Raw genomic sequence first — 57,671 nt, forward strand, 5'->3', positions numbered from 1 at the left:
GGGTGGTGAGGACGGGGTGGGGGCTGGTTTCGATGTAGGTGTGGTGGCCTTCGTTGTTGAGGTGTTGGAGGGTTTGTTGGTAGAGGACGGGGTGGCGGAGGTTGTTGTACCAGTAGTCGGGGGTGAGTTGGGTGGTGTCGAGCTTGTTTCCGGTGAGGGTGGAGTAGAAGGGGGTGTGGGAGGTGTGGGGGGTGATGCCGTCGAGGAGTTCGGTGATGTGGTGGAGGTTTTCGATGTGGGGGGAGTGGCTGGCGTAGTCGACGTCGATGGTGCGTGCGCGGATGCCGTCGTTGTGGCATGCGGTGACCATGGCGGCGAGGGCTGTGGGGTCTCCTGAGATGACGGTGTTTTGGGGCCCGTTGTGTGCGGCTACGTACAGGCCCTCGTAGGGGGTGAGTCGTGTTGTGGTGTCGTCGGCGTTGAGGGGGATGGAGGCCATGCCGCCGGTTCCGGCGAGGGTGACCAGGGCTTGGCTGCGCAGGCACACGATGCGTGCGGCGTCGTGGAGGGTGAGGGCTCCGGCGATGTGGGCGGCGGCGATTTCTCCTTGGGAGTGGCCGATCACGGCGTCGGCTGTGATGCCGTGGGATTCCCACACGCGGGCCAGGGAGACCATCAGGGCGAAGAGGGCGGGTTGGACGACATCGACCCGTTCCAGTCCGGGTGCTCCGTCGCGTTCGTGGAGGACGTCGAACAGGTTCCAGTCCACGTGCGCACTCAAGGCGTCGGCGCATTCGCGCAGACTTTGCGCGAACACGGGGGAGGAGTCCAGTAGTTCTACGCCCATGCCGGCCCATTGCGAGCCTTGTCCGGGGAAGACGAACACGGTCTTCCCGGGTTCGGCGGGGGCGACCCCTTCCACCACCGAGGCGTGCGGCTCGCCGTTCGCCAGCGCGCCCAGCGCCTCCAGCAACTCCTCGCGTTCTTGGCTGACGATGCCGGCCCGGTGGGGGTGGTGGGTGCGTGAGGTGGCCAGGGTGCGGGCGATCTCGGCGACATCAACCTCGGGCCGTTCGCTGATGAACGTGGCCAGTTGCGCGGCCTGTTCCCGTAGCGCGGGTTCGTTCTTGCCGGACAGCAGCACAGGGAGGTTTGAGGGTTCGGGGTGCTCTTCGGCGGGGGCTTCGGGTGCGGCTTCGAGGATGACGTGGGCGTTGGTGCCGCTGATCCCGAAGGAGGAGACGGCGGCGCGGCGGGGGTGTCCGGTGTGGGGCCAGTTTTCGTCACCGGTTAGAAGGGTGACGTTTCCGCTGGACCAGTCCACGTGCGGCGTCGGCTCGTCCACATGCAGCGTGCGCGGCAGTACGCCGTGGCGCATGGCCTGCACCATTTTGATGACGCCGCCGACACCGGCCGCCGCCTGCGTGTGCCCGATGTTCGACTTGAGCGAGCCCAGCCACAGGGGGCGGTCGGCCGAGTGGGCCCGGCCGTAGGTGGCGAGGAGCGCGTCCGCTTCGATGGGGTCGCCGAGTGCCGTGCCTGTGCCGTGGGCCTCGACCAGGTCGATGTGCGCGGGATCGACCCCCGCGCTGTCCAGCGCCTGGCGGATGACGTGCTGCTGTGACAGCCCGTTGGGTGCGGTCAGGCCGTTGCTGGCGCCGTCCTGGTTGATGGCCGAGCCCTTGAGGAGGGCGAGGACGGGGTGACCGTTGCGGCGGGCGTCGGAGAGCCGTTCGAGCAGCAGCATGCCCGCGCCTTCGGCCCAGCCGGTGCCATCGGCGCCCGCCGCGAAGGCTTTGCACCGGCCGTCGGGGGCGAGCCCGCGCTGGCGGCTGAACTCCACGAACATGCCGGGCCCGGACATCACCATCGCACCCCCGGCCAGGGCCAGCGAGCACTCGCCGTCGCGCAGCGCCTGGGCGGCGAGGTGGAGCGCCACCAGGGAGGACGAGCACGCCGTGTCCACGGTGACAGCCGGTCCGCGCAGCCCCAGCGTGTAGGCGATGCGGCCGGAGGCGACGCTGGAGGTGCTGCCGGTCAGCAGGTGACCCGCGAGTCCCTCGGGCGCCTCGTGCAGACGGGGCCCGTACTCCTGCGCGGTGACGCCGACGAACACCCCGGCGGGACGGTCCCGCAGCGTGTCGGGTGCGATGCCCGCGCGCTCCAGCGCCTCCCAGGAGACCTCCAGCAGCACCCGTTGCTGCGGGTCCATCGCGGTCGCCTCGCGCGGGCTGATGCCGAAGAAGGCGGGGTCGAACAGGTCGGCGTCGTACAGGAAGCCGCCGTGCCGTACGTACGAGGTGCCGTGGGTGTCCGGGTCCGGGTCGTAGAGCCCGTCCAGGTCCCAGCCCCGGTTCGTCGGGAACGGGCCGATCACGTCCCTGCCCTCCGCGACGAGCTGCCACAGCTCCTCGGGCGAGCTGACTCCGCCCGGATACCGGCAGGCCATGCCGACGATGGCCAGCGGCTCGCCGACGGTGTCCGCGAAGTCCCCGCCCGCGGGCGCGCCGTGGCCGGTCCGCGTACCGGCGCTGATCCCGGCGCCGTCTTCGGAGCCGGCGCCGTCCTCCGTGCCGTCCTCCGTGCCGTCCTCCGTGCCGTTCTCCGCGGCGGCGGCCAACTCGGCGCACAGGTGTTCCGCGAGGGCGTCGGGTGTCGGGTAGCTGAAGGCGAGGGCGGCGGGCAGCCGCAGTCCGGTCGCGGTGGCCAGCCGGTCGCGCAGCTCCACGGCGGAGACCGAGTCGAAGCCCTGTTCCTTGAACGTGCGCCGGACATCGACGGACTGCGCGGTCACATGTCCCAGGACGAGGGCTGCCGTGGTGCGCAGCAGATCCAGCACCGCGTGCCGCCGCTCGGCCTGCCCGAGGCCCGCCACCCGCCCGCGCCACGGCGTCGTCCCGGCCGTCCCGGCCCCGTCCTCCGGCCGTTCCGCACCCTCCGACCCTCCCGGCTGGTCGGCGTCCTCCTCCGAACCTCCCGAACCTCCCGAACCTCCCGAACCTGCCGAGCCCGCCGAACCGTCCGTGGTCTCGTTCCCGTCCATTCCGGGGCCGAGTTCGAGTTCGAGTCCGGCGGGCCAGTGGCGGGTGCGCTGGAAGGCATACGTGGGCAGCTCCACCGTGCGGCCCGCCCCGCCGAACACCGCGCTCCAGTCGACCTCGGCGCCCCCCGCGTACGCGTGCCCCAGCGCGGTGAGGACGGCCTCCGGGTCGGGACGCCGCGTGCTGAGGGTCGGGATCAAGGCGGGGGCCTCCCCGCCTCCCTGGACGGCCGGTGCCAGGCAGGACCCGGCCATCCCGGTCAGCACGCCGCCGGGGCCGAGTTCGAGATAGCGGGAGGTGCCCAGCTCCCGTAGTGTGGCGATGCCGTCGGCGAACCGCACCGCCTCCCTGACATGGCGTACCCAGTAGTCCGGGTCGCACAGCTCGGCGGCGGTCGCGGCGCGTCCGGTCACGTTGGAGACGACGGGGAGCGTGGGCGCGTGGTACGTCAGCCCACGGGCGACGCGGTCGAACTCCGCCAGCGCCGGCGCCATCAGGTGCGAATGGAAGGCGTGGCTGACGCGCAGCCGCTTGACCTTGCGCCCCCGCCCCCGCCACAGCTCCGCCAGCCCGGCGACGGCGTCCTCCTCGCCGGACACCACCACCGAGGCCGGGCCGTTGACGGCGGCGAGCGAGACCCGCCCCGCGCCAGGCGTCTGCGGCGTGTCCTGGATCTGCGATGTCTCCAGCGTCTCCAGGACCTCCGCCTCGGTGGCCTCGACCGAGAGCATCGCGCCGCCAGGCGGGAGCGCCTCCATCAGCCGCCCGCGCGCGGCGACAAGCGTGGCCGCGTCCTCCAGCGAGAGGACGCCCGTGATGTGCGCGGCGGTCAGCTCGCCGACGGAGTGGCCGATCAGGTGGTCCGGGCGCAGCCCCCAATGGGCGCAGAGCCGGAAGAGCGCGGTCTCCAGGGCGAAGAGCGCGGGCTGGGTGTAGGAGGTCCGGTGCAGCAGCTCCGCCTCCGGGGTGCCGTCCTCGGCGAAGACGACCTCGCGCAGGGGCATGTGATCTTCGCCGAGCCGCCGGTCCAAGGCCGCGCACAGCTCGTCGAACCGGGCCGCGAAGTAGGGGACACGGGCGTACAGTTCGCGCCCCATGCCGGGGTACTGGCTGCCCTGCCCGGTGAACAGGACGGCGGTGCCACCACCGCCCGCCCCGGCACCCCCCGCCCCGGCATCCCCCGCGCCGCTGGTGACCGCGCCGCCGTGCGGGCCCGTCACGAGATTGCCGGAGGGCTCCCCCGACAAGAGGGCCGCCAGCCCCGCCGTCAGTTCGGTCCGGTCGCGGCCCAGCAGTACGGCGCGGTGAGCGAAGGCGGTCCGTGTGGTCGCCAGGGACCATCCCACCGCGCGGATGTCGCTCCCGGCACCGTCCAGGCTCCCGGCCGCGTCCAGAGAGAGGTGGTCGCGCAGTCGCTCGGCCTGCGCCCGCAGCGCGGCGGGCGACCGCCCGGACAGCAGCCACGGCACCACCGGCACCACCGGCCCCGCGACCTCGTCTCCTCCACCGACGGCGGCGGCTTCGGCAGCCTCCGCGGGCGCCTCGGACAAGATGACGTGGCAGTTGGTGCCGCCCATGCCGAACGAGCTGACGCCCGCCGTCAGCGGAGCGTCCCCGCGCGGCCAGTCACCCGTCGCGGTCTGTACGCGCAGCCCCAGCTCGTCCAGCGGGATACCGGGAGGCGGCGCGGTGAAGTTGAGGCTCGCGGGAAGCTGCCGGTGCCGGATGCTGAGCGCCGCCTTGAGGAGCCCCGCGATCCCCGCGGCGCCCTCCAGATGGCCGATGTTGGTCTTCACCGACCCGACCCGCAGCGCCCGGCGCCCGCCACCTTCCGCCGTCCGAACGCCGTCACCTTCCGCCGCACCCGCGCGGCCCTCGTCCCCCGCGCGGCCCTCGTCCCCCGCGCGGCCCTCGTCCCCCGCGCGGCCCTCGTCCCCCGCGCGGCCCTCGTCCCCCGCGCGGCCCTCGTCCCCCGCGCGATCCTCGTCCGCCGTGCGGTCCCCGTCCCCGGCCCGCGCCCTCCCGTACGCGGCTCCCAGCGCCGCGGCCTCGACCGGGTCGCCCACCGGGGTGCCCGTCCCGTGGAGTTCGACGTACTGCACCTCCTCGGGTGCCGTACGCGCCCGCCGGAGGGCCCGGCGCAGGACGTCCTCCTGGCCGGCCGGGTGCGGCACGGTCAGGCCGTCGGTGGCTCCGTCGTTGTTGACGGCGCTGCCCCGGATGACGCAGTACACGCGGTCGCCGTCGGCCAGCGCGCGGTCGAGCGGCTTGAGGACGACGAGGCCGCCGCCCTCTCCGCGCACGTACCCGTTGGCGCGTGCGTCGAAGGTGTAGCAGCGGCCGTCGGGGGACAGGCCGCCGAAACGGCGGGTCCTGGCGGTGCTGTCCGGGCCGATGATGAGGTTCACGCCTCCGGCGAGGGCCAGCGCCGACTCGCCCGTGCGCAGGCTCTCGCAGGCCATGTGCACCGCGACCAGCGACGAGGACTGCGCGGCGTCAACGGTCAGGCTGGGCCCGTGCAGTCCGAGGATGTAGGAGAGCCGGTTGGCCAGGATGCCGCGCGCGGTCCCGGCGAGTGCGTGATGGCTGAGCGCCGAACGCCCGTGCCGGGCCAGCAGGTTCGCGTAGTCGTCGGCCATGACGCCGAGGAACACCCCGGTCCGGGTCTCCCGCAGCGCGCCGGGGACGAGCGCCGCGTCCTCCAGGGCCTCCCAGCCGAGTTCGAGCATCAGCCGCTGTTGCGGGTCCATTCCCTCGGCCTCGCGGGGCGAGATGCCGAAGAACTCCGCGTCGAACCCGTCCACGCTCTCCAGCAGCCCGCCGTGACGGACCGCCGCGCCGGGGTCGCCGGCCCGGGCGCCCAGCGTGTCCGAGATCGCGCTCTCGCCCCGCTGGAGGAGCCTCCAGTAGGCGCCGGGGTCGGGGGCGGAGGGGAGCCGGCAGGAGAGCCCCACGATGGCGATCTCGAAGGGAGGCTCGTCGGCCAGGTCATCGGACAGGGCTGTTTCGTCCGACACGGTCAGTTCCTCCGCCACGGTCAGTTCCTCCGACACAGCCGCCTCCTGCGAAGGGGCCGCCTCCTCCGCCACAGCCGCCCTCTCCGAAGAAGCGGCCTTCGCCGAAAAGGCGGCCTCCTCCGAAAGGACCGGCTCATCCGACACGGCCGGCTCGCGCGGGGCCGCCGACTCACGTGGCGCGGCCGACCCGCATGGTGCCGAGGCTTCAAGCGCGCGGTGACTACCCATCGTTGCGGGCCGACCTCCCCTACCCCACGGCCTTCCGGGACCGGACGACGGACGACGAGGTCCCCGGGAGGCCGTTCGAAGACATTTCTGGATCGAATTGCGAGCGTCGCCGGGGCAGCTAAGGGGCTGCTTGCCAGGCTCTAAAGCACCGCGGGCTTTAGGGAAATGCATGCCGGGATTTATGTACGGGCTAGCGGTATGTGCTGCCCTTGAATGGTTCGCTCTGTCGGCGTATTCCGTCGTGCCCCCCACGGAGCCGACGTGACCGCTTTTCGGCAGGCGACAGTGGAGTGGATGTGCGCGTACTCTTCGTTCCTTTGGCCGCGGCGGGCCATTTCTACGCGATGGTTCCCCTCGCCTGGGCGCTGCGTACGGCGGGCCACGAGGTGCGGGTCGCCGTACCGCCGCAGCTGCGCGGCATGGTGGAGAGTTCCGGACTGCCGGCCGTGAGCGCCGGCGGTTCCTACGACACCCTGGGCGGCATCCGCGAGTCCAGCGAGGCGGTGCGCCGTCTGACGGGCCGTTCCCTCGCCGACTTCGGGGGGCTGGACGCCCTGCCCGGTGCGGTACGCGCCGAGCTGAGGGACCTGCGGCGCGCCGCGCTGGTCGCCGACGCCGCGCACCAGGCCGATGACCTCGTGGCCTTCGCCCGCGCGTGGCGGCCCCAACTGGTCGTGGGCGATCCGGTCGCCTTCGCGGCGGCGCTCGCCGCCGCTACGGTGGGGGCGCCGCTGGTGCGGCACCTGTCGGGTCCGCTGCCCGCCGCCGCCCGCTCCCTGGGCAACGGGCTGCCGCCGGCCGAGTGGCCCGACGGACTCCACCGGCTCTACGCCGCGTTCGGCGTCGAGGAGCGCGCGGACCCGGCCGCCGCCACTGTCGATCCCACTCCGCCCAGCCTCCAGACGCAGCCGGTGCCCGGCCGGATCGCCATGCGCTACGTCCCGTACAACGGGCCCGGCCCCGTACCGCCCTGGCTGCTGGAGCCGGCCGCGCTGCCCCGGGTCTGTGTCTCGTGGAGCATGTCGCACACGGCGACGTCGGGGGAGTCGGACTACCCGGCGGCGGCCACCGCCGGGGCCCTGCACGCCCTCGGTGGCGTGGAGGTCGTGGCCACGGTCAAGGCCACGGACCGGCGGCGGTTCGGCCCGGTGCCCGAGGGGGTGCGGGTGGTGGCCGAACTGCCGCTTCAACTTCTCCTGCCCACGTGCGCCGTCGCCGTCAACCACGGGGGCGGCGGCACCTCGCTGACGGTGGCCGCCTACGGTGTGCCGCAGGTGATGATGCCGCACGATCCGGTGCACGTCGTCAACGCCGAGCGGATCGCGGCCGTGGGCGCGGGAGTCGCGCACCGGTCGCGGCCCGTTGACGTCGCCGGTATCGCGGGCTGCGTGAAGTCCCTGCTGGCCGAGGACCGTTGGCGGCTGGCGGCGGACGCGCTGCGCGCGGAGAACGCGGCGCAGCCCGAACCCGCCGAGGCGGTGCGTGAGTTGGAGGCGGTCGCCGCGTCGGGCCGGCCGCGCTGACCCCCGTGGCCGTCACCAGGGGCCGTCAGAAGACCGGTCAACGGGCCCGTGCCCGGAGCGGATCGCGCCGGGCCGAGGCGAGATGCCGGAACCCTGGCGTCGGCCGGGCCCCCGGCCGGGTCCGGCGCGACCAGTGGGCGGGAGGCCCCGGCGAGCGGGCGGGACCGGGCCCGGAGAATGCCGTCACCTGCTGCGGAGTTGTCATCCTGCGGAGTCGTCACATCCTGTGAGCCGTCACACACTGCGGAAGGAACCAAGCATGGAGATCGTCGGCCGTGGATTCATCGCACAGAACCTGGAGCCGATAGCGGCCCGTCACCCGGACGTCGTCGCCCTCGCCTCGGGGGTCTCGCGGGTGGACGGGGTGCGCGCGGACGAGTACCAGCGCGAGGCCGACCTGGTGTACGAGACGATCCGCCGCTGCGAGAAGCAGGGCCGGCTCCTGCTCTACTTCTCCACGGGCAGCGCGGGCATGTACGACGCCGCTCGCGGCAGCCAGGGCAAGGAGGACGATCCGGTCTTCCCCGGGAACGCGCACGGCAGGAACAAGCTGCTGCTGGAGACGGTCATCCGCTCCACCGGGGTCCGGCACCTCATCGTCCGCCTCAGCCACGCCTTCGGCCCCCGCCAGGCCGACCACCAGCTGATCCCCTCCCTCGTGCGGGCCGTGCGCTCGGGCAAGGTCCGCATCCACCGGGGCGCCTCCCGCGACATCATCCACGTCGCGGACGCGGTCACCCTCGTCGACGGCCTGCTGACCACGGGCATCAGCCAGGAGGTCGTCAACGTCGCCTCCGGTACGACCGTGCCCTCCGAGGCCCTCATCGAGCACATCGCGCAGCGCCTGGGCCGGACCATCACCGAGCGGCAGGTCGTGGAGGGTGACGCGTCCGTGTGCCTGGTCTCGACGCAGAAGCTGCTGCGGCTGCTGCCCGAGGCCAAGGACCTCGGCTTCGGCCCGGACTACTACAAGAGCGCCCTGGACCGCCACCTTGCCGCATGTCCGTAGCCGCCGCCCCTCACTCCGCCCGCCGCGCGCTCGCGTAGTCCGGCAACAGCCCGGCCGCGCGCGCCTCCTGGAGGGTGGGGGCTTCGCGGTCCCGGTCGGAGACGAGGGGTTCGATGTCCTGCGGCAGGGGGAGGCCGAGCGCGGGGTCGAGGGGGTTGAGGGTGTGCTCGTGCTCGGGGGCGTAGTCGGCGGACACCAGGTAGGTGACGACGGTCTCGTCCTCCAGCGCCAGGAACCCGTGCCCGACGCCCACGGGCACATGGACGGCGCGGGCGTTGTCCGCGTCGATGCGCACCACGTCCCATGCCCCGAAGGTGGGGGAGCCGGCGCGGGTGTCGAGCACTATGTCCAGGGCCGCGCCGTGCGCGCAGTACACGTATTTCGCCGAGCCGGGCGGGACGGCCGTGAAATGAATACCGCGCAGGGCGCCCCGGCCGGAGCGGCTCAGGTTCACCTGGGCGACATCGAAGGGCGGCCGGCCGGTGGCTTCCCGGAAGACGGGACGCTGGAGCTGGGCTGTGAAATGCCCGCGGGCGTCGGCGAACTTTCTGGGCGAAAACTCCACCGCGCCCTCGACTTTGAGCTTTCGGTGGTCCATGTGCTGCCTCCCCGTGGGACTGCGCCTTCGTGGGGGTTCAACCTATACGCGCCCTCCGGGGCCCACGCGGTGCTCGGCCGGTCCGCTTGCACCCCTCCCGGAGGTTCTGTAAGTATTTACCGCATGGCAGGCAGCAGGGAGTCGCTCTTGGCAGCGGCGGCGGAGGAGTTCGCACGCTACGGGGCGCGGGGCACGCGCATCCAGGCGATCGTCCAGCGCGCCGGGGTCAATGAGCGCATGATCTATCACCACTTCGGCAGCAAGAAGGGGCTCTACAAAGCGGTCCTCGTCGATCAGATGCAGCAGTGGCGCGACAGCTGGCATCCGGCGGTGGAGAAGGCGGTCTCCCTGGAGCCCTACGAGGGGATGCGGATGGCCCTCGGGGCGTTCGCGGAGACGCTGCACAGCAAACCGGTGCTGGTGGGGCTCTGGCTGCACGAGGCGCTCGACGGCTGGCAGACGCTGCCGGCGCCGCCCCTGGACGCCCTGCCGGCCGGATTGCGGGAGCTGTATGAGCGCGGGCAGGCCGAAGGGGTCTTCCGCACCGACTGCCCCTTCGAGGTCGCGCACGGTATGGCGATGAGCGCGCTGGTGGGGGCCCTCGTCATGTCGGGCAGGGGTTTCCAGGCCCGGCAGGAGGCCAATATCGACTTCGACGCGGGCCCGGCGCGGGACAGGGCGCTCGGCCAGCTCCTGGACGGCATGACGGGGCCTGGGTAGCCCTCCGGACAGGCCGCGGTCCCCGGTCCGCGGCCTTGCTCATGACCGGGTAAGTAAATTTTTACCGCACAAATGTCGCACCGGCACAGAGACAGAAATCCGAGGTCTGGAAGATGGCAGTGACATCCGATTCCGCGCAGGAGCAGGACCGGCGCATCCCACCCTCCCTGGTCAAAGTCATGGTCGCGGTCGCCCTGGGCGCGATCATGATCCAGATGGACGCGACGATGACCAACATCGCGTTCAACACCTGGCTCAAGGAGTTCGACACCACGTTGGTCACCATCCAGTGGGTGGCCACCGGCTATCTGCTGGCCATGGCCGCCGTCATGGCGCCCTCCGGCTGGGCCCTGGAGCGCTTCGGCGCCCGCAACACGTGGCTGGTCTGCCTGGCGCTGTTCATCATCGGCAGCGTGCTGTGCGGCCTGGCCTGGTCCGTGGAGAGCCTGATCTTCTTCCGGGTCGTCCAGGGCCTCGGCGGCGGCATGATCATGCCGCTGGGCATGGCGATCCTCGCGCAGGAGGCCGGGCCCTCGCGGATGGGCCGCGTCATGAGCGTGATGGGCATCCCCACCGCGCTCGGCCCGGTCCTCGGCCCGGTCGTCGGCGGCTGGATCGTCAGCGACGCCGACTGGCGCTGGATCTTCTACATCAACGTCCCCATCTGCCTGGCAGCGATCGTGCTCGCCTGGCGCGCCATGCCCACCAAGCGGGCCGCCGCCTCCAGCCGCCTCGACGTCATCGGACTGATTCTGCTCTCGCCCGCCTGCGCCGTCGTGGTCTACGGACTGGCCGAGGCCGGCAAGCGCGGCAGCTTCGCCGACGCCCACTGCATCGTCCCGCTGGTCATCGGCGTCGCACTGCTGGGCATCTTCGCGCTCCACGCGCTGCGCACCGAGAACCCCATCCTCGATCTGCGGATGCTGAAGATCCGCAGCTTCACCTCCTCCACCTCCGTGCTGTTCTTCGCCTCCGTCGCCCTGTTCGGCGCGATGGGCGTCCTGCCGCTCTACTACCAGCAGGTACGCGGGCACAGCCCCATGGAGACCGGGCTCCAGCTCATCCCGCTGGGCGCCGGAATGGCCCTGTCGATGATGGCGGCCGGCTGGCTGGCCGACCGGCTCTCGCCCCGGTTGCTGGTCATCGGCGGGCTGGTGCTGACCGCGGCGGGCTGCGCCGTCTATACGCAGCTGAGCGCCGATACCAACCAGGCCCTGCTCGGGGTGGCGCTCGTCCTCAGCGGCGCCGGCATGGGCGGCGTCATGGTGCCCGCCATGGCCACCGCCGTGCGGGACGTACCGCCGCCGGCCATTCCGCGGGCCAGCGCGACCAACCGCATCATCATGCAGGTCGGCTCCTCCTTCGGCGCCGCCGTCCTGCTGATCGTGGCCCAGTCGCGCATCATCCACCTGTCCCACAGCGGCCCGGTCACCCCCGACGGGCTGGCCGGCGCCTACGGGCGCGCCTTCTGGTGGGCACTGGCCTTCGCCGCCTTCGCCGCGATCCTGGCGATGCTGATGCCCAACAAGGCCACGGTGCGCGTGAAGCCGAAGGAGGGCGCGGCGGCGCCCACCGCCCCGGGAGCGGCGAGCGCCTGACCGGGCCGGAGGCCGCCGCCGGCCCCGGCGCCCGGCCCCGGAAGCACACCTGGAACGGGCGGCCAAAAGGGCGGCGACGGCGAAGGGGCGGGGGAGGCCGATGCCTTCCCCGCCCCTTCGGTGTGCGGCCACCGTGCCCTTGCCGGGCACGGTCCGCGCGGCCGGCTCCCGGATGCGGGCTACCCTGCCAGCGTCGTGCGGATGAGGTCGCAGACCCCGGCGATCTCCGCCTCGCCCACGGCGCTGCCGGTCGGCAGCGCCAGCACCCGGGTGCTCAGCGCCTCGGTGTGCGGCAGGGGGACGGGGGCGTGCACGGCGGGGGCGTGCACATAGGGCTCGCTCTGGTGGCAGCCGGGGTAGAAATAGCGGCGCGAGAAGACGTTGTGGGCGTAGAGCGTCTCGTGCACGGTGTCGCGGTGCACGCCCGAGGCCGCCGCGTCGATCTCCAGCACCAGATACTGGTGGTTGGCCCGCTCCTTGGGGGCCTGCGAGCGGACGGTGACGCCCGGGAGCCCGGCCAGCCCCTCCCGGTACCACAGCTCGTTGCGCATGTTGACCTCGATCAGGTCGTCCATGATGTCCATCGACACCAGGCCCATCGCCGCGCTGATCTCGCTCATCCGCCCGTTGGTGCCCGCCGAGACGATGTCGCGGTCCGGGCTGAGCCCCAGGTTGCGCATGGCGCGCACCTTCGCGGCCACCTCGTCGTCGTTGGTGACCAGCGCTCCGCCCTCGAAGCTGTTGATGTATTTCGTCGCGTGGAAACTGAAGATCTCCGCCGACCCGAACCCGCCGAGCGGCTGTTGCTGGTAGGTGCTCCCGAAGGCGTGCGCCGCGTCGAACAGCAGTGGCAGGCCGTGCCGGTCGGCCACCTTCGCCAGCTCCGTCACCCGGCAGGGCCGGCCGTAGACGTGCACGCCCAGGATGCCGCCGGTACGCGGGCCGATCAGCTCCTCGACGCTCTGCGGATCGGCGGTCGCCGTCTCCTCGTCCACGTCGCAGAAGACCGGTACCAGGCCCGCCCACTCCAGCGCGTGCGGGCTGGCGATCCAGGTGAAGGCGGGCACGACCACCTCCTGGCCCTGCCGGATTCCGCAGGCGCGTGCGGCCAGTTGGATGCCGGTGGTCGCGTTGGAGAGCGCCACGCAGTGGCGGGCGCCGGTCAGCGTGGTGACCCGCTCCTCCAACTCGGCCACCAGCGGGCCGTTGTTGCTCAGCCACAGCCGGTCGAGGGCGCCGTTGATGCGCTCCAGCAGGCGTTGCCGGTCTCCCACATTGGGCCGGCCCACATGGAGGGGCTCACTGAACATCGGTGTGCGGGGCATGAGCGCGCCCCTCCTCTCTGAGGTGTTCGCTTCTCGGGTACGCGCTCCCGGACCCGTGACGCGTGGACGCGGGCCTGAGATGTCGGGCCCCGCATCGGAGCCCGGGCGCGGGGCGGTACGGCTACCGGCCGGCGGCCTGCTCGGCGCGGTCCTTGACCAGCGGCTCCCACCAGCCGCGGTGCTCCCGGTACCAGTCCACGACGTCCGCGAGGCCGTCCGGGAAGGGGACGCGGGGCTCCCAGCCCAGCTCACCGGTGATCTTGCTGATATCGACGGAGTAGCGCTCGTCGTGGGCCTTGCGGTCGGGCACTTGCCGCACCCGCTCCGCGCCGGCCCCGCACAGCTTCAGCAGCCGCTCCGTCAGCTCGGCGTTGGTCAGCTCGGTGCCGCCGCCGATGTTGTAGGTCTCCCCGGCGCGCCCGCCCACGGCCACCAGGTGGAGCGCGCGGCAGTGGTCGTCCACGTGCAGCCACTCGCGCACGTGATGGCCGTCGCCGTACAGCGGCACGTCCTTGCCGTCCAGCAGGTTGGTGATGAACAGCGGTATCAGCTTTTCCACGAACTGGTAGGGCCCGTAGTTGTTGGAGCAGCGGGTGAGGGAGATCTCCAGGCCGTGGCTGCGCCAGTGCGCGCGGGCCACCAGGTCGCTGGCCGCCTTGGAGGCGGCGTACGGCGAGTTGGGCTCCAGCAGGTCGCGCTCGGTCGAGGAGCCGTGGGGAACGGATCCGTAGACCTCGTCGGTGGACACGTGCAGCACGCGGTGCACCCCGGTGGCGCGGCAGGCGTCCAGCAGGGCGTGGGTGCCCATCACATTGGTCGTCATGAACGCCGCCGCGCTGTCCAGCGACCGGTCCACGTGGGACTCCGCCGCGAAGTGGACCACCAGGTCGTGGCCCGGCAGCAGTTCGCGCAGCAGTTCGCCGTCGCAGATGTCGCCGTGCACGAAGGCGAGCCGGGGGTGCCCGTCGGGCAGGTTGGCCAGGTTTCCCGCGTAGGTCAGCTTGTCCAGCACGGTCACCCGGGCGCCGACGGTGCCGGGCAGGCGGTCGGCGAGCAGTTCGCGCACATAGTGCGAGCCGATGAAGCCTGCTCCGCCCGTGACGAAAACCCTCATGCTGTTATCTCGATTCTGCTGTCGTCACCGATCAACAACCGGTGGGGCGCGCCCAGTTGGGGCCCCCTCCGCACCTCACCAGATTTCCCGATGATCGACCCCCGCACGTGGCGGACTCCTTCGACGGAGGCACCCGTCATGAGGATGGAGTCGCCGACCCCGGCGCCCCGCAGCCGGCAGCCGGGCCCGACCGCCGTGTACGGGGCGACATGGCTGTCCTCGACCAGTGCGCCCGCGCCGATGACGGCCGGCCCCTCCACGTGCGAGCGGCGCACCACGGCACCCTCCTCGACAGTCACCGGCCCCGACAGGCGCGAGCCGGCATCGACGCTGCCGCGCACCCGGCTCTCCAGGCCCTCCAGCAGGGCCCGGTTGCAGTCCAGGAGGTCGGCCAGCGTGCCGGTGTCCTTCCAGTAGCCGGTATACGGCCGGGCTCGCACGGTGTGGCCCCGGCCTACCAGCCACTGGATGGCGTCGGTGATCTCCAGCTCGCCGCGGGCGCTGGGCCCGATGGCGGCGACCGCCTCGTGGATGGCGGAGGTGAACACATAGGCGCCGGTCACCGCCATGTCACCGCGCGGGTCGGCGGGCTTCTCCCACAAGGCGGTGACCCGGCCCGCCGCGTCCAGCTCGGCGATCCCGTACTGCGAGGGATCCTCGACCTTGCTGACCACCAGCTGGGCCGCGGGCGAGTCCGCGCGGAAGGCCGTCAGATGCGGCGCGATGCCCTCGGCGAAGACGTTGTCGCCCAGGTACATCACGAAGTCGTCATCGCCCAGGAAGGGCCGCGCGAGCAGCACACAGTGCGCCAGCCCGCGCGGCGCGTCCTGGGAGAGGAATTCCACCGCCATCCCGAAGTCCGAACCGTCGCCCACCGCCTCCCGGATGGGACGCCCGTGCCCGGCGACGATGACGCAGGCCCGCGTCACACCCGCCGCACGTAGCGCGTCCAAGGCGTGGAAGAGCACCGGTCTGTTGGCGACGGGGACGAGCTGCTTGGGGGTGCTGTGGCTGAAGGGGCGCAGCCGGGTGCCGTGGCCGCCCGCCAGCACGAGTGCCTTCACGATGCCCTCCGCTCCTCGGCCAGTTTCTCCAGCGTCCGCACCACTTCGGCGGGGCCGGGCTGGGCGGCGATCTGCTCGCGCACCGCCTCGGCGGCCCGCCGCCAGCTCCCCCCGGCGAGCATCCCGGCGACGGATGCCGCGATCCGCTCCGGCTCCATGGGCCGGGACGCGTGCCGGACCCCGGCGCCCGCCGCCGCGAGCCAGTCGGCGTTGACGGCGTGCACCGGGTCCAGTGGCAGCAGCACCTGCGGCACCCCGCAGGCGGCGATCGTCAATACCGTGCCGGTGCCGCCGTGGTTGACGGCGGCGGCACAGGAGGGGATCACCAGCTGCAACGGCAACTCCTCCACCACCCGCACCCCCTCGGGCACGGGGCCGAAGCCCTCCCGGTCGCCGGCCCTGACCGTCGCCACCACCTCGGCGCCGGTCCCGCGCAGCGCCTCGGCCACAGCCGCCGCCGGGTAGGTGCGCCCCCCGGAGGTGGCCGTGTGGGACATGCTCCACGACACGCACACCCGGGGCCGCTCGGTCGGCTCGCGCAGCCAGTCCGGCGTGCTGCCGGGCCCGTTGTAGGGGATGTGACGCATGCCCAGCCGCCGGGGCACGGGCACCGTGCCCAGCCCCGGCGGACACGGGTCGATGGTGGCCACCGCGTACGAGGCGCGCTCCGGGACGCCGTAGCGCTCGAACAGCGCGTGCAGCGAGGCGGGCCACTCCTCCACCGGCAGTCCGCAGCCCGGCCAGTGCCCGGCCGACGGCGGCAGCGGGCCCCACATGTGGTGCACCAGCGGGACGTCCGCCGCCCCGGCGACCAGCGCCCCGGCCAGCATCACCGGATCGCTGACCACCAGGTCGGGCCGCCAGGCGCGTGCGAAGCCCACCAGGTCCCCGGCCATCTCGGCCGTGGTCGCGATCAGCGCCTCGCGGCGCAGCCGGCGGAACCTGGCTTCCACCTCGGGGGGCATCGCCTCCGGCGTGCCGAAGTCGCTGAGGCTCTTGCCGGTCTCCTGGCGCAGTTCCTCCACCGCCTCCCGGATGCCGGGCAGCGCCTCCTCGGATCCGGACACCCGGACCGCCGTCAGGCCGGAGGTGCCGATGGCCGCCAGCAGCGAGGGGCGCCCCGCGACGCGGACCTCGTGCCCGGCCAGGCGCAGCGCCCAGGCGAGGGGAACCATGGCGTAGTAGTGGCTCGGCAGAGCCACCGGAAGGAAAAGGACGCGCACGTCTACTCCGTTGCCGCCGATGTGAGGGACGGCCCGCCGTCCGCGGGCTCGTTCAGTTGGCCGAGCTGGCGGTCACGACCCGGGGCCGGGGTATGGGCACGATGAACCGGCCGCCCGCCTCCAGGTAGTCCCGCTCCTTGCGGAAGATCTCCTCCGAGTAGTTCCAGGCCAGCAGCAGGTAGTAGTCCGGCCGGTGTTCCTTGCCGTACGACGGGGAGCGCACCGGCACATGGGTGCCCGGCAATACCTTGCCCTGCTTGAGTTCGGTGGTGTCCGTGCAGAATTCCAGCTGCCCGTGTCCCAGGCCGCACGTGGTGAGCAGCGTGTTGCCCTTGGCCGGCGCTCCGTAGCCGGCGATGCGCCGGCCCTCGGCCCGCAGCTCTCCCACCAGGCGGGTCAGCGCCTCGCGGGTCTCCTCGACGCTGCACGCGAAGCCGCTGTAGGTCGAGTCGTCGTGGAGCCCGGCGCGCTGTTCCTTCTCCCGCATCTGGTCCACCACCGGGCGGGTGGGCCAGGGGCCGTCCTGGTGGCCGACGAAGACGAGGATCGAGCCGCCGTGCACGCCCAAGTGCTCCACGTCCAGCACGCGCAGCCCGTGCCGGGCGAAGAAGGCCGCCAGGGTATCGACCATGAAGTACGACAGGTGTTCGTGGTAGATGGTGTCGAACTCGTTGCGCTCCAGCATGTCCAGCGCGTACGGCACCTCGATGGCGAACACCCCGTCGGAACGCAGCAGTTGCCGCACCCCGGCCGCCACATCGGCGATGTCGTCGATGTGCGCGAAGACATGGCGGCCCAGAATCAGCCTGGCCGGGCCGTGTTCCTCCCTGATGTGCCCGGCGCTCGTGGCGGAGAAGAACTCCGGCAGCGTGCGCACGCCGTGCTCGGTGGCGACGGCCGCGAGGTCGCGGGCCGGATCGACGCCCAGGACCCGCATGCGGTCCTCCTGGAAGGCGGCGAGCTGCTCTCCTGTGTTGCTTCCCATTTCGACCACGAGGGAGCCGGCCGGAATACCGAAGCGCTCCTCGCACAGGTCCGCCACGCGGCGCATGTGCCGCTTCATCGTCTCCGACGGGGAGGTGACATACAGATACTCCCGGAAGAGCACGGCCGGATCGACGACATGGGTGAGGCTCAGCAGTCGGCAGCCGCGGCAGGAGACCACTTCGAGGGGGAAGCGGGGCTCGTCGTCGTAGGAATGCCCCTGCTCCAGAAAACCGTTCGCCAAGGGCACTTCGCCGAGGGAGACGACGTTCTGCCAGTCCGTGGAACCACACGCCCGGCACTCCCGGATCCGCCGGGCCCAGGATTCTGTGCTGTTGCCGTTGCTGCCCATCCGACGCCTTCCCGATCTCTTTTGCTGCGCAGTTGGTGGGGGGAAAGAGGAATAGGAGGAATAGAGGGAAAAGAGGCGGGCTCTCAGGGACGGGCCCAGTCCGGAATGCTGTGGATCTTGAAGACGGCGGCCGAGACGGTGACGCCGGGCGCCACGCTGAACATCAGCACGTGATCGCCCGCCGACAGCCGCCCCGTGGACAGCAGATGGGCCAGGGAGAAGAACTGGTCCCCGGCGCCGGTGTGCCCGATGGTGCGGCCGTACTCCCAGGTGGAGCGGGACAGCGGCAGGCCGAGCGCGGCGAGGAAGCCCACCTCGGTCTGCTCCTTGGAGGCGTTGTTGGGCAGCACCCAGGCGACCTCCTCCAGTGTGCTCCCGGCCTCCTCCAGCGCCTGGCCGACACAGTCCACCAGGGTCTTCTGGATCTTGAACAGGGCGAGCGAGCCCAGCCCTTCGGTCACGACCTTCTGCTTGAACGCGTCGATCCGCGAGGCGAAGTTCAGCGGCCGGCCCGTGGTGACCGTCGGGGGGAAGAGCGGCTCGCCGCAGCGGTGCAGCTCCTCCGCCTCCGGGATGGTGGACATGGTGAGCGAGACCAGTTCGGCGAAGCCCGGCCGCCGGGTGAGGGTGAGCGCGCAGGCGCCGTCGCCCATGATGAACTCGGCGCTCTGGCGCCAGCGGTCCAGCAGCGGCGTGCCGTAGTTGTCGCTGGTGACCAGCAGGGCCGCCGCGTCGCCGGGGCCCTCCGTACCGGGCGTGCCGGTGGTGGCGCCGGGCGCCCTGGCCGCGAGGTGGTCGGCGGCCAGCCGCAGCGCGCTGAACATCCCCGTACAGCCGTGCTTCAGTTCCACCGCCAGCGCGTCGTCCATCAGCAGCTGCCGCTGGAGGTGGTATTGCGGATGCCAGCCTTCCGGGCCCTGGTGCCAGCAGTCCGGGTAGAGCAGCAGCCCGACCGAACCGGGGCTCAGCCCCGAGCGCTCGAACGTCTGCCGGGCGGCGCGCAGGGCCATCTCCGGCGCCTCGATGTCTCCGGCTACTGTCGCCGAGAGCCAGCCGCCCGCCGCCGCGTCCTCGGCGGGGTACCAGCCCCGCGCGACGGCCTCTTCGACGCTCATCGGCTCGGGCACGAATGTGCCGAGGCTTTCCACGTAAACGTCGCGGATGCGCACCGCCGCCTCCTCATTCGGGCCATCGTCACGGAACTTCCCGGAGTCTTCACGCCGGTTCTTAAGGCGTACTTGTCTCAGCCTGTGCTCACGCCAGGCAGGGCAGTCCGGCGGACAAAGGCGAAAAAATGACGCTCCCGGTTGCGAAAGAGGAGCCTTAGCGGCTCTTAAGGCGCATGGCGAACAGTGATCCCGTCGCGGGCCCGTCGGCCCTCATTCCGGACAGCCGTAGGAGCCTCATGGCAGCCACCGCAACCGAAAGCGCAGTGACCGGGAAACTGATCGCCTTCATGCGCGAGCGGTTCATTCCCGAGGAATTCCGCGAGAGTTTCGACGAGGACACCAAACTGCTCGAACTGGGCGTCCTCGACTCGCTCAACGCGGCCCGCCTGCTGAACTTCATCCGCAGCGACCTGGGCGTCGGCCTGCCGTCCTCGGCCATCGACAGCGACACCTTCCAGGACGTACGGCACCTCGCCGCCGCGGTCTGCGCCGTCCAACCGGACGGGGCCGCGGCCCAGGCCCGGGCGACGGACCGGACCCGGGCCCCCGCGCCGCCGCCCGCTCCGGCCGCGCCGAAGGAGAGCCGGGCGTGATCGAGGACATCGAGCTGCTCCACACCGTCATCCACGGCCACACCGCCTTCGAACTCCTGCGTACCGGCCTCGAACTCGACCTGTTCGGGCACCTGGAGGAGACGGGGGGCCTCGACCTGGCCGGGGTGGCCGCCGCCTTGGACACCGAGGAGCACGCCGCGCGGGTGCTGCTGCTCGGGCTGGCCTCGCTGCGGCTCCTCCACAAGGAGGGCGACACCTACCGCAACGCGCCCCTGGCTCGGCGCTGTCTGCTGCGCGGCAGCCCCAACTACCTCGGGCCGCGCGTGGAGATGCAGCGCCACGTCACCAACCCCGGCATCGGCGACCTGCTGGAGTCCGTGCGCCGGAACACCAACATCGGCCTGCGGCACCTCGCGGGCAGCGGCCCCACGCTCTACGACCGGCTCGCCGCACACCCGGAGGTCCAGCGGGTCTACTACGAGAACATGGGCGACGCCTCCAGCAAGACCTTCCCGCTGGTCGCCGAGACCTACGACTTCTCCTCCGCGCGGCACGTCATCGACGTCGGCGGCGGCGAGGCCACCAACGCGCTCACCCTCGCCCGCGCCCACCCCCACCTCCAGGTCACCGTCTTCGACCTGGACGAACCACTGGCTCTGGCCGTCCGCAACATCAAGGACGCCGGGCTGGAGGACCGGGTGCACACCCGCGCGGGCGACCTGTTCGCCGATCCGCTGCCCGAGGGCGCCGACACCGTCGTCTTCAGCCACCTGTTCGAGAGCTGGTCGCCGGCGCGCAACACCGAACTGCTGCGCAAGTGCCACGACGCACTGCCGCCCGGCGGCAGCGTCCTCGTCTACAGCTTCGTCTCCGACGACGACAACACCGGCCCGCTCTCGGCCGCGTTCATGTCCGCCTACTTCCTCGCGATCGCCACCGGCGAAGGCATGGTCCCCTCCGGCCAGGACATCAGCCGCTGCCTCGTGGACGCCGGGTTCTCGCGCACGGAGCGCCACGACGGCGTGGGCTTCCAGCACGCGCTGATCGCCGGAATCAAGTAGCCGCCCTCGTCGGTCCGCGAACGCCGCCCCCGTCCGCCCGCGCACACCACGCCCGCCCGCGAAGGACACCCGCCATGCGCGTCACCGATCTCTACATCAGCGGCCTGGGCACCTACCTGCCCGAGGCGGTCAGCGTCGAACAGGCCGTGGCCGAGGGGCTGTACCCGGAACTGGAGGCCGAACTCCACGAGCTGGGGGGCGCCGCCGTGGCCGGTGACACCCCGGCCCCCGAGATGGCGCTCTACGCCGCGCAGCACGCCTTCAAACGCTGCGGGCGCCGCCCCACCGACCTCGACCTGCTGCTCTATGTGGCCACCTGGCACCAGGGGCCCGAGGGCTGGCTGCCGCACTCCTACCTCCAGCGGCACCTGACCGGCGGCGGGATGACGGCCTCGGAGATCCATCTGGGCTGCAACGGCATGTTCAGCGCCCTCGAACTCGCCGTCGGCCACCTGCGGGCCGAGTCCGGGCGGCGAGCCGCGCTGCTGGTCGCCGCCGACAACTACGGCACGCCCATGACCGACCGGTGGCGCATGGGACCCGGCTACATCTGCGGAGACGCCGCGAGCGCCCTCGTCCTCACCAAGGACGAGGGCTTCGCCCAGCTCGCGGCCGTCCGCTCCGCGACGGTGCCCGAGGCCGAGGAGCTGCACCGGGGAGCCGAACCGCTCTTCCCGCCCGGCATCCTCGACGGCCGCGGCCTCGACTTCGGCCGGCGCAACGAGGAGTACCGGCAGCGCTCCCGGTCCGACGGCGGCGGGACCCTCGCGCTCTTCACCATCCAGCAGCGGCTCACCGAGGTCATCGACGCCACCCTCGCGGACGCGGGCATCACCGTCGGCGACCTGACCCGGGTCGCCTTCATGAACTACGCCCGCGACATCGTCGAACAGCGCTGCATGGTGCCCCTGGACCTGCCGCTGGAGAAGTCCACCTGGGAGTTCGGCCGCACCATCGGCCACTGCGGAGCCAGCGACCAGATCCTGTCGCTCGACCACCTGGTGACCACCGGCCGGCTCGGCCCCGGCGACCACATGCTGCTGCTCGGCACCGGCCCCGGCGTCACCCTCTCGTGCGCCGTCGTGAAGATGCTCAGCGCACCGCCCTGGGCGGCATGACCCACGGCCCCGGGCGGAACGCCCCACGGCCCCGGGCGGAATGACCCACGCCCGGCACCGGGCGTCCGAGAACCGAAAGGAATGACGTCGATGGCCGACGGACAGCAAGCGGGAGCCGAAGAGGCCGGGGCGGGAGCCGCACCGGCACCCGGCGAGCCCGTGGCGGTGATCGGTATCGGCTGCCGCTTCCCGGGCGGGGCCGACACCCCCGAGGCGTTCTGGCAGCTCCTCCTCGACAACCGCAACACCGCGGGCGAGGTACCGCCCGAGCGGTGGCGCCCCTACGAGGAGCTGGGCCCCGAATACAGCACCGTGCTGCGCCGCGCGCTGCGCAAGGGCAGCTTCCTGGACGGCATCGACCAGTTCGACGCCGAGTTCTTCGGGATCTCGCCCCGTGAGGCCGAACTGATGGACCCGCAGCAGCGGATCCTCGTGGAGGTGGTCTGGGAAGCCCTCGAACACGCCGGGATACCCCCGCGCTCCCTGGCCGGCACCGACGCCGGGGTCTTCGTGGGCGCCTGCACCGACGACTACCGCCGCTTCCTGCTGGAAGACCTGACGCACATGGACGCCTGGAGCGGCATCGGCGCCGCCCGCTGCGCCACCGCCAACCGCGTCTCCCACCTGCTCGACCTGCGCGGCCCCAGCCTCGCGGTGGACACCGCCTGCTCCGCCTCGCTGGTCGCCCTCCACCTGGCCTGCCAGAGCCTGCGGCTGGGGGAGAGCAGCATCGCGCTGGTCGGCGGCGTCAACCTCGTCATCTCGCCCGGCGAGACGCTCACCCTGGACCTGGCGGGCGCACTCGCGCCCGACGGCCGCTCCAAGGCGTTCGACGCCTCGGGCGACGGTTACGGCCGGGGGGAGGGCTGCGGGGTGCTCGTCCTCAAGCCGCTGGAGCGGGCCCGGGCCGACGGCGACCGCGTGCTGGCCGTCGTCCGGGGCAGCGCCGTCAACCAGGACGGCTACACCAACGGGATCATGGCGCCCTGCGGCACCGCCCAGGAGTACGTGATGGCCCGCGCCTGCGACCAGGCCGGTCTGGCGCCCGGCACCATCGACTACGTCGAGGCACACGGCACCGGCACCCAACTCGGCGACCCCATGGAAGCCTCCGCCATCGGCGCCGTCTACGGCGCGCGGCGGCCTGCCGAGGCGCCCTGCCTCATCGGCTCCGTCAAGGCCAACATCGGCCACCTGGAAGGCGCCGCCGGAGTCGCCGGGCTCATCAAGGCCACCCTCGCGCTCTCCCACGGACACATCCCCGGCAACCCGCTGGTCACCGGCCTCAACACCGAGATCCCCTGGGACAGCACGGGGCTGCGCGTCGTCACCCGCGCCGAGCCCTGGCCCGAGCGCGACCACCCGCGCCGCGCCGGGGTCTCCGGCTTCGGCTACGGCGGCACCATCGCCCACATCGTCCTCGAACAGGCCCCCGCCCCGGCTCCCGGTCTCCGCCACGGCCCCGCCCGGGCAGGGCAGTCGGAGGCCGCGCCTGCCGGGCAGGCCCACCACCTCTTCCCGCTCTCCGCCGGGTCGGCGCCCGGACTGCGCCGCCAGGCCGGGGCGCTCGCCGACTGGCTGGAGCGCCACGGAGCACCCGCCGCCACCGCGCCGGGCGAGGAGCCGGAGCGGATACAGCCGGAGCCGGGACAGGGGGAGCGGACGCAGGGGGAGCAGGCGGAGCGGACGCTGCTGCGCTCGCTCGGGCACACCCTCGCCCACCGCCGCTCCCCGCTCGCCCACCGCGCCGCCGTGGCCGCCCCGAGCCGCGCGGAGCTGACGGCGGCCCTGCGCGCACTGGCCGCCGACGAACAGGCCGACGGGCTGACCACGGGCCGGCCCCTCAGCGAACCCGGCAAGGGCCTCGTGTGGGTCTTCTCCGGACACGGCTCCCAGTGGGCGGGCATGGGCCGCGAACTGCTCGCCACCGAGCCGGAGTTCGGCAAGACCATTGATGCCCTGGAGCCCATATTCCAGGAGGAGATCGGCTTCTCACCCCGTCAGGCCCTGGTCGAGGGCGACTTCGCCACCGTGGACCGCGTCCAGTGCATGATCTTCGCCACCCAGGTCGGCCTCGCCGCCGTGTGGCGGTCCTACGGAGTGCGGCCGGACGCGGTGATCGGGCACTCCGTCGGCGAGATCGCCGCCGCCGTGACCAGCGGAGCGCTCGGCCTCCAAGGCGGCGCACGGCTCATCTGCCGCCGCTCCCTGCTGCTGCGGCGCGTCGCAGGCCAGGGCGCCATGGCGATGGCCGGGCTCACCTTCGAGGAGGCCGCGCGCCGACTGGACGGAAACGAGCGGGTCGGCCCGGCCATCGCCTCCTCCCCGGTCTCCACGGTCATCGCGGGCGACCCCGAGGCCGTCGCCGAGACCGTCGCCGCGTGGCAGGCCGAAGGCATCGTCGTCCGCAAGGTCGCCTCCGATGTGGCCTTCCACAGCCGGCACATGGACCCGCTGCTGGACGAACTGGCCGCCGCAGCCGCCGACCTGGACACCGGCAGCGCCCAACTGCCCGCCTACACCACCGCGCTCGTCGACCCCCGCAGCCGCCCCGTGCTCGACGGCGCCTACTGGGCGGCGAACCTGCGCAGCCCCGTACGCCTGGCCGCCGCCGTCACCGCGGCGGCCGAGGACGGCTACCGGGCCTTCCTGGAGATCTCCCCGCACCCGGTCGTGACCCACTCGATCAGCGAGACACTCTCCGAACGCGGCATCGAGGACGCCTTCGTCGGCGGTACCCTGCGCCGGGACCGGCCCGAACGCGGGGCGCTGCTGGCGGCGATCGGCGCGGCGCACTGCCACGGCCACCCCGTCGAGTGGGCCAGGCTCCAGCCCTCCGGCGCCCTCCTCGACGTACCCACCATGTCCTGGCAGCACCGCAGCCACTGGCGCGATCCGCGCTACGGCACCCCGGGCGCCGCCTTCCAGCACGACCCCGGCACCCGCACCCTCCTGGGCGCGGCGACCACGGTGGCGGGCAGCGGGATCCAGCTGTGGCGCACCACCCTGGACGACGGCAACCGCCCCTACCCGGGCAGCCACACCATCAACGGCGTCGAGATCGTCCCGGCGGCCGTCATGGTGGAGTCGTTCTTCCGCACCGTCAGCGACGACCCCGCCACGGCCCCGGCACTCACCGGCTTGACGATGCGTCAGCCACTGATGACGGGCGCGCGCCGCGAGGTCCAGATCCTGCGCGAGGGGACGGCGCTGCGGCTCGCCTCGCGCGCCTGCCCCGAGAACGAAGCACCCGGCACGGTATGGCTCACCCACGCCGAGGCCGAACTGGCCCCGCAGGCGGGCCCGGCCCCGAAACTCCTCGCGGAGGGAACGACCCTGCCGCTGGTGGACAGCGGACTGGTCCACCAGCGGCTCAGCGCGGTCGGCGTACCCTCCACCGGGTTCACCTGGACCGTCGAGGAACTGCGGCGCGGGGCAGGGCGGTTGCGCGGACGCGTGCGCTGCGAGCGCGACGAGGACGGCACACCCGGCTGGGCCCCGGTTCTGGACGCGGTGATGACGCTGGCTCCCGTCACCTATCCGGGAGACCCGGTGCTGCGCATGGTCGTGGCGGCGGGCGAGATAGCCACCCTCGGGGCCCCTCCCGGAACAGTGGTGGTCGAGATCGCCGTCCGGGACGGGAGCGAGGACACGGTGGACGTCCTCGTCCGCGATCCGGCGGGCGCTCCCGTGGCGCACGTCAAGGGCCTCGTCTACGCCGTCATCGGGCAGGAGGACTCCGCCGCCCCCGACCCGGCCCGGCTCGTGCACACCCTCGCCTGGCACCCCGCCGCCGAACAGCCACGGCCCGCCGAACCCGTCCGCGACCTCGTCCTCGCCGGGGCGCACGACGAACTGCCAGCACTCGCCGACGCGTTGCGCAAACGCTGGAGCGCTGCCGGGCGCGGCTGTGTGACGGCCGCCTCCGACGCCGACGGCCTCCCCCCGGCGCCACCGGACGGCGCCGACGTCCTGGTGATCGCCGGGCAGCCGGGGCCCTGCACCGCACCGGATGAGGCCGCGACGGCTGCCGCCGCGGCGCTGCGGGCCACCGCCCACCGGCTCAGCCTGGAGCCGGGCGCCGGCTCGGCCCGGCTGTGGCTGCTGACCTCGGGCCTGCTGGACGAACACCACGAGGCGAGCCTCGTCCACTCCGCGCTGGCCGGACTGGGCCGCGCCCTGGCGGCCGAATACCCGGACGTGTGGGGCGGTGTCATCGACGCGGCGGACGGCACGCCCGAGGAGGCCGCCTCGATGGTCGCCGCGCTGCTCGTCTCCGCCGCCCCCGGCGAGGTGACGGTGGTGCGCGGGGGCCAGGCCCGCACCGCCCGGCTCGCCCGCGCCGAGGGGCACCCGGCGGGCGGCCCGCTGGAGTGCCGCGCGGACGGCACCTACCTGGTGACCGGCGGGCTCGGCCCCGAAGGGCTGGAGGCGGTGCGCGGGCTGGCGGACCGGGGCGCCCGCAGGCTCGTGCTGGCCGGGGCCGAGCAGCTGCCGCCCCGCGCGGCCTGGGAGCGGCCCGCCGATCCGGCAACGCGCCGGCGGATCGCCGCCGTCCAGGAACTGGAAGCCTCGGGCGTCACGGTGCGCACCATGACGCTGCACGCCGGAACGGACAGCCTGGAGGAGGTCCGGCGCAGGCTCGACGCACTCGAACTCCCGCCGGTACGCGGCGTGGTGCACATCCCGGCAGGCGACCCGGACGCGCAAGGCACCCCAAGCACACCGGACGGCAGCACCGACGCGGGCCCGGACGCGGTCTCAGACGGTGAACCGGCGGCAGCCCGCGATGTGGCCGGGCCGTCCCTCGCCGGGGCATGGCTGCTGCACCGGCTCTTCCCGCCCGGCACACTCGACTTCCTGCTGCTGGTCTCCTCCTGCGGCCCGCTGCTCGGCCTGCCCGGCGCGAGCGGCCGGGGAGTGGTGGCCGGCTTCCTCGAAGCCCTGGCCGCACACCGCACGGCGCTGGACGAGTCCGAAGGCACGCTCTGCCTGGGCCAGTTGCCGCCCGCCGCCGACGAAGAGGCGCTTCGGCGACGGTGCCTGGGAGCCGTGCCCGCCACGGAGATGTGGGAGGTCTGGGACGCGGCACGGCAGCACGGCCCCGGCACCTACACCGCCGTACGCACCTTCCCGCCGAGCCCCGAGGACGGCCGCGTACTGCCGCCCGTACTGGCGGACCTCACCTTCGAGGAGGAGGCGACGCGCGGGGACGGGAGCGGGGACGGGGACGGGGCCCCCGCGTGGTCCGAGTTGTCTCCCGAACAGCTCGCCGCGTCTCTGACCGAGGAGGTGGGGGCGCAGATCGCGCTGGAGATGAAGCTCCCGTGCGACGACCTCGATCCGCGCAGGTCGCTGGTGGAGCAAGGGCTGGACTCGGTGTTGACGATCATGGTCAGGCGGCGGCTGGAGAAGCGGTTCGGGCACAAGCTGCCCGCGACCTTGCTGTGGCAGAAGCCGACCGTGCAGGCGATAGCGGGCCATCTCGCCGAACTGCTCACCGAGCCGGACGAGGCCGCGGAGGCCGACGGGACGGCCGACGGGAGGAGCGCAGGGAAGGCCGTGGCCGCCGGGCTGTGAACCGCGACGTCCAGAGCACAGTTCACAGCGGAACTCCACCAGGAAGTTCACCAGGAAGTTCACCACGAAGTTCAGAACAAATGGGGCACGGGCTCTTCTCAACAGGCGGTGCGCAGTATATGTTTACTGCGCGCGCTGTTCGGAAGCTGCCCGAGCTGGACGGCGCCGCCTGTGCGGCGTCGTCCGAAGCCCCGCTCCCATCCCCCGTGGGGAGCGGGGCTTTCCGCTTCCCGGGATCGCACTCCCCGCGATATCGCGGGGCGGCGAACCGACAGTGTGAAGGAGAAGGGCACGTGGTCAGTGCTGGACGGCCGTTCGGCCGCCGATGGATCAACGGGCTGTGGGACGCGCTCGTCCTGTTCGGCGGCACCTGGGTGCATGTGGGCCCGCATCAGCCGCCCTTGGGTACCCCGGCTCCTTCGCAGCCGCCCCACCGGGACCTTCCCGCCCCGCACCCCGAACGACTGTGCCCCGAGACTCCGTTGACCCCCACCGAGCGCGCCCTCGACGCCCAGCTGCGCGACCTGTGAGGCGGCCCCGGCGCGCCGGGGCCCGCGTCATGGGTCCGTGTCGCGGGTCCGTGTACCGGGTCCGCGTGAGTGACTGGGCTCCGGGATCCACTCACCCTGAGTGATAGCCCGTTATGCCTGAATTCAACGCATATGTACCCTGAAGGGGGCGGGGACGGCAGCTTGTGCGGCGGGAAGGCGGACAGATGGCTTCGGTCGGTGGAGTGCCCTGCTGGGTGAGTCTGATGGCCCCCGATCCACAGGCCGCCGAGAGCTTCTACGGGCCCGTGCTGGGCTGGACCTTCGAACCCTCCTCCGCCGGGCCAGACTCGCGGGTCGCCACGGTGGAGGGGCAGCCGGTCGCCGGTGTCAGCGAGCTGTCAGCCGGTGCCGACCAGGGCTCCGAGCGCTGGACCGTGTACTTCCAGGTGCGGGACGCGGACCTGGTGGCCGAGCGCATCGCCGAGCGCGGCGCGACCGTCGCGGTCGGACCGCTGCGCACCGGCGGCGGACGCGCGGTCATCGCCGCCGACCAGGCGGGCGCCCCCTTCGGGCTGTGGCAGGGCGAGCGGCCGGCCTCCTGGACGGTCGGCACGGGCCGGGCCCCCGCCTGGCTCCAGCTGCACACCCGGGACGCCTTCGCCTCCGCTGTCTTCTACGGCGAGATCTTCGACTGGATGGGCGACCCCCGCCACGGAGTCACCTACGAGGAGCAGTACGAGGAGATCGTCATCCGGGTCGAGGGACACCCCGTCGCCGGGGTGCGCGGCGGGGCGCTGGAGTCGCCGCCCGATCCCCGTATCCGCTCGCGATGGGAGCCGTACTTCCGGGTACCCGATCTTGACGCGGCGGTGAGCGCCGCGGAACGGGAGGGCGGCGAGACCGTCTCACCGCCCAGGGCGGCGCCTCTGGGCAGGACAGTGACGCTCCGTGACCCCAAGGGCGCCTCCTTCTGCCTCCTCAGCACCTGATAAGGAGCACGACATGCAGGAGAACGACAAGAACGGCCCGATCCAGGACGACGAGGCCAAGAAGCGGCTTCAGGGCGATCTTCGTTCGAACCGCATGGAGGGACGCGAGATGGAGCCCTCCGGTGAGGACCAGCCCGAGCCCACCCGCGACCCCCAGGCGCTGCGCACCGGAGGCACCCCTTCCGGGATGACGCCCCGGGATGTGGAGCTGCGCTCGGAGATCGCGACCTACCTCGGCAGGCACCTGTACCCGACCGACCGCGAGGCGGTCCTGGACGCGCTGCGCGCCGAGCACGCCCCCGACCGGCTCGTCGAGATGGCCGCCGGTCTGCCCGCGGACGCCCACTACACCAATGTGCAGGAGCTGGCCCAGGCTCTCGGGCTGCACACCGAGTCGGGCCGGGGCTGACCGGGACAAGGCCGCCCTCGGCCACCATTTGCCCGCCTGCCTGCCGGATCGCCCGGACCCAGCCGGTGCGGCGGTTGTCAGGGCAGGATCGAGTCCACGTAGCCGCCATCCACGCGCAGTGCGCCGCCCGTGGTGGCCGAGGCCAGCGGTGAGCTGAGGTAGACGACCATGTTGGCGATCTCCTCGGGCTCGATCAGCCGCTGGATGAGCGACTGCGGACGGTGCTCGCGCATGAAGGCCCGCTGCGCCTCGTCCCAGGGCAGCGCGCTGTCCACCAGTTCGTAGACGAAGTCCTCGACGCCGCCGGTGCGGGTGGGCCCCGCGATCACGGAGTTGACCGTCACGCCGCTGCCCGCCGCCTCCTTGGCGAAGCCGCGCGAGACTCCCAGCAGGGCCGTCTTGGACATGCCGTAGTGGATCATCTCGGCCGGGATGACGACGGCGGAGTCGCTGGCGATGTTCAGGACCCGGCCCCAGGCGTTGTCCTTCATGCCCGGCAGGTAGGCCCGGATCATCCGGACGGCGGTCAGTACGTTGACCTCGAAGTAGCGGCGCCACTCGGCGTCCTCGATGTCCAGCGCCGGCCTGGCGCCGAAGACGCCCAGATTGTTGACGAGGATGTCGGCGCCCGGGACGGCCTCCAGTACGGCGGCGCAGCCCTCGTCCGTGGCGAGGTCGCCCGGCGCCCCGAGGAACGTGGCGCCCTCGCACTCGGCGCCCAGCCGCTCCACCGCCTCGCCGACGGACCGCTCGCTGCGGCCGTTGACCGCGACCCGGGCCCCGGAGCGGGCCAGCCCCGCCGCGATGGCGGCCCCGATGCCCTGCGTTGACCCGGTGACCAGGGCCGTCTTCCCGGTGAGGTCGATGAGCAAGGGACTCCCCTTCCGCGCGTGTGCCGCCCCCGGTTCGGCCCCCGTTGCCGTTGACCAGTATGAACGCCGTCCACGCGTTCGACCGTCCGCAACGCCGCCCCGCAACGCCGCCGCGCGAGGGTTCGGCCGGTCCGGGGTGGAACGGTCCGGGGCGGAACGGGCCGGGCCGCGGACAACCTCTGAACCATCAGCTCCCGTATGTGGCAGGGGAGTTGCGCCGCCCCTCTTGACGTCATGTTCACATCAGAGAAACATCCCCGGCAAGAGAGCGCTCTCGGCACCTTCACCCGTTCACTTCCTGAACCAGGAGTCCGGAAGACCAGGAGAGTTGCCATGCCCACACCCCCCACACCCGTAACGCCCTCCCCGGACAGCGGCGGCTCCAGACCCGCACGGCGCGCGGTCCTCGGTGCGCTGGCCACCGCGGGCGCCGCCCCCGCGCTGACGGCGCTCGCCGCCGGCCAGGCGTCCGCGAAACCCACCGCCGGCCGGCCGCGTGCCGTCCCCGGCGGTGGCGACCTCGGCCCGAACGTCATCATCTTCGACCCCGCCACCCCCGGCATCCAGGGCAAGCTGGACGAAGTCTTCCGCAAGCAGGAGTCCGCGCAGTTCGGCACCGGCCGCTACGCCTTCCTCTTCCGCCCCGGCAGCTACAGCGGCCTCAACGCCCAGCTCGGCTTCTACACCTCCATCGCCGGCCTCGGCCTCTCGCCCGACGACACCTCGATCAACGGCGATGTGACCGTGGACGCCGGCTGGTTCGACGGCAACGCCACCCAGAACTTCTGGCGCTCCACGGAGAACCTCGCCCTCACCCCCGTCAGCGGCACCAATCGCTGGGCCGTCGCACAGGCCGCGCCGTTCCGCCGTATGCACATCCGCGGCGGCCTCAACCTTTCGCCCGACGGCTACGGCTGGGCCAGCGGCGGCTACATCGCGGACAGCCGGATCGACGGCAGCGTCGGCCCCTACTCCCAGCAGCAGTGGTACACCCGCGACAGCTCCGTGGGCGGCTGGCTCAACGCCGTGTGGAACATGGTCTTCTCCGGCGTCCAGGGCGCCCCGGGCCAGAGCTTCCCCGAGCCGCCCTACACCACCTTGGACACCACGCCCCTCTCCCGCGAGAAGCCGTTCCTGTACCTGGGCGGCGGGGGTGCTGAGGACTTCCGCGTCTTCCTGCCCGAACTGCGCCGCGACGCCTCGGGCGTGACGTGGGGCAACGGCACCCCGCGCGGGGAGTCGCTGCCGCTGAGCGAGTTCTACGTCGTCAAGGAGGGGGCGACGGCGACGACCATCAACCAGGCGCTGGAGCAGGGGCTCAACCTGCTGCTGACACCCGGCGTCTACCACTTGGACAAGACCGTCGAGGTCAAGCGCGCCGGGACCGTCGTGCTCGGCCTCGGCTACGCCACACTCGTCCCGGACAGCGGCGTCACCGCACTGCGGGTCGCCGACGTGGACGGCGTGCGGCTGGCCGGGTTCCTCATCGACGCCGGGTCCGTCAACTCCAAGACGCTGCTGGAGGTCGGTCCCGAGGGTGCCTCCGCCGACCACGCGGGCAACCCCACCACCGTCCAGGACGTCTTCATCCGGATCGGCGGCGCGGGCCCCGGCAAGGCCACCACCAGCATGGTCGTCAACAGCAACCACACCCTCGTCGATCACACCTGGGTCTGGCGGGCCGACCACGGCGACGGCGTCGGCTGGGAGACCAACCGCGCCGACTACGGGGTCGTCGTCAACGGCGACGACGTGCTGGCCACGGGCCTGTTCGTCGAGCACTTCAACAAGTACGACGTGCAGTGGAACGGCGAGCGCGGGCGCACGGTCTTCTTCCAGAACGAGAAGGCGTACGACGCGCCGAACCAGGCCGCCATCGACAACGGCGGCATCAAGGGATTCGCCGCCTACAAGGTCGCTGACTCGGTGGGCACCCACGAGGGCTGGGGGATGGGCAGCTACTGCTTCTACAACGTGGACCCGTCCATCCGGCAGGCACACGGCTTCGCCGCGCCGAACGTGCCAGGGGTGAAATTCCACGGACTGCTCGCCGTCTCGCTGAGCGGCCACGGGCAGTACGACCACGTCATCAACGACACCGGAGCGGCCACCTCCGGCTCGGACACCGTGCCGTCCAAGGTCGTCTCCTACCCCTGAGCGCCGGGGCACCGGGGGCTGCCAGGAACCACCGGGTTCCTCGGTGGCCCCTGGGCCGGGCCCGGGTGGTCCGGCGCCACCGGGCCGCCCGGCCCCGCCCCCGAGACCGGTTGCGCTGTGCGAGGGGCGCGCCGATGCGGCCGGGAGGCGCGGGCGAGTGCCCCGCGTATGCGGAGATGGTCCGAGCGGCGGCGCGCACGGCCACGGGGCGCCGCATGAGCGGAGGAGTGAGCGCATGGTCAGCGGCGGCGACAGCACAAGGGGAACCGGGCCCGGAACCGGAACCGGTGGGGCCGCCCGGCCCGGCGGCGGGGCGGCACGCGGCGCGGACGGCGGCGGCGACGGCGGCAGGGAAGAGAACGGGGTGCCCCCGCTGCGGTGTCTGGTCACCGGGGGCACCGGCTACATCGGCGGGCGGCTGGTGCCCGAACTGCTGGCGGCCGGGCACCAGGTGCGCTGTCTGGCCCGCTCGCCCGAGAAGCTGCGGGACCACCCCTGGTCGGAGCGGGTGGAGCGGGTGCGCGGCGATGTCACGGACGCGGACTCGCTCGGCCCGGCGATGCGGGACATCGACGTCGCCTACTACCTGGTGCACGCGCTCGGCGCCGGACGCGGGTTCGAGGAGACCGACCGGGAGGCCGCCCGTACCTTCGGCGAGGCGGCCCGCGCGGCCGGGGTACGGCGGATCGTCTACCTCGGCGGCCTCACCCCGCCCGGCGTCCCTGAGGCGCGGCTCTCCCCGCACCTGCGCTCCCGTACCGAGGTCGGCCGCATCCTGCTGGAGTCGGGGGTGCCCACCACGGTGCTGCGCGCGGCCGTCATCATCGGCTCCGGTTCCGCGTCCTTCGAGATGCTGCGCTATCTCACCGAGCGGCTGCCGGTGATGGTCACCCCGAGCTGGCTGACGACCCGCACCCAGCCGATCGCCGTCCGCGACGTGCTGCGCTACCTGGTGGGCAGCGCGCGGATGCCCGGCGAGGCGAGCCGGGCCTTCGACATCGGCGGGCCCGACGTGCTGACCTATGAGGACATGATGCGGGGCTACGCCGCCGCCGCCGAACTGCCCCGGCGGCTGATCCTGCGGGTGCCCATGCTGACTCCCGGGCTCTCCAGCCACTGGATCGGGCTGGTCACCCCCGTACCGGCCTCGATCGCCCGGCCGCTGGCCGAGTCGCTGCGGCACGAGGTGGTCTGCCAGGAGCACGACATCGCGCGGTACGTCCCCGATCCGGACGGGTTCCCGCTGCCGTTCGACGCGGCCTTGCGGCTGGCCCTGCGCAGGGTCGGGGAGGCGCTGGTGCCCACGCGGTGGTCCTCGGCCGCCGTGCCGGGCGCGCCGAGCGACCCGCTGCCCACCGATCCGGACTGGGCGGGCGGCAGCCTGTACGAGGATTGCCGGGAGCGGACGGTGGACGCCTCGCTGGCGGCGCTGTGGCGGGTGATCGAGGGCATCGGCGGCAGCAACGGCTGGTACTCCTTCCCGCTGGCCTGGGCGGTGCGCGGCTGGCTGGACCGGCTGGTGGGCGGGGTCGGCCTGAGCCGGGGGCGGCGGGATGCCGCACATCTGCGGGTGGGGGACTCACTGGACTTCTGGCGGGTGGAGGAGATCCAGCCCGGGCGGTTGCTGCGGCTGCGCGCCGAGATGCGGCTGCCCGGGCTCGCCTGGCTGGAGATGTGCGTGGAGTCCGAGGGCGGAACGGACGGCGCGACGGCCGGGGAGGGCGGCGTGCGCTACCGGCAGCGCGCCCTGTTCCATCCGCACGGGCTGCTGGGGCACTTGTACTGGTGGAGCGTCTCGCCGTTCCACGCGGTGGTCTTCGGCGGCATGGCCCGCAACATCGCCCGCGCGGCGGCCGGGGAGCGGCCCGTGGCGGAGAAGGCCCGTACCGGCCATTGACACCCGTCATCGCCCTTCATACTGTCGCAACGCCATTTCGAACGGGTTTCGAAATACCGAACGACAGGAGCGGCTCTCGTGCGCATCACCGGCATCACCACCCACGTGGTCGGCACGCCTTGGCGGAACCTGACCTATGTCCAGGTGCACACCGACGAAGGGCTCACCGGGGTGGGCGAGACCCGGATGCTCGGCCACACCGACGCGCTGATCGGCTACCTGCGCGAGGCGGAGGCCAACCACATCGCCGGCTCCGACCCGTTCGCCATCGAGGACCTGGTGCGCCGCATGAAGTACGGCGACTACGGGCGGGCCGGGGAGATCGTGATGTCCGGCATCGCCTGCGTGGAGATGGCCTGCTGGGACATCAAGGGCAAGGCGCTGGGCGTGCCGGTCTGGCAGCTGCTCGGCGGCCGGGTCCACGACACCGTCAAGGCGTACGCCAACGGCTGGTACACCACCGAGCGCACCCCCGAGGCATACCACCGGGCCGCCAAGGAGGTCGTGGCCCGGGGCTACCGCGCTGTGAAGATCGACCCGTTCGGCACCGGCCACCTCGAACTCTCCCAGGAGGACACGCACTACGCCGTCTCGCTCATCGAGGCCGTACGCGATGCCATCGGGCCCTCGGCGGAGCTGATGCTGGAGATGCACGGCCGCTTCGCCCCGGCCACCGCCGTACGGCTCGCCCGCGAGATGGCACCCTTCCGCCCCGCCTGGCTGGAGGAGCCCGTACCGCCGGAGAACCTCAAGGCGCTCTCGAAGGTCGCCGCCAAGGTGGACATGCCCGTGGCCACGGGGGAGCGCATCCACGACCGGATCGAGTTCCGCGAGCTGTTCGAGAGCCAGGCCGCCGACATCATCCAGCCCGACGTCGGCCATATCGGCGGCATCCTGGAGACCCGCAAGCTCGCCGCCACCGCCGAGACCCACTACACGCTGGTGGCCCCGCACAACGTGGGCGGTCCCGTACTCACCGCCGCCACGCTCCAAGTCGGCTTCACCACACCGAACTTCAAAATCCTGGAGCACTTCAACGACTTCGCGGACGCCGAGATCAAGAAAGTCGTCAAGGGCGCGCCGCAGGTCGATCCCGCCACCGGCTGCTTCACCCGCTCCGAGGAGCCCGGACTCGGCGTCGAGCTGGACACCGACGCGGCGGCCGAATTCCCGCAGCAGCGCGCCCACTTCGACCTGTGGGCCGAAGGCTGGGAGACCCGCAGGCCCGGGGCGTCGGCATGACCACGGGGCAGGCCGTCGTGCTCGACGGGCCCGGGGCCGTCCGGCTCGTGCCGCACACCCCGCGCCCGCCGGGGCCGGGTGAAGTGCTGGTGCGCGTGCACGCCGCCGGGGTGTGCGGCAGCGACCGCGAGGTCTACCAGGGCAATCGCCCCGAGGGATATGTCCGCTACCCGGTCACCCCGGGCCATGAGTGGTCGGGGACGGTGGCCGAGGCGGGCGAGGGCGTGCCCGTGGCGCTCACCGGGCGCAAGACCGTCGGCGCGGGCTTCCGCAACTGCCAGGTGTGCGAGCGCTGTCACGCGGGGGAGACCACGCTGTGCGGCGCCGGGTACGAGGAGACCGGCTTCACCCAGCCGGGAGCCATGGCCCCCACCCTCACCCTCCCGGCCCGGTTGCTGCACCTGCTCGACGACGCGGCCGATCTGACCGCCGCCGCACTGCTGGAGCCCGCCGCCTGCGTGGCCGCCGCCGTGCTGAAGGCGCAGGTGCGGGCGGGGGACAAGGTGGCCGTCGTCGGCGCCGGAACCCTCGGCCTGCTCGCCGCCCAGCTGTTGCGGGCCGCCTCGCCCGCCGAACTGCTGGTCGTCGGGCTCGATGCCGAACGCGCGCAGCTGGCCGAGGAGTTCGGTGCCACCGACTACCGCACACCGCCGGAGGCGGCCGGCCTCGGCGGCTACGACGTGGTGCTGGAGGCCGCCGGGTCCGCGAGCGCCGCGCGCGCCGCAGCGCGGCTGCTGCGCCGGGGCGGGCGCCTGGTGCTCACCGGTTTGCCCGCACCCGGCGCCGAAGGGCTCGACCCGGGCGACCTCGTCCTACGGCAGACCGAGGTGCGCACCGTCTTCGGCGCACCGCCCGCCGCCTGGGCGCACGCCGTGCGGGCCTTCACCGCCGGGCTGCTCGCGCCGCTCCCGCTGGTCACCCACCGCCTGCCGCTCACCGACTACGAGCAGGCCATCGCCCTCACCGGCAGCGGCGACCCCGCCATCGGCAAGGTCCTGCTGCACCCCTGACGGGAACCCGCACCACCGGCGCCCCGCCCCGCACCGACTCGCATGAGCGCCCGCACCCTGCGCTCTGCCTCCGCACCCCGCACCCCGCACCCCGCACCCCGCACCTTGAGCACTTCAGCACCGAAGGAGCCGTATGCCGCCCGATTCCACCACCGCCCCCTCCGCCCCCGCCGGGCCGTCCGCCGGTCGCCGGCCCGGCGAACCCGCGCTCGGCGCGCTGGGGCTCGGGGCGCCGGAACCCGACCCCGCCGACGCCTCGCCGCACGCCTTTCCCGACGGCGGACGGTGGCGCACCGAGGTCCCCTCCGTCGAGGGGCCCGAGGCACTGGCCGCCGTCCTCAAGGAGTCGGCACGGCTCGATGTGCCGCTGCACCGCGTCAGCCAGGGCAGCGGCGTATGGATGCTCACCGATGCCGAGATCACGGAGATGGCCGAGGCGTGCGCCGCGCGTGAGGTGGAGCTGTGCCTGTTCACCGGCCCGCGCGGCACCTGGGACACCGGCGCCTCGTCCCGTACCGACTCGCGCGGCGGCGGGCTGCGGGCCCGGGGCCATGACGCGCTCGCGGGCTGCGTCGAGGACGCGCTGCGCGCCGCCGAGTTGGGGGTGCGCTGCCTCCTCGTCGCCGATGAGGGCGTGCTGTGGACACTGCACCGGGCGCGCGCCGCAGGGATCCTCCCCGCCGACACCACGTTGAAGGTCTCCGCACTGGTCGGGCCCGTCAACCCGGCCTCCTACGCGGTCCACGAGCGGCTCGGCGCCGACTCGCTGAACGTGCCCAGCGATCTGACGCTCGCTCACCTGACGGAGATCCGCAGGGTCAGCGGGGCCCCCATGGACATGTACATCGAGGCCCCGGACGACCTCGGCGGCTATGTGCGCATGTACGAGGTCGCCGAGCTGATCCGGCGCGGCGCGCCGCTCTACCTCAAGTTCGGCCTGGCCAAGGCGCCCAGCCTCTACCCCTCGGGCCGCCACCTGCGTGACGCCGTGCTCGAATCGGCGCGCGAGCGCGTCCGGCGCGGCCGGCTCGCCCTGGATCTGCTGGCCCGGCACGGCGCCGACGGCGGCATGTCCCCCCTCGGGGCGCGGCTGCCGGGCCCCCTGCACCGCTTCCCCGCAACAGAGTCCGAAGGGAACTGAGCCCATGCGCAAACCCCCGCGCACCCGCGGTCCGCGGATCGCCGCCTGCGCCGCGCTGGCCGTCACGCTCACGGCGGCGCTGGCCGGCTGCGGCCAGGAGGCCCGCGGCGGCAGCCGCTACCAGCCCGAGAAGGGCAAGGGCGGCACCGTCGGGCTGGCCATGCCCACCAAGTCCTCCGAACGCTGGATAGCCGACGGCAAGAACATGGCCGAGCAGTTCAAAAAGGCCGGGTACAAGACCGACCTCCAGTACGGCGACGACAAGGTGGAGAACCAGGTCGCCCAGCTAGAGAACATGATCACCAAGGGGCACCGGCTGCTCGTCGTCGCCGCCATCGACGGGTCGGCCCTCACCGATGTCCTCGCGCAGGCCCACGACGCGGGCGTCCGGGTCATCTCCTACGACCGGCTCATCCTGGGCACCAAGAACGTCGACTACTACGCGTCCTTCGACAACGAGCGGGTCGGCGAGCTGCAAGGCCAGTACATCCTCGACCGGCTGAAGCTGAAGAAGCCCGAAGCCCCCGGCGACAAGGCCGACGAGCAGCACATCGAGCTGTTCGCCGGCTCGCCCGACGACAACAACACCAAGTATTTCTGGAACGGCGCGATGAAGAGGCTCAAGCCGTACTTCGAGTCGGGCCAGCTGGTCGTGCGCAGCAAGCAGACCAAGATGAACCAGGCCACCACCTTGCGCTGGGACGGCGGCACGGCGCAAAAGCGCATGGACGACCTGATCAGCAAGAACTACGGCAACACCGACGTGGACGCCGTCCTCTCGCCCTACGACGGGATCTCCATCGGCATCATCTCCGCGCTCAAGAGCGCCGGCTACGGGTCCAAACGGCACCCGCTGCCCGTCGTCACCGGGCAGGACGCGGAGCTGGCCTCGGTCAAGTCCATCGTCGCGGGCGAGCAGACCCAGACCGTCTTCAAGGACACCCGCAAGCTGGCCAAGCAGGCCGTGCAGATGGGCGATGCCGTCCTCACCGGAAAGAAGCCCGAGGTCAACAACACCACGGACTACGACAACGGCAAGAAGGTCGTCCCCGCCTACCTGCTCAAGCCCGTCTCCGTGGACGAGAAGAACACCCAGCTCCTCGTGGACGAGGGCTACTTCACGGCAGGGCAGCTCAAGTGAGCGCCGCCGAGGAGCCCTGGGAGGTGCCCGGGGAGCAGGCCCGGGCAGAGCCCCCGGCAGAGCCGCACGAGGAGCCCCAAGCCAACCCCCGCGACCAGCGGCCCGTCCTGCTGATGAGCGGCATCACCAAGACCTTCCCCGGTGTCAAGGCGCTGTCCGGGGTGGACCTCACGGTGCGCGCCGGGGAGATCCACGCGGTCTGCGGCGAGAACGGCGCGGGCAAGTCCACCTTGATGAAGGTGCTCAGCGGGGTGCACCCGCACGGCAGCTACGAGGGCGAGATCAGCTTCCTGGGCGAGCCGGCGGCCTTCAAGGACATCCGCGCCAGCGAACGCCGGGGCATCGTGATCATCCATCAGGAGCTGGCCCTGGTGCCGTTCTTGTCCATCGCGGAGAACATATTCCTCGGCAACGAGCGCACCGGCAGCGGCCGTTCGCTCGTCAACTGGAACGACACGATGGGCGAGGCGGCGCGCCTGCTGGAGCGGGTCGGGCTCCGGGAGAAGCCGCAGACGCCCGTGGCCGACATCGGCGTCGGCAAGCAGCAGCTCGTCGAGATCGCCAAGGCGCTGGCGAAGGAGGTGAAGCTGCTCATCCTCGACGAGCCGACCGCGGCCCTCAACGACGAGGACAGCGCCCAGCTGCTGAAACTCATCCTGGAGCTGCGCGCGCAGGGCATCGCCTGCATCCTCATCTCCCACAAACTCGGGGAGATCCGCCAGGTCGCCGATACCGTCACCATCTTGCGCGACGGGCGCAGCATCGAGACGCTCACGGTCCGCGAGACCCCCGAGCGGGCGCCCGAGCTGTCCGAGGAGCGCCTCATCCGCGGCATGGTCGGCCGCGACCTGGACCACCGCTTCCCCGAGCGCACCCGCTACGAGGGCGACCAGGGGGTGGCCCTGGAGGTGTCCGGCTGGACGGTGCGCCACCCCGTCGATCACCAGCGCAAGGTGGTGGACGACGCGTCGCTGACCGTGCGCCGAGGGGAGATCGTCGGCATCGCCGGGCTCATGGGCGCGGGCCGCACCGAGCTGGCCATGTCGCTGTTCGGCCGCTCCTACGGGCTGTACGAGGGCGGCACCGTGCGGGTGGACGGGCGCGAGGTGCACACCAAGACGGTGCCGGCGGCCATCGAGGCGGGCATCGCCTATGTGACCGAGGACCGCAAGCGCTACGGGCTCAACCTGATCGACACCATCAACCGCAACATCTCGCTGGCCTCCCTGTCCGGCATGACGCGGCGCGGCGTGGTGGACGAGCACCACGAGCGGGCCGTCTCCGAGCGCTACCGCACCTCCATGAACATCAAGGCGCCCTCCGTCGAGGAGCAGGTCGGCCGGCTCTCCGGCGGCAACCAGCAGAAGGTCGTGCTCAGCAGGTGGATCCACGCCGATCCGGAGGTGCTGATCCTGGACGAGCCGACCCGTGGCATCGACGTCGGCGCGAAGTTCGAGATCTACGCCGTCATCGACCAGCTCGCCGCGCAGGGAAAGGCCGTGCTGTTCATCTCCTCGGAACTGCCGGAGCTGCTCGGCATGTGCGACCGGATCTACACGATGTCCGAGGGCCGGCTGACCGGTGAGGTCGCCCGCGCCGACGCCACCCAGGAAGTCCTGATGCGCCACATGACCATGAACAGAGCTGAGGCCCCGTCATGACCACCACCTCCACCCCGCCGAAGGACTCCGCACCCGCCGCCGTACCCGAGGCGGCCCGCTCGGCGTGGGCCGTGCTGCTGGGCAACATGCGCACCCACATGCGCCAGTACGGCATGCTCACGGCGCTGGTCTTCATCGTCGTGCTCTTCCAGATATGGACCGACGGCACGCTGCTGCTGCCCAACAACGTCTCCAACCTGATCCAGCAGAACGGCTACATCCTCATCCTGGCCATGGGCATGATGATCGTCATCATCGCCGGGCACATCGACTTGTCCGTCGGCTCCCTGGTCGCCTTCGTCGGCGCCATGTCGGCCGTCATGATGGTCAAACACGACATGCCGTGGGTCCTCGCGCTGGTGCTCTCGCTGCTGATCGGCGCGGTCGCCGGAGCCTGGCAGGGCTTCTTCATCGCGTACGTCGGCATCCCGTCGTTCATCGTCACGCTGGCGGGCATGCTGCTCTTCCGGGGCCTGACGCAGATCGTGCTGGAGGGCCAGTCGCTCTCGCCCTTCCCCGAGGGCTTCCAGAACCTGGCCAAGGGCTTCATCCCCGAGATGGGCCCCTACACGCAGTACCACAACCCCACGCTGGTCATCGGCCTGGTGGCGCTCGCCCTGCTGCTGCTGCGCGAACACCGCGACCGCAAGCGGCAGTTGGCCCACGACCTGGATGTGCTGCCCGCAAGGCTCTGGGCGGCCAAGTGCGTGGCCATCGCGGCGGCCGTCATCGCCTTCACCCTCACCCTGGCCAGCTTCCACGGCGTGCCCGTCGTCATGCTGGTGATGGGCGCGCTGCTGATCGCCCTCGGCTACGTCATGCGCAACGCCGTGGTCGGGCGCCATGTGTACGCGCTCGGCGGGAACAAGGCGGCGGCCAAGCTCTCCGGCGTCAAGGACCGCCGGGTCACCTTCCTGGTGTTCGTCAACATGGGGCTGCTGGCGGCGCTCGCCGGCTGCGTGTATGCCGCGCGGCTGAACGCGGGCACCCCGCAGGCGGGCCTCAACTTCGAACTGGAGGCCATCGCCGCCTCGTTCATCGGCGGCGCCTCGATGAGCGGCGGCGTCGGCACGGTCATGGGCGCCGTCATCGGCGGACTGGTCCTGGGCGTCCTCAACAACGGCATGTCGCTGGTCGGCATCGGCACCGACTACCAGCAGGTCATCAAGGGCCTGGTGCTGCTGGCCGCCGTGGGCTTCGACGTGTGGAACAAGCGCAGGGCCGGACGCTGAGCGCGCGCCCGCGCGCAGATACACCCCGCCGTCTCCTCCCCAGGGGCCCGGGCCGGGCGCCGTCGCGGCGGAAAGCTGCCGCCGCGACGGCCGCCCCGGCGCAAAGTTCCCGCCCCGGCGGCCGGTCCCGCCCGGACCGTGCGCGCGGCCCTGTCCGTGTGCGGTCCTGTCCGTGTGCTTCCCGGGCCGGTGCGCGCGCCCCGGCGCGGTTCTGCTCGCGCATGCCGCCCGCCGTCCTGCCCGCGCCGTGCGGTCCCCGCTCAGCCCGCGAAGGGCGGTTGCGCCAGCCCCTGTCCGGCGCCGGGCAGCACCAGCAGCGAACCGTCCCGCGAGGACGGCGCGGACAGCCCGGTGCGGGCCGTGGTGACATACAGGTCATCCAGGCCCGCACCGCCGAACGCACAGGCCGTGGGCCGCCGTACGGGCAGCTCCACGACGCGGTCCAGCTTCCCGGCGGGGGTGTAGCGGCGCACCGCCGCCCCGTCGTACAGCGCCACCCACACACAGCCGTCCGCGTCCACGGTCAGCCCGTCGGGGAAGCCGGCGCCCTTCTCGACCTCGGCCAGCGGGCGCCGGCCGGCGACCAGCCCGTCCGCACGGACGTCGAAGACGTCGATCCTGCGGGTCGGGCTGTCCACGTAGTACAGCAGCCGCCCATCGGGGCTCCAGCCCGTGCCGTTGCTGATCGCCACCGACTCCAGCACCGTGTGCGCCCTGCCGTCCGGGCCCAGCCGGATCAGTGTGCCGCCGCCCGGCGCCTCGTCGTAGCGCATCGTGCCCGCCCACAGCGTGCCGTCGGGCGCTACGGCGGCATCGTTGCCCCGGCGGCCGGGGACCGGGTCGTGGCGCAGCCAGCCGAAGCCGCCGTCCGGGCCGTAGCGCCCCACCCCGTCCCGGAGGTTGACGACCAGCCCGCCGCCCGCGCGCGGTTTGGCGGCGCCCACGTGCTGCTCCGTCGCCAAGGCCGTGCGGCGGCCGGTGGCCGGGTCGAAGGTGTGCACCCGGCAGCCGAGGATGTCCACCCAGATCAGCCGCCCGGCCGCCGCGTCCCAGGTCGGGCCCTCGCCCAGCGCGGCGCCCGCGCGTACCGCCGTCTCGGCCCGCGCGCCGCTCACTGTGTACTTCCGTGCCCTGCGTGCTGTCCGTGCCCGAGCCGTTCGGACAGCTGCGCCGCGCCCTTGGCGGCCAGCTCCGCCAGTTCGGGCAGCCGCTCCTGGCTCCAGCGGATCAGCGGTACGGAGATCGACAAGGCGGCCACCACCCGCCCCGAGCGGTCGCGAACGGGCGCGGCCACACAGCTCACGTCCGGGTTCGACTCGCTCTCCTCCACGGCCAGGCCGCGCTCCCGGATCCCGGCCAGCAGACCGCGCAGCCGGGCCGGGTCGGTGACGCTGTTGCCGGTCATCGCCCGCAGCGGGGCGCCGTCGGGCAGGAGGGCGGCCCGCTCCTCGTCGGGCAGGGAGGCCAGCAGCATCTTGCCGACGGCGGTGCAGTGCGCGGGCAGCCGCCGCCCGGCCGCCGAAACCATGCGCACGGCCTGGGTGGAGTCCACCTTGGCGATGTAGATGACGTCGGCGTCCTCCAGGATCGCCACGTGCACCGTCTCCTCACAGGTCTCGGCCACCGTGCGCGCGACCTGTTCGCCCTCGGCCGCCAGGTCGAGCTGCTGGGCGTAGCGGCTGCCGAGCTGGTAGGGGCGTACCCCCAGCCGGTAGTAGCCGGGGCGGCCGGGCGCCGGCACCAGATAGGAGCGGGCCGTGAGGGTGCTGACCAGCTCGTGCACGGTGGTGCGGGGGAGCTGGAGGCGGCGCACGATGTCGGGCGCCGAGAGTGTGCCCTCCCCTTCCAAAAACAGCTCCAGGATGTCCAGGGCCCGCGTCACCGCGGGCACGAGCCGTCCCATGCCACCCTCCCTGTTCGATATCTCAACAGTCGATCGAATTACCGAACAGTCTAGCGGGGCCGGTGAGGCTGGGAAGGGCGGCCGGCTGCCCGGGGGCGTGGGCGCTGTGTGCGCTCGCGCCCCGGTGACTACATCTCGACGAGGGAGAACAGGGCTCCGTGGGGATCGCACAGGGTGGCGCGGCGGCCGTCGGCCGTCTCGCGCGGGGGAGCCAGTACGGTGCCGCCGCGCCCGGTGGCGGCGGTCACGGCGTCCTCCAGATCGGCGGTCCAGAACGTGACCTCCCAGCGGGGCCGCTGCGCCGGGTCGGAGCCGCCCGCCACCGCGTCGTCGCGCAGCGTGGCGAACTGCCAGCCTGTGCCGTCCTCCGGCTCCGGCCAGCCGAAGACCGAGCCGTAGAACAGGACGGCGGGAGCCGCCTCGGGGGTGTGCAGCTCCAGCGCGGCGGGCGCCTGCCCGGTGCCGATGACCCAGTGCCGCGGGGTCGCCCCCTGCCACAGGCCGAACGAGGCGCCGCACGGGTCGGCGGCCAGCACGGCGCGGCCCCCGCCGAACTCCACCGGGCCCACCGCCACCGTCGCGCCGCGCTCGGCGATCCGCTCCGCCCCCTTGTCCGCGTCCTCCGTCAGGAAGAACACCGTCCAGCGCACCGGCAGGCGGCGGGCGGCCTCGGCCTCGCTGATCCCGGCCACCGGCTCGCCCGCCTCCATGGCCACCCGGAATTCGGGCGCGAGGTCGCCGTCCTGGAAGGACCAGCCCAGCACCGCGCCGTAGAACTCCTCCGTGGCCCGCTGGTCGTGGGTCGTCAGGCTGACCCAGCAGGGCGCACCGGGACGTGCGGCCATCTCTTTCCACCTCTGCTTTCGCTCACCGGAGCGGCGGGTGCCGCCGTATCCGCGAGCGGGTGCCCGCTGCGATCTTCGTCAAACGCCCTTCGGCTACCGGGCGTAGAGCGGGGAACACCGTGAGGCAACCACTCTGACCTGCGAAGATGCCCTTGGCTGAGGAGTGTGTCACGGTGAAAATATGCCCCCGGACAGGGGTGGCACGACAGTGTGAATTCCGCTGGAAGCGGCACGGGAATCCGCTTCTTCCTGTCTTGCACAGCACCCGATGTGAGACGCGGGAGTGAGCAGACCATGAGCAGCACCGAGCTTCGTACGAACAAGAAGCAGGCCCCCCGCCGCACCCATCACGACGCCCCGGATACGGCCGCGGACTTCGAGGCACTGGCCAAGCTGCCCGAGGGGCCCGAGCGCCGGCGCCTCCAGGACTGCGTGGTGACCGCCTGGCTCCCGATGGCACACCGTCTGGCCCGCAAGTTCCGCAACCGGGGCGAGTCGCTGGAGGATCTGGAGCAGGTCGCGGCCCTCGCGCTGGTGAAGTCCGTGGAGCGTTACGACCCCGCGCGCGGCAACGCCTTCGAGACCTTCGCCATCCCCACCATCTACGGTGAACTGAAGCGCCACTTCCGCGACAACATGTGGGAGATCCACGTCCCGCGCCGGGTGCAGGACCTGCGCAACCGGGTCCGCGCGAGCCTGCGCGAGCTGGAGCTGACCGCCTCGGGCCGCTCGCCCACCGTGGCGGAACTCGCCGCACACGCCGGGCTGTCCGAGGAGGACACCCTCGCCGGTATGGAAGCTCTCCAGTGCTTCAACTCCCTCTCCCTCGACGCCCCCGTCTCCCCGGACGCGGGCAGCGGGGCCGAGGGGTCGGCCGACGGCACGATCTGCCTGATGGACACCCTGAGCGCCGATGAGAGCGGCTACGACCACGTCGTGGACCGCGAGGCGGTCAGGGCCGTGCTGTGCCGGATGCCCGAGCGCGAACAACTCCTGCTCTACCTGCGCTTCTTCCGCGAGCAGACGCAGACGCAGATCGCCCGCAGGCTGGGCGTCTCCCAGATGCACGTCTCCCGGCTGCTGGCCTCGGCCTGCCGCCGCGTGCGCGAGGAGATCGAGGAGGAGGAGCGCACCCGCACTCCTCGCGCGGCGGCCTGAACAGCGCGGCGGCCTGAACGCCGGGGACGCGCCCGCGCCCGTGGGCAGGGGCGCACCCGTGGGACAGGCCCGGCACGGGCCGAGCCGGTCAGCGCGGGATGCTGAAGGAGGCGGCCTTGGGATCGAAGGCGGTGTCCCCGTCCTCGGCCGTCGCCAGCGTGGCGACGTACCAGGTGCCCTTGGCCGGCCTGGCGGCGTCCTTGGGGGTGACCTTCAGGACGTAGGTGCAGGTGGCCCTCTCCTCCCCGGTCTCCTTGCACGTGGCGTTCTCGGCGTGCGTCATCTCCTTCTTCTTGGGCTCCAGGCCCGAAGACTTGGGCCACGCCAGCACCTTGACGCCGCGCACCCCGGAGTCGTCGCTCACCTTTGCCGTGACGGTGAGCGCACCATCGTTGCCGGAGGTGGGGGCGGTGTAGCGGGCGGAGGTGCTCTGCACGGTCAGCGGGGTCGAAGCGGTGGCCGCCGCGACGCCTCCCGCGGCGATACCGCCGACTGCGACGGCACCGGCGACCGACACGGCAATGGCGCGCTTGGACATGAGAATTCCCCTCGGAAGTGTCATCGGGCGGGCCGGAAGGCCGCCGCCCGCTCTCGCTCAACTGCTGCGCGGAACACGCCAGTTGGCGAGTGCGCCGGGTGCGGCAGCTGGTCGCCGCCGCCGTGTTCCGTGCTGTGTCCGAGCCTATGAGCGGGGCGCCGGACGATCCTCGGACCCGGGGATGAACGTGCTCTCCAACCAGAGATAGAGCGCGGTCCGGCGCGACGTCCTCCGCATGGGAGGGCGCGGCCTGCGCGGGGAAGGGCGCGGCCTCCGCTGGAAACGGAGCGACGGGGAAAGCGGGGGAGGCACGGGGGAGGGGACCGGACCGGAACCCGGCCGAGGCGGCGGGTGGGAGAGCCTCCTCGGCCGGGTCCCGGGGTTCAGCGGGCCGCCGGGAGGCAGGCGGCCCGGCCGTTCAGCGGCCCTGGAGGGACCTGACGTTGTCGCCGAAGGTCCAGGACCGGGCGCCGTCCCAGTTCAGCGACCAGGTCATCAGGCCCTTGAGGGCACCCCCGTAGTGGTTCCACGCCTGGGCGACCAGGCCCGGCGCCATGTAGCCGCCACCCGCGCCCGGCTGCGCCGGGAGGCCCGGGACCTGCTTGCCGTAGGGCACGCGGATGGTGGCACCCCTTCGACTCGGCCTCGCACATCTCGGCCGGGGTGGCGACCTTCACCGTGGCGTCCATCCCGTCCTCCCACAGGGCGGTGCCGTCCGAACGGATCACGGGGAAGGCCGCATTGAGCACGTTGTAGCCGTGGCCGCCGATACGGGAGTCCGTGATGGGCGTCCAGCCGAAGGGCGGGTGGACGCCGTTGGCCGCGCCGTCCCAGTTCTCCCAGTACCCCTGGAGCACCTTGCCCGCGGGTTTCGGCTTGACCGCGCAGGTCTCCGCCCGGGGCGCTCGACCGGAGGCGGAGGTGGAGGCCGCCGCCGGAGCCTTCCGCGCCGTCGCCGAGGCCGCCCCCGGCAGCGAGGCCGCCGTCAACTGCACCGCGCAGGGCCACCGCCGCCCCGACACCCAGCAGCCGCACTCTTCGACCGATCATGCCGCGCTCCTCTCCGACCCTCCGGACCGGTGACAGCGGCGGAACCGCCGCGTCGCGTCGCGGCGCACGGTAAAGAGGTCCAGACCTCTCATCAATAGGTTTGGACCGAATTGCGGCAGGGTGCGCCGGACCGCCCGCCGCTCGCGTCCCGCCCGCACGCCCGACTCGTGCCATACCCGCTCTCGCGCCGCCCGGCGGTGCCACGGCACCCATCGGCGGGCTCTTCCCAGGTCCCTCGTTTCGCCGCGTGCGGCGGGGGTTACCCCTGCGGGGACCCCACCGACCCCGCCGCAGCCGGAGGAACCATGGCGCTCCCGCCGCACGAGACCGAGTCAGCCGACGGACCCCACATCCCCGGACGCCCGGGGCAGGAGGTTCCGCAGCTGGAGGAGCCGACCACGCCGCGCGAGCCGCTGCCGCCCAAGCAGGACCAGTCGGGCCCCGAGGTCTACTCGCCCACCGGGGCCCCGGCCGACGCCGACCCCGAGGTACGGGCCCAGTCGGGCGCGTACCTGACGACCGCTCAAGGGCTGCGGCTGCCCGACACGGACCACTCGCTCAAGGCCGGCGAGCGCGGCCCCGTGCTGCTCCAGGACCACCACCTGCGGGAGAAGATCACCCACTTCGACCACGAGCGCATCCCCGAGCGGGTGGTGCACGCGCGGGGCGCGGCGGCGCACGGCGTCTTCCGCGGCTACGGCACGGCCTCCGCCGTCACCAAGGCGGCCTTCCTCGGCAAGGACATCGAAACGCCGGTCTTCGTCCGCTTCTCCACGGTGCTCGGCTCGCGCGGCTCGGCCGACACGGTCCGCGACACCCGCGGCTTCGCGACGAAGTTCTCCACCACACAGGGCACCTTCGACCTCGTCGGCAACAACATCCCGGTCTTCTTCATCCAGGACGCCGTCAAGTTCCCCGACATCATCCACGCGGGCAAGCCGCACCCCGACCGGGAGATCCCGCAGGCCCAAAGCGCCCACGACACCTTCTGGGACTTCGTCTCCCTGCACACCGAGGCCACCCACCACACCCTCTGGAACATGTCCGACCGGGGCATCCCGCGCTCCTACCGGATGATGGAGGGCTTCGGCATCCACACTTTCCGGCTGGTCAACGAGCAAGGCGGCACCACGCTGGTGAAGTTCCACTGGAAGCCCAGGGCCGGGGTGCACTCCCTGATGTGGGAGGAGGCCCAGATCGCGGGCGGCGTCGATCCCGACTTCCACCGCCGAGACCTGGCCGACGCCATCGAGGCCGGCGCCTACCCGGAGTGGGAGCTGGGCATCCAGACATTCCCCGACACCCCCGAGCAGACCTTCGAGGGCATCGACCTGCTCGACCCCACAAAGATCGTCCCCGAGGAGTGGGCCCCGGTGCAGCCCGTCGGGCTGATGACACTGACCGCCAACCCCTCCAACTACTTCGCCGAGACCGAACAGGTCGCCTTCCACCCCGGCCACCTGGTCCCCGGTATCGACATCACCGACGATCCGCTGCTGGCCGGGCGGCTGTTCTCCTACCTGGACACCCAGATCAGCAGGCTGGGCGGGCCCAACTTCGCCCAGCTGCCCATCAACCGGACCCACGCGCCCGTCAACGACATGCTGCGCGACGGTATGCACCAGACGGCCCTCCACACCGGCGTCGCCCCCTACCACCCCAACTCCCTCGACGGCGGCTGCCCCTTCCAGGCCGGGGCGGGCGCGGGCGGCTATGTGGAGGTGCCGCTGGCCATGAACCCGCAGGCGGCCAAGGTGCGCGCGGCACCCGCCTCCTTCGACGACCACACCAGCCAGCCCCGCCGCTTCTGGCTCAGCCTCACCCCGATCGAGCGCGAGCATGTGATCGCCGCGTACACCTTCGAGTTGAGCAAGTGCTACGAGAACACCATCAAGGAGCGCAACCTGCGCGTGCTGGCCGACATCGACCCCGAGCTGTGCTCCCAGGTCGCCGCCGGACTCGGGCTGCCGGCGCCGGAGCCCTCCGCGCCCCTCGCGCAGGTCGATCCGAGCCCCGCGCTCTCCCAGCTCGGCGCCTCCTGGCCGGTCGATGGCCGGGTCCTGGGCATCATCGCCGACGAGAACAGCGACCTGGCAGCCCTCGCCCGACTGCGCGGCACGGCACTGGAAAACGGCATGGTCCCGCTGGTGGTCGCCCCGCACGGCGGAGAGCTGGCGGGCGGCGGCGCGGCCCCGGTCGTCGTCCAGCGCACCTTCGCCAACGCCCGCTCCGTCGAATTCGACGCGCTCCTGGTCTCGGGAGTCCCCGCCGAGGGCGACGACGCCTACGGGGCCCGCGATGTGAAGGCCGGTCAGGGGCTGTCCAGCGAGGGCACCGACCCGCGCGTGCTGCTCCTGCTGTCCGAGGCGTACCGGCACTCCAAGGCGCTGGGTGCCTGGGGCGGCGGTGGTGACGTGCTGAGCGCGGCGGGCTGCCCGGAGGGCCTGCCCGGCATCGTCGTCGATGACGACCCGGGCACCGTGCTCGCCCGGGTGACCGACCTGCTGGCCACCCACCGCGTGTGGGACCGCTTCCCCACGGCGGCGTTCCACAGCTGACGGCGGGCCGCCGCCACCCGCTGTCGCGCCGCCACCCGTCGCCCGCCCCGGCTCCGGCCGGGGGCGGGCGAGGTTCCTGCTCGCCGGCCCCCGGGCCCGTATGGGTCAAGATGTCTCCTGCCACCGGAGCCGTCCCACGGGGAGATGACATGACCGCACTGCCGCAGCCTTTCGACGACGAGGCGTTCCACGCCGCGCCCTACGCCGTATACGCAAAACTCAGGGAGGAGGCGCCCGTTCACAGGGTGGCCCTGCCCGACGGGACGCCTGCGTGGCTCGTCACCCGCGACGAGGACGTGCGTGCCGGGCTGGCCGACCCCCGGCTGTCGGTGGACAAGGCCCACGCCAAGAGCGGCTACAAGGGTTTCTCCCTGCCGCCCGCGCTCGACGCCAACCTCCTCAACATGGACCAGGCCGACCACCTGCGGCTGCGGCGCCTGGTCGCACAGGGCTTCACCCCCCGCCGTATCGAAGCCCTGCGCGGCGACATCCAGGCCGTTGTCGACCGCCTCGCGGACGGCCTCGCCGCGCGGTTGGAGGCGGGCCAGGAGGCCGACTTCGTCCACGACTTCGCGACCCCGCTGCCGCTGACCGTCATCTGCGACCTCTTCCAGGTACCCGAGGAGGAGCGGCGCCCCTTCGCCTCCTGGGTGACCACGATGATCGCCATGGCCGACCCGCGCGCGGTCGCCGAGGCCATCACCTCCGTGCACGGCTTCCTGCGCTCCCTGGTGGACCGGCGCAGGAAGGACCCGCGCGACGACCTCCTCTCCGCGCTCATCCACGCCAGGGACGAGGGCGACCGGCTCTCCGAGGACGAGCTGTGCTCCCTCGCCTTCCTCGTCCTCGGCGCCGGTATTGAGAACGTCCAGCACACGCTCAGCGCGGGGGTCCTCGCCCTGCTCGGCGACCCGGACACGCTCGGGGCGCTGAGGGCGGAGCCCGCGCTTCGCACCGCCGCCGTCGAGGAGGTGCTGCGCCTCGCCCACCCGAACCACACGGCCCTCCGGCGCTTCCCGCGCGAGGACATCGAGTACGGGGGCGTCACCCTCCCCGCTGGTGACACCGTCCTGCTGGGCCTGGCCTCGGCCAACCGCGACCCCGCCCGCTACGAGCGGCCCGACGAACTGGACGTCCACCGCGCCGACAACGCCCACCTCTCCCTCGGCCAGGGCATGCACTACTGCCTCGGCGCCCCCCTGGCCCGGATGGAGATCGGCCTGGCGCTGGAGACGCTGCTCGGCCGCTTCCCCGGGCTGCGGCCCGCGGTCGCACCCGAGCGGCTGATCTGGCGGACGTCGTTCCGCTCCCACGCCCTCGCCCGGCTGCCCCTCACCCTGAGCTGACTGAGCTGACTGAGCTGACTGAGCGGACTGGTCGGGTCCCGCTGAGTGCGGGGTGGGTGGACGGCGGACAGCGGGCGGTGGTGGGTCCCGGCCCCGTTCCGGTGGTCCGGCCGGCTGCCCCGCCCGGCTCGAACGCACTGCTCCCGGCTCGCGGGGGCTCACGGACGTGCCCCGGCTGAAAAGCGGCGCATCATCCCACGCGTGGGAACGGAGCGCTACCTGACAGATGTCAGGGTCGATATAGGATGCCCGCGGCCGAGGGGGGAGGTTCACCATGGACACGGTCATCGTGCAACTGCCCGAAGGCGAAGGGCAGTTCGAGGGAGCTTCCACCGACCGGCCCCGCCTGCTGCACCTGGGGCCCGGTGAGACGGCCGAATTCGGCCGGGGCGGGCCCGGCAGCCCGGTGGAGGTCGCGCTCCGCGACCCCGGGGTCTCCCGCCACGCGGGCCAGATCACCGCGGCCGAGGACTACTGGCGGCTGTCCAACTACAGCGGGCACGTCACCTACGTGGTGGAGAACATGGAGGGCGCGGGGGAGCACATCAAGGTCGCGCCGGGACGGCTGGGCGCCCCCGTGCCGTTCGAATTCTCCCGGGTGGTGCTGCCCTCCCGCGAAGGCACCGCGTCGTTCAAGGTGTTCGCCCCCGAGCACGCGTACCTGGACGCCGGGGTCGGCCTCCGTACCGGGGAGCCCACCCAGAGCCCGTTCGCCCTGGACCAGACCGCGAAGTATTTCCTCGTCCTGCTCGCCCTGTGCGAGCCCCGGCTCAGGGACCCCTCCAGCGGCGCGATCCCCGGCGTCGGCGAAGTCCTCGACCGGCTGCGCCCGCTGGAGGGCCTGGAGGATCTGACACGCTCGGCCGTCAACTACCACATCGAGTATCTGGCCACGGTCAAACTGCGGCTGCGCGAGGACGCCGAGGAGCGCCCGGCGGGCACCAGCCGCAAGCGGGCCGAACTCGTCGCGCTCGCCCTGCGCTTCGACCTGGTGCGCGAGGAACACCTCGCCCTCCTGCGCCCGTCCCGCGCCGAGGGCGCCGAGGGCACCGGACCGGAGCACCCGGGGGAGCGCCCGGGAGAACGCCCGGGGGAGGGTCGCGCCGATGGATGACGGCCCCCCGCGCCTCGATCTGCCCGCCGGGTACCGGGTGGGGGAGTGGACGCTGAACGGCCGGCTCGGCGCGGGAAGCTGGGGCGTGGTGTACGCGGCAGAGGACGCGGCGGGCGGCCGGGCCGCCGTCAAGCTCCTGCCGACCCACTTGCTGCCACCGGGCCAGCGCGAGTCCATGGAACAACTCGTCCGGCGCGAGGTGCGCTTCAGCCTGGAGGCCGACCACCCGCACGTGGTGCGCACCCGCGCGGCGCTGACCCTGCACGACCCGCACCGACCGGAACTGGAGGGCGTCACCGCGCTGGTCATGGACCGCGCCGAGCGCAGCCTCCAGGAGCTGCTGGCCGACGGGGCCGGAGTGGCCGACGGGGCCGGAGTGGCCGACGGGGCCGGAGGGTCCGGGGGTTCGGACGGGCCGGGCAACGGCGACCCGGACGGGCCGGGCCCGGTGCCCGGGGCGGGGCGCGTCCTCGCCGGGGTCGCGGCGGGGCTGGCCCACATCCACGGGCGGGGCTGGGTGCACGGTGATCTCAAGCCCGGCAACGTGCTGCTCGCACCCGAAGGGGAGGTGTGGCTGGCCGACTTCGGACTGACCGCCGAGCTGGACGGCACCCACGCCTACGTCCCCCCGCTGGGCTCGCTCGACCATGTGCCGCCCGAATGGTGGTCGGACCGCGAGGGAGGGCGCAGCGTCGTGCGCCCCACCGCCGACATCTGGGCCTTCGGCGTGCTGGCCCACCAGGTGCTCACCGGCGGCGCGCATCCCTTCCCGGGCGGCACGGCCCGCGCCCGCGCGCTGGCCGCGCAGGCGTACGCGCGCGGCCATGCCGAACTCCGCCTCGACAACCGCCTTCCCGCGCCCTGGCGCGAGCTGATCGCGGACTGCCTCCGCCCCGACCACGCCTCCCGCGCGGCCCTCGGCGCCGCGGAACTGGCCGCCAGGGCGGAGGCGTTGCGGGCCGTCCCGGCCAGGGACGATGCGGGACGCGCGGGGTGGGGCGGGCGAGCCGGGCGAGCCGGGAAAGATGCGGCACCGAGCGGGCCCGGCCCGGGCGGGGCGTCACGGCCGCCGGGTGCCCGGCGACGTCGTCGTCTCGCCGTTCTGGCGGCGGCCGTCGGCGTGCCCGTTGCGGGGGCCGCCACTGTCGCCGGTTTCCTTCTGGCGGACGGCACCGCGGCCCCCGAGAACAAGCCGGAGGCCACCGCCTCGGCGGGCCGGGTGCCCGGCGCCCTCCCGGCCAGGAGCGACGTACCGCGCTCCCTGCGGCCCATGCTCACCCGCGCCGCCCGGCTGTGCGCGGACGAGGACATCACCCCGGCGCTGCTCGCGGCGATGCTCAAGGCGGAGAGCGGCTTCGACGCCAAGGCGCGGCGCCCCCGGACCGACGAGTACGGCATCGCGATGTGGACGCCGTCCGTCTTCAAGGCGTGGGCCGTGGACGGCGACCACGACGGCGACAAGGACTACATGTCCCCGCCCGACGCGATCTCGACCATGTCCACCTATGTGTGCTGGCTGGACCAGCAGTTCAAGGAGAAGGGCATGCGCGAGGACATGCCCGGCCTCCTCGCGGCCGGGTACCGCACCAGTTCGCGCACGGTCATCGAGGAGGGCGGCGTCCCCCAGCGCACCCGCTCCCATGTGAACCGCGTCAAGCGCTACCTGAAGCAATACACGAGCTGACCGCCCCCGGCGCCGGCCGGCCCCGTACTGATCAGCCCCGTACCGACCGGCCCGCGCCGGGCGGCGCCCCGCCCCCGCAAGGCGCGCCGCGACCGGTGCGGCCGGCCCCCACGGGGGCGGGAGGGCTCGCGCACGCGTCGGCTCCCCCGAGATCCGGCGCGCGCCGCGATTCCCCCGTCCCCCGTGTCTCCCGAACAGCCCGCCGAGCCCGTACTCCGGATGTGAGGTGGCACATCCGCAGCACGCGGGACGTGCGACCCGGCGAACCGCAGGCGATCTCCGTGCGCGGTACACAGCCCCACGAGTGATGATCCTGGGGCCCTGGCGCGCCTTTCCCTCGCCGTGATCCACACACTAGGAACAGCGGGGCCCATGGGGTACCTGACGAATGTCAGGAGTGCGCCCCCCTCAGGCCCGCCCCCCGCCCCCGGCCCTGACCAGGCCGGACCCGGCGTCACGGCGCTCGGGGCGGTGGGGGAGCATGAGCGGCGCACCTGAAGGAGGACCCATGACGACCGCCGAGGACCGCGAGGCGCTGGCCGCAGCGCTGCCGGACAGCAACCTGATCACCGACCCCGACGTGCTGGCCGCACTCAGCGCCGACGACGCGGAATGGGCCGAGGCGGGCAGCCCGCTGGCGGCGCTGCGCGCCACCTCCACGCAGGAGGTGCGGGCGGCCGTACGTGCTTGCGCCGCGCTGCGTGTCCCGGTGGTCACCCGGGGTGCGGGCACCGGGCTGTCGGGCGGGGCCAACGCCACCGACGGCTGCCTCGTGCTCGACCTGTCCCGGATGAACCGCATCCTGGAGATCGACGAGGACAACCTGCTGGCGGTCGTCCAGCCCGGTGTCGTCAACAACGACCTCAAGGCCGCCGTCGCCGAGCGCGGCCTGTGGTACCCGCCGGACCCGGCCAGCGCCCCCTGGTCCACCATCGGCGGCAACGTCGCCACCAACGCCGGCGGCCTGTGCTGCCTGAAATACGGCGTCACCCGCGACTACGTCCTCGGCCTCGAAGCCGTCATGGGCGGACCGGCGGGCGAGTACGGCACCGCCGTACGGGTCGGGCGGCGCACCACCAAGGGCGTCAGCGGCTACGACCTGACCGGGCTGCTGGTCGGCTCCGAGGGCACGCTGGGCGTCCTCACCGAGATCACCGTGCGGCTGCGGCCCGCACTGCGCGAGCCCCCGCACACGGTGGTCGGCGCTTTCGACAGCCTGGTGGCGGCAGGGGAGGCGGTCGCCCTGTGCACCCGGCGCGGACTGCGCCCGGCCGCGCTGGAACTGCTGGACCGGGCCTGCGTGGAGGCCGTCGAGAACTGGAAGCACCTGGGCATCGAAGCGGGCGCCGCCGCCTTGCTGCTGGCCCGGGTGGACGACCCGGGCCAGGCGGGCGAGAAGGAGGCGGCGGCCGTGGCGCGGGCGTTCGACGAAGCCGGGGCGCTGTGGGCGGAGCGCTCCACCGACGAGGTCGAGGCCGAAGCACTCTTCGAGGTACGCAGGCTCGCCTACCCCGCACTGGAGCGGCTGGGGCCCGTGCTGACGGAGGACGTGTGCGTGCCGCGCTCGGCCGTGCCGCGGATGCTGGCCCGCACCGAGGAGATCGGCAAGCGGCACGGGGTGCGCGTCGCCACCATCGCGCACGCGGGCGACGGCAACCTCCACCCGCTGCTGATCACCCCGCCCGGCGACGACGCTGCCCGCCGCGCCGCGCAGGCCGCCTTCGAGGAACTGCTGACCGAGGCCGTCGCGTTGGGCGGCACCGTCACCGGGGAGCACGGGGTCGGCCTGCTCAAGCGCGGCGGCATGCGCGCGGAACTGGGCCCGGAGATCTGCGCGGTGCAGCGGGCGCTCAAGGACACGCTCGACCCGCTCGGCCTCTTCAACCCCGGCAAGGCCGTCTGAGCAAGGCCGTCTGAGCACGGCCGTCCGAGTACGGCAGTCTGCGCGAGGCCGGCTGAGGGGCCGGGTCCTCCGCCGGGCAGCGCGTACCGGCGTGGCGCGCAGCCGGGCGCGCCCGGCCGGCATGAAGCGGTGCGGGGTGCGCGAACCTGGGGCCACCCGCTGGGCGCTGCGCCGCCGCTCGGCGTCGTAGGCCCGCCCAGGCGGCGAACTAGGACCGGCAATGGCTGCGGGGGTTTCTGGGCGCGACGTCATCACGTCACGCGTTTACGGGCGTTGGGACGGGCTACCCGAGCGCCGCCGGGCCCCGGATCCGGGGCTCAACGACCCATCAGATCGGCTCCCGTCACCTGCGCGACGGACCACGCGGACCAACGCGGAGAACATGGACCATGCGGTCCGCGCGGTCCGCGCGGTCCGCGCGCTTCACGCGCTTCACGCGGTGTTCCGGGAGCCGGAGAGGGCGGACATGTTCACCATCTTGCTCATCGTCGGTCTCGTCGTGATCCTGGCCGTCGCCGTCGGCCTGGCCCTCCGCCTCCGGCAGGGCCAGGGCGTCGGCGGCCAGGGCCTCAAGCGGCGCTTCGGACCCGAGTACGACCGTGCCGTGGCCCGCCACAACGGCGACACCAAGGCCGCCGAACGCGAGCTGAACGACCGGCTGCGGCGTTACGGCTCGCTGCGGGAACAGCCGCTGGCACCCGGCGCGCAGGAGCGGTACGCCGAGCGCTGGACCGCCGTGCAGGAGCACTTCGTGGAGTCGCCGCACGCGGCACTGAACGAGGCGGACGTGCTGCTGACCCAGCTGTCCACCGACCGCGGCTACCCCCCGAACCTCGCGTTCGAGGAACGAGTCGAGGCGCTCTCGGTGCACCACGCCCATCATGTGCACGGCTACCTGCGCGTCCATGAGGCGCTGCGCGGTGAGAACACCGAGGAGATGCGCTCGGCCTTCCTGGCGGCACGCGGCCTGTTCGAGGCGCTGACCAGCCCGCACCACGGCGGTAGGCCGCACGGGCGCGGACTCGGGCGCACCCGCGGCACCGGCCGCACACCCGGCAAGCACGAGCCGGCACCCGCCGTGGGCCGTGGAACCGAGCCCGCCCGGCGCGACGGAGCACGCTGGGCGCCGGGCTACCCGATGACGGGAGGCGAAGCCCGATGACCGCTGACGCCGAACGCCCCAGGACAGCCCCGGCCCCGCCCCCGCCCCCGCCCCCGGTACCCGCGCCCCCGCCCCCCGGAGCCGCGGGGACCCCGGGCCGCGCGACCGGAGGGCCGGGTCCCGCCGGGCCCGCCGCATCGGCGGACCCCGCCGGCGCCCCGCCCGGCCGGACCCAGGCGGCACCGGTCCACGCGGGGGCCCGCCGGACAGCGGAGCGGCTGTTCCCCGAGGGGCGGCGTGAACAGCTGGACCTGCGACTCCAGCACGCGCTCAGCGGCTTCGTCGAAGACCCGCGCGCGGCCGTACGGGAAGCGGACGCCGCGTTCGAGGAGGCGGCGAACCAGCTGACCGAGACGCTCGCCGAGCTGCGCCGCTTCCTCCGGTCGGGCTGGCACGACCAGCAGGGCGAGTCCGCCACGGAAGAGCTGCGCCGCGCATTGCAGCAGTACCGCGACAACACGCAGCGGCTGCTGAGGATGTGAAACACCCGCGCGGCATGCGGAACGCGCGAAAGGCTGCCCCCGTACGGCGGACCGGTGCGCACCGGTCCGCCGTACGGGGGCGGTGCCCTCTGGAGCTGAAGCGTGACAAGACGCGGGCGCGTGCCGAACGTTGGTGGGTTACGGTTTTTTGGCTGCTGTAAGAACGGAACAACGCGGCTGCCAAGGGCCGCACAACGGGGAGGCTTCTATGACGATGAACGGTGCCGATCTGGCACGACTGCGCGAGCTGGCGTCGAAGTTCGACGGTGACGCGACCCAGCTCCAGGGTGTGATCACCAGTCTGCAGACGGCCTGCACCGACAGCGGTGGCTATTGGACGGGCAACAAGGCGCAGAACTTCCGCACCGAGTGGGACAGCCTCAAGCCGACGTTCGACCGGTTCGTGGAAACGCTCCGCGAGGCCGGGCGCGCGGCCAGGACCAACGCCGACAACATCGATCACGTCAC

41 protein-coding genes and 1 pseudogene (1 of these 42 running past the window's edge) are annotated in these 57,671 nt (G+C 72.7%); 28 read left to right on the forward strand and 14 right to left on the reverse strand.

Annotated elements, in window-relative coordinates; all coding sequences use genetic code 11:
* The coding region (locus tag ABD339_RS28930) for a type I polyketide synthase (RefSeq protein ID WP_425576131.1) at nt 1–5,968 on the reverse strand (5,968 nt) is incomplete at its 3' end.
* 554 nt (nt 5,969–6,522) lie between these two features.
* Here ABD339_RS28930 and ABD339_RS28935 point away from each other — a divergent pair.
* Both ABD339_RS28935 and ABD339_RS28940 read left to right on the forward strand, forming a co-directional pair.
* Complete coding sequence (locus ABD339_RS28935; protein WP_344570098.1) at nt 6,523–7,749, forward strand: nucleotide disphospho-sugar-binding domain-containing protein; 1,227 nt, start codon at nt 6,523–6,525, stop codon at nt 7,747–7,749.
* A 259-nt stretch (nt 7,750–8,008) separates the two neighbouring features.
* Nucleotides 8,009–8,758: an NAD-dependent epimerase/dehydratase family protein gene (locus ABD339_RS28940; RefSeq protein WP_344570099.1), complete on the forward strand. Its 750-nt coding sequence runs from the start codon at nt 8,009–8,011 to the stop codon at nt 8,756–8,758.
* 10 nt (nt 8,759–8,768) lie between these two features.
* On the opposite strand, the gene ABD339_RS28945 is transcribed toward ABD339_RS28940, so the two are convergent.
* The gene (locus ABD339_RS28945) at nt 8,769–9,356 is read right to left on the reverse strand and encodes a dTDP-4-dehydrorhamnose 3,5-epimerase family protein (protein ID WP_344570100.1); all 588 of its coding nucleotides are present in this window, start codon (nt 9,354–9,356) and stop codon (nt 8,769–8,771) included.
* 123 nt (nt 9,357–9,479) lie between these two features.
* On the opposite strand from ABD339_RS28945, the gene ABD339_RS28950 reads away from it, so the two are divergent.
* A complete protein-coding gene (locus ABD339_RS28950) occupies nt 9,480–10,076 on the forward strand; it encodes a TetR/AcrR family transcriptional regulator (protein ID WP_344570101.1) in 597 nt (198 codons plus the stop codon).
* A gap of 113 nt (nt 10,077–10,189) precedes the next feature.
* On the forward strand, nt 10,190–11,674 hold the full coding sequence (locus tag ABD339_RS28955; RefSeq protein WP_344570102.1) for a DHA2 family efflux MFS transporter permease subunit: 1,485 nt from the start codon (nt 10,190–10,192) through the stop codon (nt 11,672–11,674).
* Nucleotides 11,675–11,853: 179 nt separating this feature from the next.
* On the opposite strand, the gene ABD339_RS28960 is transcribed toward ABD339_RS28955, so the two are convergent.
* The 6 genes from ABD339_RS28960 to ABD339_RS28985 form a co-directional block, all read right to left on the reverse strand.
* Nucleotides 11,854–12,999 (reverse strand): DegT/DnrJ/EryC1/StrS family aminotransferase, encoded by a 1,146-nt coding sequence (locus ABD339_RS28960; protein WP_344570103.1) that lies wholly within the window; start codon nt 12,997–12,999, stop codon nt 11,854–11,856.
* Nucleotides 13,000–13,120: 121 nt separating this feature from the next.
* Nucleotides 13,121–14,113, reverse strand: a complete 993-nt coding sequence (gene rfbB / locus ABD339_RS28965; protein ID WP_344570104.1) for a dTDP-glucose 4,6-dehydratase — start codon at nt 14,111–14,113, stop codon at nt 13,121–13,123.
* Nucleotides 14,110–15,177, reverse strand: a complete 1,068-nt coding sequence (locus ABD339_RS28970) for a glucose-1-phosphate thymidylyltransferase (protein ID WP_344570105.1) — start codon at nt 15,175–15,177, stop codon at nt 14,110–14,112. Before ABD339_RS28970 ends, rfbB begins: the two co-directional genes overlap by 4 nt.
* On the reverse strand, nt 15,174–16,400 hold the full coding sequence (locus tag ABD339_RS28975; RefSeq protein WP_344570106.1) for a nucleotide disphospho-sugar-binding domain-containing protein: 1,227 nt from the start codon (nt 16,398–16,400) through the stop codon (nt 15,174–15,176). Before ABD339_RS28975 ends, ABD339_RS28970 begins: the two co-directional genes overlap by 4 nt.
* A 52-nt stretch (nt 16,401–16,452) precedes the next feature.
* Complete coding sequence (locus ABD339_RS28980) at nt 16,453–17,736, reverse strand: methyltransferase domain-containing protein (RefSeq protein ID WP_344570107.1); 1,284 nt, start codon at nt 17,734–17,736, stop codon at nt 16,453–16,455.
* 83 nt (nt 17,737–17,819) lie between these two features.
* Nucleotides 17,820–18,905: a ketoacyl-ACP synthase III family protein gene (locus tag ABD339_RS28985; RefSeq protein ID WP_344570108.1), complete on the reverse strand. Its 1,086-nt coding sequence runs from the start codon at nt 18,903–18,905 to the stop codon at nt 17,820–17,822.
* Nucleotides 18,906–19,141: 236 nt separating this feature from the next.
* On the opposite strand from ABD339_RS28985, the gene ABD339_RS28990 reads away from it, so the two are divergent.
* From ABD339_RS28990 to ABD339_RS29020, 7 genes are all read left to right on the forward strand, one after another.
* Nucleotides 19,142–19,498, forward strand: a complete 357-nt coding sequence (locus ABD339_RS28990) for a phosphopantetheine-binding protein (protein ID WP_344570109.1) — start codon at nt 19,142–19,144, stop codon at nt 19,496–19,498.
* Nucleotides 19,495–20,520 carry a methyltransferase gene (locus ABD339_RS28995; RefSeq protein WP_344570110.1) on the forward strand — a complete coding sequence of 342 codons (1,026 nt, stop codon included), beginning with the start codon at nt 19,495–19,497 and terminating at the stop codon, nt 20,518–20,520. Before ABD339_RS28990 ends, ABD339_RS28995 begins: the two co-directional genes overlap by 4 nt.
* Before the next feature lie 74 nt (nt 20,521–20,594).
* Nucleotides 20,595–21,638, forward strand: coding sequence for a ketoacyl-ACP synthase III family protein (locus ABD339_RS29000; RefSeq protein ID WP_344570111.1), 1,044 nt, complete (start codon nt 20,595–20,597; stop codon nt 21,636–21,638).
* Between the two features lie 90 nt (nt 21,639–21,728).
* On the forward strand, nt 21,729–27,218 hold the full coding sequence (locus tag ABD339_RS29005) for a type I polyketide synthase (RefSeq protein ID WP_344570112.1): 5,490 nt from the start codon (nt 21,729–21,731) through the stop codon (nt 27,216–27,218).
* A gap of 293 nt (nt 27,219–27,511) precedes the next feature.
* Nucleotides 27,512–27,748 carry a DUF6059 family protein gene (locus ABD339_RS29010; protein WP_344570113.1) on the forward strand — a complete coding sequence of 79 codons (237 nt, stop codon included), beginning with the start codon at nt 27,512–27,514 and terminating at the stop codon, nt 27,746–27,748.
* 185 nt (nt 27,749–27,933) lie between these two features.
* The gene (locus ABD339_RS29015; protein WP_344570114.1) at nt 27,934–28,698 is read left to right on the forward strand and encodes a VOC family protein; all 765 of its coding nucleotides are present in this window, start codon (nt 27,934–27,936) and stop codon (nt 28,696–28,698) included.
* 13 nt (nt 28,699–28,711) lie between these two features.
* Complete coding sequence (locus tag ABD339_RS29020; protein WP_344570115.1) at nt 28,712–29,107, forward strand: DUF2795 domain-containing protein; 396 nt, start codon at nt 28,712–28,714, stop codon at nt 29,105–29,107.
* A 77-nt stretch (nt 29,108–29,184) separates the two neighbouring features.
* Here ABD339_RS29020 and ABD339_RS29025 read toward each other — a convergent pair whose 3' ends face one another.
* The gene (locus ABD339_RS29025) at nt 29,185–29,979 is read right to left on the reverse strand and encodes an SDR family NAD(P)-dependent oxidoreductase (RefSeq protein ID WP_344570116.1); all 795 of its coding nucleotides are present in this window, start codon (nt 29,977–29,979) and stop codon (nt 29,185–29,187) included.
* 333 nt (nt 29,980–30,312) lie between these two features.
* Between ABD339_RS29025 and ABD339_RS29030 the strand changes: the two genes are divergently transcribed.
* The 8 genes from ABD339_RS29030 to mmsB all read left to right on the forward strand — a co-directional run bounded on the left by ABD339_RS29030 (nt 30,313) and on the right by mmsB (nt 41,460).
* Complete coding sequence (locus ABD339_RS29030) at nt 30,313–32,136, forward strand: coagulation factor 5/8 type domain-containing protein (protein ID WP_344570117.1); 1,824 nt, start codon at nt 30,313–30,315, stop codon at nt 32,134–32,136.
* A gap of 235 nt (nt 32,137–32,371) precedes the next feature.
* Entirely contained in the window at nt 32,372–34,033 is a 1,662-nt protein-coding gene (locus ABD339_RS29035; protein ID WP_344570118.1) for an SDR family oxidoreductase, read from the forward strand.
* Nucleotides 34,034–34,111: 78 nt separating this feature from the next.
* Nucleotides 34,112–35,275, forward strand: coding sequence for a mandelate racemase/muconate lactonizing enzyme family protein (locus tag ABD339_RS29040; RefSeq protein ID WP_344570119.1), 1,164 nt, complete (start codon nt 34,112–34,114; stop codon nt 35,273–35,275).
* A complete protein-coding gene (locus tag ABD339_RS29045) occupies nt 35,272–36,285 on the forward strand; it encodes a zinc-dependent alcohol dehydrogenase (protein WP_344570120.1) in 1,014 nt (337 codons plus the stop codon). The genes ABD339_RS29040 and ABD339_RS29045 overlap by 4 nt, the downstream gene beginning before the upstream one ends.
* A gap of 133 nt (nt 36,286–36,418) precedes the next feature.
* Nucleotides 36,419–37,426 carry a hypothetical protein gene (locus ABD339_RS29050; RefSeq protein WP_344570121.1) on the forward strand — a complete coding sequence of 336 codons (1,008 nt, stop codon included), beginning with the start codon at nt 36,419–36,421 and terminating at the stop codon, nt 37,424–37,426.
* 4 nt (nt 37,427–37,430) lie between these two features.
* Nucleotides 37,431–38,567, forward strand: coding sequence for a multiple monosaccharide ABC transporter substrate-binding protein (chvE, locus tag ABD339_RS29055; protein WP_344570122.1), 1,137 nt, complete (start codon nt 37,431–37,433; stop codon nt 38,565–38,567).
* A gap of 23 nt (nt 38,568–38,590) precedes the next feature.
* Complete coding sequence (gene mmsA, locus ABD339_RS29060) at nt 38,591–40,228, forward strand: multiple monosaccharide ABC transporter ATP-binding protein (protein WP_425576132.1); 1,638 nt, start codon at nt 38,591–38,593, stop codon at nt 40,226–40,228.
* Entirely contained in the window at nt 40,225–41,460 is a 1,236-nt protein-coding gene (gene mmsB / locus ABD339_RS29065; RefSeq protein WP_344570123.1) for a multiple monosaccharide ABC transporter permease, read from the forward strand. Before mmsA ends, mmsB begins: the two co-directional genes overlap by 4 nt.
* 260 nt (nt 41,461–41,720) lie before the next feature.
* On the opposite strand, the gene ABD339_RS29070 is transcribed toward mmsB, so the two are convergent.
* From ABD339_RS29070 to ABD339_RS29080, 3 genes are all read right to left on the reverse strand, one after another.
* Nucleotides 41,721–42,575, reverse strand: coding sequence for an SMP-30/gluconolactonase/LRE family protein (locus ABD339_RS29070; RefSeq protein WP_344570124.1), 855 nt, complete (start codon nt 42,573–42,575; stop codon nt 41,721–41,723).
* On the reverse strand, nt 42,572–43,363 hold the full coding sequence (locus ABD339_RS29075) for an IclR family transcriptional regulator (RefSeq protein WP_344570125.1): 792 nt from the start codon (nt 43,361–43,363) through the stop codon (nt 42,572–42,574). Before ABD339_RS29075 ends, ABD339_RS29070 begins: the two co-directional genes overlap by 4 nt.
* 128 nt (nt 43,364–43,491) lie before the next feature.
* Nucleotides 43,492–44,208 (reverse strand): VOC family protein, encoded by a 717-nt coding sequence (locus ABD339_RS29080; protein ID WP_344570126.1) that lies wholly within the window; start codon nt 44,206–44,208, stop codon nt 43,492–43,494.
* 294 nt (nt 44,209–44,502) lie between these two features.
* Here ABD339_RS29080 and ABD339_RS29085 point away from each other — a divergent pair, with 294 nt between their 5' ends.
* Nucleotides 44,503–45,366, forward strand: coding sequence for a SigB/SigF/SigG family RNA polymerase sigma factor (locus ABD339_RS29085; protein ID WP_344570127.1), 864 nt, complete (start codon nt 44,503–44,505; stop codon nt 45,364–45,366).
* An 88-nt stretch (nt 45,367–45,454) separates the two neighbouring features.
* Here the strand turns inward: ABD339_RS29085 and ABD339_RS29090 are convergent, their stop codons facing one another.
* Together ABD339_RS29090 and ABD339_RS29095 are read right to left on the reverse strand one after the other, a co-directional pair.
* Entirely contained in the window at nt 45,455–45,904 is a 450-nt protein-coding gene (locus ABD339_RS29090; protein ID WP_344570128.1) for a DUF5707 domain-containing protein, read from the reverse strand.
* Nucleotides 45,905–46,322: 418 nt separating this feature from the next.
* A pseudogene (locus ABD339_RS29095) lies at nt 46,323–46,954 on the reverse strand (hypothetical protein).
* A gap of 305 nt (nt 46,955–47,259) precedes the next feature.
* Between ABD339_RS29095 and ABD339_RS29100 the strand changes: the two are divergent.
* The 8 genes from ABD339_RS29100 to ABD339_RS29135 form a co-directional block, all read left to right on the forward strand.
* Nucleotides 47,260–49,512 (forward strand): catalase, encoded by a 2,253-nt coding sequence (locus tag ABD339_RS29100; protein WP_344570129.1) that lies wholly within the window; start codon nt 47,260–47,262, stop codon nt 49,510–49,512.
* A gap of 149 nt (nt 49,513–49,661) precedes the next feature.
* Nucleotides 49,662–50,858, forward strand: coding sequence for a cytochrome P450 family protein (locus ABD339_RS29105; RefSeq protein WP_344570130.1), 1,197 nt, complete (start codon nt 49,662–49,664; stop codon nt 50,856–50,858).
* A 274-nt stretch (nt 50,859–51,132) separates the two neighbouring features.
* Nucleotides 51,133–51,972, forward strand: a complete 840-nt coding sequence (locus ABD339_RS29110; protein WP_344570131.1) for a serine/threonine protein kinase — start codon at nt 51,133–51,135, stop codon at nt 51,970–51,972.
* Complete coding sequence (locus tag ABD339_RS29115) at nt 51,965–53,656, forward strand: protein kinase domain-containing protein (protein ID WP_344570132.1); 1,692 nt, start codon at nt 51,965–51,967, stop codon at nt 53,654–53,656. Before ABD339_RS29110 ends, ABD339_RS29115 begins: the two co-directional genes overlap by 8 nt.
* Nucleotides 53,657–54,164: 508 nt before the next feature.
* On the forward strand, nt 54,165–55,559 hold the full coding sequence (locus ABD339_RS29120; RefSeq protein WP_344570133.1) for an FAD-binding oxidoreductase: 1,395 nt from the start codon (nt 54,165–54,167) through the stop codon (nt 55,557–55,559).
* Nucleotides 55,560–56,025: 466 nt separating this feature from the next.
* Nucleotides 56,026–56,721: a hypothetical protein gene (locus tag ABD339_RS29125; protein WP_344570134.1), complete on the forward strand. Its 696-nt coding sequence runs from the start codon at nt 56,026–56,028 to the stop codon at nt 56,719–56,721.
* Nucleotides 56,718–57,203, forward strand: a complete 486-nt coding sequence (locus ABD339_RS29130; protein ID WP_344570135.1) for a hypothetical protein — start codon at nt 56,718–56,720, stop codon at nt 57,201–57,203. Before ABD339_RS29125 ends, ABD339_RS29130 begins: the two co-directional genes overlap by 4 nt.
* A 208-nt stretch (nt 57,204–57,411) precedes the next feature.
* Nucleotides 57,412–57,671, forward strand: the 5' portion of a protein-coding gene (locus ABD339_RS29135) for a WXG100 family type VII secretion target (RefSeq protein WP_344570136.1). It continues 7 nt past the right edge of the window; 260 of the gene's 267 nt are visible here — the first part of the coding sequence; its start codon is at nt 57,412–57,414; the stop codon falls past the right edge of the window.

It is taken from the genome of Streptomyces axinellae (genome assembly GCF_039532135.1).
GTDB lineage: Bacteria > Actinomycetota > Actinomycetes > Streptomycetales > Streptomycetaceae > Streptomyces > Streptomyces axinellae.

Coding starts and splice junctions, on each gene's coding strand:
- ABD339_RS29130 (WP_344570135.1), top strand. CDS start 56,718: ATGACCGCTGACGCCGAACGCCCCAGGACAGCCCCGGCCCCGCCCCCG.
- ABD339_RS28960 (WP_344570103.1), bottom strand. CDS start 12,999: ATGCCCCGCACACCGATGTTCAGTGAGCCCCTCCATGTGGGCCGGCCC.
- ABD339_RS28950 (WP_344570101.1), top strand. CDS start 9,480: ATGGCAGGCAGCAGGGAGTCGCTCTTGGCAGCGGCGGCGGAGGAGTTC.
- ABD339_RS29030 (WP_344570117.1), top strand. CDS start 30,313: ATGCCCACACCCCCCACACCCGTAACGCCCTCCCCGGACAGCGGCGGC.
- ABD339_RS29090 (WP_344570128.1), bottom strand. CDS start 45,904: ATGTCCAAGCGCGCCATTGCCGTGTCGGTCGCCGGTGCCGTCGCAGTC.
- ABD339_RS29100 (WP_344570129.1), top strand. CDS start 47,260: ATGGCGCTCCCGCCGCACGAGACCGAGTCAGCCGACGGACCCCACATC.
- ABD339_RS29020 (WP_344570115.1), top strand. CDS start 28,712: ATGCAGGAGAACGACAAGAACGGCCCGATCCAGGACGACGAGGCCAAG.
- ABD339_RS28955 (WP_344570102.1), top strand. CDS start 10,190: ATGGCAGTGACATCCGATTCCGCGCAGGAGCAGGACCGGCGCATCCCA.
- mmsB (WP_344570123.1), top strand. CDS start 40,225: ATGACCACCACCTCCACCCCGCCGAAGGACTCCGCACCCGCCGCCGTA.
- ABD339_RS28940 (WP_344570099.1), top strand. CDS start 8,009: ATGGAGATCGTCGGCCGTGGATTCATCGCACAGAACCTGGAGCCGATA.
- ABD339_RS29120 (WP_344570133.1), top strand. CDS start 54,165: ATGACGACCGCCGAGGACCGCGAGGCGCTGGCCGCAGCGCTGCCGGAC.
- rfbB (WP_344570104.1), bottom strand. CDS start 14,113: ATGAGGGTTTTCGTCACGGGCGGAGCAGGCTTCATCGGCTCGCACTAT.
- ABD339_RS29085 (WP_344570127.1), top strand. CDS start 44,503: ATGAGCAGCACCGAGCTTCGTACGAACAAGAAGCAGGCCCCCCGCCGC.
- ABD339_RS29080 (WP_344570126.1), bottom strand. CDS start 44,208: ATGGCCGCACGTCCCGGTGCGCCCTGCTGGGTCAGCCTGACGACCCAC.
- ABD339_RS29110 (WP_344570131.1), top strand. CDS start 51,133: ATGGACACGGTCATCGTGCAACTGCCCGAAGGCGAAGGGCAGTTCGAG.
- ABD339_RS29075 (WP_344570125.1), bottom strand. CDS start 43,363: ATGGGACGGCTCGTGCCCGCGGTGACGCGGGCCCTGGACATCCTGGAG.
- ABD339_RS29115 (WP_344570132.1), top strand. CDS start 51,965: ATGGATGACGGCCCCCCGCGCCTCGATCTGCCCGCCGGGTACCGGGTG.
- chvE (WP_344570122.1), top strand. CDS start 37,431: ATGCGCAAACCCCCGCGCACCCGCGGTCCGCGGATCGCCGCCTGCGCC.
- ABD339_RS29125 (WP_344570134.1), top strand. CDS start 56,026: ATGTTCACCATCTTGCTCATCGTCGGTCTCGTCGTGATCCTGGCCGTC.
- ABD339_RS29005 (WP_344570112.1), top strand. CDS start 21,729: ATGGCCGACGGACAGCAAGCGGGAGCCGAAGAGGCCGGGGCGGGAGCC.
- ABD339_RS29000 (WP_344570111.1), top strand. CDS start 20,595: ATGCGCGTCACCGATCTCTACATCAGCGGCCTGGGCACCTACCTGCCC.
- ABD339_RS28945 (WP_344570100.1), bottom strand. CDS start 9,356: ATGGACCACCGAAAGCTCAAAGTCGAGGGCGCGGTGGAGTTTTCGCCC.
- ABD339_RS29015 (WP_344570114.1), top strand. CDS start 27,934: ATGGCTTCGGTCGGTGGAGTGCCCTGCTGGGTGAGTCTGATGGCCCCC.
- ABD339_RS28990 (WP_344570109.1), top strand. CDS start 19,142: ATGGCAGCCACCGCAACCGAAAGCGCAGTGACCGGGAAACTGATCGCC.
- ABD339_RS29105 (WP_344570130.1), top strand. CDS start 49,662: ATGACCGCACTGCCGCAGCCTTTCGACGACGAGGCGTTCCACGCCGCG.
- ABD339_RS29050 (WP_344570121.1), top strand. CDS start 36,419: ATGCCGCCCGATTCCACCACCGCCCCCTCCGCCCCCGCCGGGCCGTCC.
- ABD339_RS28980 (WP_344570107.1), bottom strand. CDS start 17,736: ATGGGCAGCAACGGCAACAGCACAGAATCCTGGGCCCGGCGGATCCGG.
- ABD339_RS29045 (WP_344570120.1), top strand. CDS start 35,272: ATGACCACGGGGCAGGCCGTCGTGCTCGACGGGCCCGGGGCCGTCCGG.
- ABD339_RS29035 (WP_344570118.1), top strand. CDS start 32,372: ATGGTCAGCGGCGGCGACAGCACAAGGGGAACCGGGCCCGGAACCGGA.